Below are 48,602 nucleotides of genomic sequence, written 5' to 3' on the forward strand. Positions count from 1 at the left end.
CGTGCTTGGATGGCTCCGACTGACCAACCCCACGAAAACTTCATCTTCCCTGAAGAAGTTCTGCCTCGCGGTAACGCACTTTAAAAAAATCAGGATTTGGATTTCAGATTAATTTAGTTTTTTTAAATTAATCTGAAATCCAAATCCCAATTCCCCGGCGCAGGCCAGGTACTCCCGTGCCCTACTGGGGAACAAAAAAACCCAAAATCCAAAATCTAAAATCGTTGGAGGTTCTACCGGGTGGTAACGCTCTCTAATTCCTACGCAAGCGGTCGCGACCAAGAATCCTCCGGGTTCGCTTGGTGGTCTGGCAACGCTCGTTTAATCAATCTCTCCGGCAAACTGCTGGGCGCACACGTCGCTCACGCTGGCTTGATCGTGTTCTGGGCCGGTGCAATGACTTTGTTTGAAGTCGCTCACTTTATCCCAGAAAAGCCCATGTACGAACAGGGCTTAATTTTGATGCCCCACGTCGCTACTTTGGGTTGGGGCGTAGGCCCCGGCGGTGAAGTCACTGATATCTTCCCGTTCTTCGTAGTCGGCGTTCTTCACTTGATTTCATCTGCTGTTCTCGGTTTGGGCGGCATTTATCACGCCGTTCGCGGCCCGGAAGTTCTCGAAGAATACTCTTCGTTCTTCGGCTACGACTGGAAAGACAAGAACCAGATGACCAATATCATCGGCTACCACCTGATTCTGTTGGGATGCGGCGCTCTGCTGCTGGTAGCTAAGGCCATGTTCTTCGGCGGTGTCTATGACACTTGGGCTCCGGGCGGCGGCGACGTGCGTATTATCACGAACCCCACTCTGAATCCGGCTGTGATTTTTGGCTACTTGGTGCGCTCTCCTTTTGGTGGCGAAGGCTGGATTGTCAGCGTCAACAACATGGAAGATATCATCGGCGGTCACATCTGGCTCGGCCTGATTTGTATCGCTGGTGGTGTTTGGCACATTTTGACCAAGCCTTTCGGCTGGGCTCGCCGCGCCTTAATTTGGTCTGGCGAAGCTTACCTGTCTTACAGCTTGGGTGCTTTGTCCCTGATGGGCTTCATCGCTTGCTGCTTTGTCTGGTTCAACAACACTGCTTACCCCAGCGAATTCTACGGCCCGACGGGCCCGGAAGCTTCTCAAGCGCAAGCTTTGACCTTCCTGATCCGCGACCAACGCTTGGGTGCTAACGTCGGTTCTGCACAAGGCCCCACCGGTCTGGGTAAATACCTGATGCGCTCTCCTACTGGCGAAATCATTTTCGGCGGTGAAACGATGCGTTTCTGGGATTTCCAAGGCCCTTGGTTGGAACCCTTGCGCGGTACTAACGGTTTGGACTTGAACAAAATCAAGAATGACATTCAGCCTTGGCAAGCTCGCCGCGCGGCTGAATATATGACTCACGCTCCTTTGGGTTCTTTGAACTCTGTGGGCGGTGTGGCGACTGAAGTTAACTCGTTTAACTTCACTTCTCCTCGTTCTTGGCTGTCCTGTTTCCACTTTGTGATGGGTTTCTTCTTCTTGGTCGGCCACTTGTGGCACGCTGGTCGCGCTCGCGCGGCTGTCGCTGGCTTTGAGAAGGGTATCGATCGCGAAAATGAAGCGGTACTTTCTATGCCAGACTTAGACTAATCGATCGAACTTATTTCTGATTTGATTGTCTAATCGAAAAAGGCTCCTGCTTAACGGCAGGAGCTTTTTTTTGCTCCAATATCTGAAAAAAGCTGCCGATTGTCGATCAACTGTTCTCCGAACCCCCTAGCAGCAGATACAATCCTAGACGTAGAAACCAGGTTTCTGAGTTAACCTGTTGAATTCAATGCTGTTTCTTTCCGTCAGCTCGTTCTTCAGCGAGCTTTTGCATCCAGGACTGAGATATTTCGGTGCGACCTTCATCGGTGGCGGTGAATGACTCTGCAAGTCTTGAAACTTGACAATTTTAATCCGTTGGGGTAAAGAGCTTGCAAGGCAGGTGCTACAAAGTTTATATTTAAAGTACAAAAGTTTTAATCCCCCACAATGGAAAGTTGCAATGGAAAGTTGCAATTTTAAGGCAGATCGCTACAGGTGCAAAACTAATCGACGATCGGCATCAGGATATTTATATTTTATTAAATGGCTGTGCTTGCCGAATTTTTTAACAGGCACAAAACTTTTGGGCCACTTACTATTATTGCTAGGAAAGCAAAAGATTAATAATGGACTCATTAAAGATCGAAAATCTCAAGGTGAGGTTCGATCGAGCAAATTTGCTCGAACGCATCGCCAACCGCATTCGCCGCTCTCTAGAACTACCCGAAATTCTGAGCGCAACAGCAGCAGAAGTTCAATCCTTCTTGGGAACAGACAGAGTAAAAATCTACAAATTTCATAGCGACGGTAGCGGTGAAGTGATTGCCGAATCAATTAACGGCAACCGCTTGCCATCCCTATTGGGTCTGCATTTTCCAGCAGACGATATTCCCCCTCACGCCCGCGAACTGTTCGCGCAAGTACAGGTGCGATCGATCGTCGATATAGATTCCGGGCAGCTAGGCCAAAGTCCGCGCCGCGAGGCGGTTTCCGGCCAACTGCTGCCCGACGAAGTGCGCTTTCGCGCGGTTGACCCCTGCCACGCTGAATACTTGACTGCACTGGGCGTCAAGGCTTGCTTAGTAGTACCAATTTTTCACGGCGAAGAATTCTGGGGGTTGTTGGTATCTCACCACTCCGAGTCCCGGAGTGTGGCAGAAAACGAACTCCAAGGCGTTCAGATGGTGGCAGATCAGCTCGGCGTCGCCATAGCTCAATCAACCCTCCTCGCCCGAGCGAGGGCGAAAGCTCAACGGGAAGCCGCAGTCAACCGCGTCGCCGCAGCCCTTAACTCCCAGCCAGCGATTGAACTCCAAACAGCTTTGGCAGAATCGGTAGCAGCACTAGACGCCGCCGGCGGCAGGCTGTGCATTTTCGCCACACCATTCATTTCCGACAGCAGCAAAGTTCCGAATCTAGTTCCCTATTCGGATAACTCCACTGGCGAACTCACAGTCTACACTTGCGGCTCAGGGCCGAAGATGCCAATTTCGGCAAAATACCCGCAGGTTGAGCAATACAGCGTCTGGCACGAATATTTTAAATCCGGCGAGCAACAGGTTTGGGCAATTCCCGACTTGTACCAACTTAGCAGTTTGAGAAGCCTGCAACCTGCATTTCGATCGACCAAAATTCGCAGCATTTTAGTCGTACCGCTCAGAACCCGCCAGCAAATATTCGGTTACTTGACCATTTTTCGAGAAGAATTTGACACCGAAACTCTCTGGGCTAGACAGTTTGATAGCGACGAGCGGCTCGCCCAATCTCGGATATCTTTTGAAGCGTGGAAAGAGTCAAAAACAGCTCAAATTCGCGAATGGAAGGCTGAAGAAATTGAATTGATCCAAATTTTTTGCAACCACTTTTCTAATGCTATTAACCACTACAAACTCGATCAACAAATAGAGGAAATTAACACAAATTTAGAAAATCAAGTTCAAAAGCGCACCGCTCAACTACAGCAGTTGACCCAACAGCAGCAAGTGCTGTTTGAAGTCGTGGCCAAAATGCGGAAATCCCTCGACTTGAACAAGATTTTTAGCACGATGTCCCAAGAAGTGCGACGGGCTTTAAATGCAGATAGAGTTGGGGTTTACCGCTTCGATGCCGCATCGGAATTTAACGATGGCGAATTCGTGGCCGAAGATGTTTTGCCAGATTTTCTGTCAGCAATGGCAGTCAAAGTGAACGATCGCTGCTTTGGAGAAAACTACGCCAATCTCTACTCTCAGGGGCGAGTTCACGCCATGTCTGACATCAGACAAGCCGGACTGGAAGATTGCTTTCAGCAAGTCTTGGAGCAATTTCAGGTCAAAGCTACTTTAGTTGCACCGATTATGAAAGGCAACGACCTTTGGGGGTTGCTGTGCGTACACCAATGTTCGGCTCCCCGCAACTGGGAATCTTCCGAAATTAAGTTTGCTACCCAAATTTCCGCTCAGCTAAGCATCGCTTTAGAACAAGCAGATTTGCTCGCTCAAACTCAGCAGCAAGCAGTTGAGTTGCAGCGGGTAGCAGAGCAGGAGCGAATACTGTTTGAGGTAGTTGCTAAGATTCGACAATCTCTCGATTTAGATACAATTTTTCGTACTACAACTACAGAAGTGCGGCGGGTATTAAAGGCCGATAGAGTTGGCATTTATCGCTTTGATCCTAGTTTAAAATTTAATGAAGGGGAATTTATTACCGAAGATGTTTTGCCTGGTTTTTCTTCGGCAATGAATGTAAAAGTTCGCGATCATTTCTTTAGCGAAAACTATGCCCAAAAATATAGTCAGGGACGCATTCAAGTGCTACAAGATGTCGAAAATGCTGGACTTTCAGACTGCCATGTTGCTCTTTTAGCTCAATTTCAAATTAGAGCTCAGGTGATTATGCCGCTGATGAATGGCAGCGAACTTTGGGGTTTGCTGTGCGTGCACCAGTGCAGCGGTTTGCGCCATTGGAACACTTCCGAAATTCAGTTTGCTACGCAAGTGGGAATTCAGTTGAGTGTAGCATTAGAACAAGCAGATTTGTTGGCTAAAACGCGGCAGCAATCAGTTGATTTGCAGTGGGCAGCCGAGCAACAGCGGATACTGTTTGAAGTGGTGGCTAAGATTCGAGAATCTCTCGATATCAACGCGATTTTTAAGAGTGCAACCCAAGAAGTTTGTCAGTTTATGCAAGTTGATAGAATTGGTGTCTATCAATTTAATCCTGATTGGAGCGGCCATTATGTGGCAGAGTTTGTGAAAGATGGCTGGATAAAATTGGTAGGGAAAGGTATCAGTAGGGTTTGGCAAGATACTTATTTGCAGGAAAACCGAGGCGGCAGATATGCCAATAATGAAACTCTAGCCGTTGACGATATCTATCAAGTTTGCCACTCGGAGTGTGACCTTGGTATTTTAGAGCAATTTCAGGTGAAGGCTTATGCGAGCGCGCCTATTTTTGTAGGAAAAGAACTTTGGGGTTTGCTGACAGCGTATCAACATTCTGGACCCCGCTGTTGGGAAAGTTCAGAAGTTAACTTTTTAGCTCAGATTGCCAATCAATTAGGCGTTGCTATCCAACAAGCCGATTTGCTGGCTCAAACCAGACGCCAAGCAGAACAAATCGCTCAAAGTTTAAAAGATTTGCAGCAGACTCAAGCTCAATTGATTCAAACTGAAAAAATGTCGGGTTTGGGGCAACTGGTAGCCGGGATTGCTCACGAAATTAACAATCCGGTTAATTTTATTTACGGCAATCTCAATCACGCTAGTGAATATACTGCTAGCTTACTGAGTTTGCTGGAACTTTACCAGCAGCAATATCCAGCTTATAGTCCTGAAATAGACAAATTGAGTGAAGATATTGACTTGGAATTTCTGCTAGAAGATTTGCCAAAATTGCTATCTTCAATGAAGGTGGGAGCCGATCGCATCCGTCAAATAGTTCTGTCTTTAAGGAATTTCTCTCGTCTTGACGAAAGTCAAATGAAGGCGGTTGATATTCACGAGGGCATTGACAGCACGCTGTTAATTTTACAGCACAGACTGAAATCTAATGCGGACAGTGCAAACATTGTGCTAGTGAAAGAATACGGCATCTTGCCTCGAGTTGAGTGTTATGCTGGACAGTTGAATCAGGTATTTATGAATGTAATCGGGAATGCGATCGATGCTTTGGAATCGCACAAGTTGCTCGCTGGTCAATCGGGAGCTCCTCAAATTAAAATCTCGACTGCTGTCGGTCAACTTAATGGTACTATTCCTAGCGCGCTGATTCGGATTTCTGATAACGGTACGGGAATTTCGGAATCTATGAGACAACGCATATTTGACCCTTTTTTCACGACTAAGCCAGTGGGGAAAGGTACTGGATTAGGACTGTCAATTAGTTACCAAATTGTGGTAGAGAAACACGGCGGCGTTTTAAAATGCAATTCGGAATTGGGGAAAGGTACTGAGTTTGCGATCGAGATTCCGCTTCGACAGCAGTCATTAGTCATTAGTCATTAGTCATTATGGTAAAATCCAGCCAACAGTCAACACTCAACAATCACGCAGGGTGCAGCCGGACTCGATCTCATTCATCTGCGTTAATCTGTGTTTATCTGCCCTCATCTGCGGTTAAAAAAAGAAAATTTCAGCAAGCGCAGATGACAAGGGATTGACACTGATTCACGCAGATGCAGATGCGATCGCATAGCCACCTGGCTGCATCGCGTGTGACAGTTGGGTAAGTCCTGATGCAAAAAGATGCCTATTTAAGTGACTTTCATAGATTAATTAGTTTCGCTCTTTTGTAGTTCTTGTTGGAGAGTATTCTTGACACGATCGTACTCACCCTCGATTTGAGCAAATAGGGATGAGGCTCGATCTAGTTCACCAGAGGTACTGATGACTTCTAACGTGGCACAAAGGTGGGCCAGAGGAGCCGCGCTGAGATTCGCACTACTGCCTTTGAGGGTATGGGCCGCTCGGTTTAGGGTTTGAGTATCCGCTTGGGCGATCGCTAATTTCATAGCTTCTAGCAACTTTACGGCTTCCTCCAAGTAGCAATTAGCTAGCAAGCTCAAAATCTCGGTTGAATCTTGATCGATGCTGCTACAGAAGGCTTGCAGTTCAGTGAGGTTAACCGCTGGCACATCAATTTCTGGCTTCTTGCTATCGGATTCCTCCTTTTGGGCCTGCTGCGGTTCCGGGTTGGGTGGACACTGACTCAGCGCTTGGTTGAGAGCCTCTAGTCGAATTGGTTTACTGATATAGTCATTCATGCCAGCATCAAGACAAACCTGGCGATCACCCTGCATGGCATTTGCCGTCATTGCAATAATCCAGGGACGAGTATGAGCCGGCCACTGCTCACAAATACGACGGCTGGCTTCAAGTCCATCCATCTCTGGCATTTGTACATCCATCAGCACTACATCATAAGGCTGGCGATTCAGGGCTTCCAAAACTTCCAATCCATTGGCAGCAATATCGGCCCGGTATCCCAAACGCTCTAACAGCAGCAGTGCCACCTTCTGATTTACCAGATGATCTTCTGCTAAAAGAATTCGCAGTGGGAGTCTCTCGACCAGCTTCATATCATCAACAACAGATCTAGGGACCTGTTGTTGAACTTTTTTCGGTTGACCTTGTAGCACATGGATCAGTATTTGATAGAGCTGGGATTGTTTGATGGGTTTGCTTAAACAAGCGGCAAAGTGGGTGGAGAGCGCTGAAGAACTCGCTTCTGGGTAGCCCATTGAAGTCAGCAACACGAGGGGTAAACGGTGGCACTTAGGATGCTGGTGGATGACTGAGGCGAGTGTGAGACCGTCCATTTGTGGCATTTGCATATCTAAAATAGCGAGATCAAACGCTTCTCCAGTCTCAAGCCAGTTGAGCGCTTCCACAGCCGATTGGGCAGCCAGACTCTGCATCCCCCAACTCTCTGCTTGCAATGTCAGAATTTGTCGGTTAGTGGGCTGGTCATCCACGATTAATAAACGCTTGCCAGATAGTTCTGGTATCATTTCCATCGGTTCCGCTAACTCAGTAGCAACAGAGGATGCCACAATCGTGAAGTAGAAGGTAGAACCCATTGTGACTCGATTAAGCTTAGTGGCTTGCCATTTTGGTGAAGGGGTTCCTCCGACGTGACCTCGGGTTTCAACCCACATCATGCCGTTCATCATTTCACTAAGTCGCTTACTAATCGCCAGACCTAAACCAGTCCCTCCATACTGCCGAGTCGTCGAAGCATCTACTTGACTAAAAGACTTGAACAGTCGATCGAGCCGGTTGGCTGGAATACCAATGCCTGTGTCTTGAATGGCAAACTGGATTTCATACAAGCTTTCTGACAAGTTCCCTGGCTCAGAAATTGTTTTGTCAGAATCAACTAGAGAGGCTTCTACGGAAATGGTAACTTCCCCAGTTTCAGTAAACTTAATCGCATTGTTGAGCAAGTTAACTAGAATCTGACGAAGACGGGTGACATCACCCAAAATGAAGTTAGGAGTCTGAGGCTGGATGAGGTAGCCCAACTCAATATCCTTCTCATCTGCTTTAACTGCAAGTTGGTCGATCGCATTTTCTATGCAATCTCTCAAGCTCAAGGGATACATTTCTAACTCCAGCTTGCCCGACTCAATTTTGGAGAAGTCAAGGATGTCGTTGATGATACTCAGGAGGGTATCCCCACTATTGCGAATCGTCTCGATAAAGTCTCGCTGTTGAGCCTTGAGTTCTGTATCCAGCAGTAGTCCCGTCATACCAATAACCGCATTCATGGGAGTGCGAATTTCATGGCTCATCATCGCCAGAAACTCACTTTTGGCTCGGCTCGCTGCTTCTGCTTCCCGTCTAGTTTGCTCCAGGGCAAAGTTTTTCAGAGTTAATTCTTCTCGTTGTCGAGTTTCTTGCTCTAGTAATTGGGCTTGAGCTAGGGCAATTCCTACTTGAGCCGCCACTGATTCTAGCAACTCCACTTGATCCGTAGTCCAATTACGGTAGCGATCGCACTGGTGCAAACAAATGGCACCATTCGGTTCTCCTTGGTAAGAGGTTCGCACTGCTAATATCGATCTTAATTTGAGACTGGTACAAATTGAATGAGCAGAGGTGAGCAATGAATCGCAATAGATATCCGGAGTGGCGATCGCTTCATCTTGAGCCATCAACTGTTTTGTATATGCAGGACTGAGCGCCAGAATGTCATGCTCCCCGCTGGGGGCAGATCCGGCTGCTAGATACTCTGCAACGACAGGAAACTGAGGATGTGGATTGTCCAGGTATGTGCGAATTAAGCAGCGACTGACCCCAAAAGCTTGCCCAATCTGAACAGCAGCCGTTTCAAATATCTGCTGAGCATTGAGGCTTTGACGAATTTCTTGGGTAATTTGCTTCAGCAGTAGGGCTTTTTGCAACTGTCGCTGTAGTGCTTCTTCTGCCTGCTTGCGATCGGTAATATCCTTCATAAAGCAGTGATGCCCGACAAACACATTTTGCTCGTCATAAGTAGAGACCATCACCACTTGTTTATAGAAGCTAGAGCCATTTTTTCGCCTTCCCCTAGCTTCCGCTTCTACTCTGCCATCTCTCAACATTTGCTCATAAGCAGCCGCCATCTTCTCCACATCTTCAGGATGAACGGTTGTTTGCCAGTCCATCCCTAGCAGTTCCTCCTGCTGATATCCGCAGATGGCAGCATAAGTCACATTGACAGAGATATAGCGTCCTTGAGGGTCCAGCCGAGAAATGCCTGCCACGGCATTTTCTAGCGCAGCACTCATTTGTTGCAGTTCGGCTTCGGCTCGTTTGCGATCGCTAATTTCAATTAGAATGCAACCCACCGCTATCGGATGCTCTGCATCCTTGAAAATGGGAAAGTGAGAAACGAGCCAGTAGCGCTCGGCACCAGTTTGACTGGATACTTCTGTGCTAATTTCCAAGTTGATGGAAGGTTTTCCTGTCGTTAAAACCTGTTGTAATAGTGGATTCACACCAGCAGAAAATTCTCCCAAAACATTATCGGTTGTCTTACCTAAGTGAGCCTCCACAGAGGGGCCATTAAATTCAGCTAGTGCCTCATTGATTTGTAAAAATCGAAACTGCTGATCGTGGATACACAGCCCCACCCCTGCTAGGGAAGCTCCTTTAAAGAAAGCATTCAATAATTGCTCTCTAGCTTGAATTTCCTGCTCTAAGTTTTTGCGCTCGGTGATATCGCTGTGAGAACCAGTCATACGGATAACTCTACCCGCTTCATCCGAAAGTGCTTGCCCTCGAGCCAAAATCCATTTGTAGCTCCCATCCTTACAACGCATTTGAAATTCTGTAGTATAAAAGGGAGTTTTGCCCTCCAAGTGATCTTGAATTACTTGCATCACCCAACCGAGCTCATTGGGATGCACTCGTTTGCTCCATTCGTCCAGGTGATGGGGAATTTCATGATCCTCGTAGCCCAACATTTCTTTCCAGCGAGCTGAGAAGAAGACTTCATTGGTGTTGAGGTTCCAATCCCATACCCCGTCGTTACTACCGCGTAGGGCGAGTTCCCACCGCTCTTCACTAGCTTCCAGGGCTGCTTCTGCCTCATGCCGTTCAATTTCACTACCAATCCATTGAGCCATCAGCTTCAGTAATTCCACATGGGCAGATTTAAAGCTGTCTGCACGGGGAGATTTACTAGAAAAGCTGAGGGTACTGTAGACTTTGCCTCCAACTAAAACTCGTGTTCCAATATAAGCTTCCATGCCAAGGGCAAGATAGGCAGGATGGGAACGAAATTTTGAGGTGCCTATATGTTCGATGGTTAGGGGTTCATTTGTGTCTAAAGCTTCACAGCACAAAGTTTGCTTAATATCAAAGACATCACCTAGTTTCAGGATTTGATCGGGCGATCGCGCAACCATCACCTCATAACGGTTATCTTGCACACGACCCAAGATGCCACTTTCCAGCCCAAAATTCTGACATCCCATGTCAATCAACGCTTGAATGCGCTGCTCAAAATTGAGATTTTGGGTAGCAGTGACTTCATATAAAGCTCGTATCGCCGCCTCTCTTGTTCTTACTTCAGCTTCGGCTTGTTTTCGTCTCTTAATTTCAGCTTTCAGAGATCGATTGATTTTGGATAATTTTTGCGTTCGTTCTTGAACCCGCTGTTCTAATGTGGCGTTGGCCTGTTTAATCTCCCTAAACTTTTGATTAAGCACGATCGCCATCAATTTAAAATTGCCAGCAAGCTCATTGATTTCCCTAACAGAGCTATGTTGCCATTCAAATGTTTCTTCTGAAAGCTTGTTGGGTAAGTCAGTAGTCGCACTAGCTAAATAGGATAATGGCTTGACCAGTCGTTCGCTAACCAGCGTTGCAAACAAAAATGCCAACATTGTGATGACGAGTAAAATAATCAAGTCAGCCTTGTAGCGATTTTGTAAATTTTCTACATAGGGAGCGGCTGGAATTTCTAAGCGTAATCTCCAGTCCAGATCGGAGCTAATTGTAAATTCCTGTATATACAGAGAGTTTTTCCAACGGATCATCGGATTCTTGCCCTTGCTAGGAAGCCACTGCTGCAAGGTTCCCTCTAAGGTGCGAGTGCTGCCGTCCTTTGACTCCTGAACCCTGGTCAAAAGTTTTTGGTCGGATTGATTACTAGCAATGACTCGGTTGTTTTCATCGAGCAATGTAATGCCTAGTTGCCGATCGTTTCTCTGGAAAATGTAGAGAGCTTTGATCTTGCTTAATGCTAATGAACCGTGGAGCAGCCCAAGAAAACGACCTTGAACTTGCAGGGGTACATTCAATCCTACATGAGGTTCGTCCAGTAATAGATCTTTGTGGATAGGAGTCATCCAAGGTCTCAACCGCTCTTGAGCCAGGGGAATTAGAGATTTATGTTCCGGGCTTTGTTCCATCAACCGCCGGCGGGTTTGATTTAAAGGAGAAGAAGTAGCTAAAATTGTTCCCGATGAATCTGCCACATAAATTTTGTCTAAATCGGGCAACATCAGCTCGATCAGGCTAACGTTTTGTTGGATCAGCTCGGGTGATTGAATTGCTGTATTAGCAGCAGTATCGGCTTCAGGCAGGAGCGATTTTTCAGCTAATGTATTCAAAGCTAAGAGATGTCGCTGATGCCATCTAGATATTGCGCTAGTGATAGTTTTTGCGTTGGTTTGTAACTCCGTTTGCACCGTCGTTTTGATTTGACCAACCAAGTATCTACCATCAAAAACTAATAGTATCAGTCCTGGAAGAAAGACAAAAGCTACCAACAGATGAAAAATAGTTTGTTGTAGAGAGATGGCGAGATGCTTTGAAGCACTAATCCATCGATCAATCGGCGCATACGAAATGATTAAGCTGGCAACTAAGGCATTAAAAATGCCGTTGACTGCTTGTTTGCACATAACGAGGATGGTCTGATTCGCCTCCATGTGCATCATTTGACCATAGAAAAGCCAAACGAGGGGCATTCCAATTAAGAACCAGTAAATCCCATCGAATAACAGGATATTTGGTTGTTTGCGCTTCTTGCAAAGAAACCCTACAAACAGAGCCTCAATTACCAAAATAATCGTGGCGTATGGATGATGCCAAAGGATATAAGTATAGCTGCCTGCAATTAGACCGGTCAAGCCTCCCCAGCCCCAGCCGAAGTAGTAAGTAATAATCAGTATGGGAATACTGCCAAAGAGGAAATCAACTCCAAAGAAAAGAGACAAACTGAAATAGTTGCCCAGAACACCCGCACCAGTGAGAAGGGCGATCGCACCTAACCATCTTTTATTACGCATTGAGCTAGCCCCTCCCATAAACTTTTATAATCGCTAGTTGCTGAATATGACCTGATTCCGATAAAAAAAGCGCCCTAGAGCCGATCTGTTATAGCGGTTCTCAAGCATGGTGAGGTATGCCCACGGAGGCCACGGAGGCCACGGAGGCCACGGAGGCCATGAGTACCTCATATGAGAGCTCGAAAGGCTATATTTACCTAACAGTTTCCATGAAGATCGCACCACCGATTATTTAAGCTTTCAGGCAGCAATCAAGGCTTACTCATACACGACTTGAGTTCTCGATCTACTTTTTTAATATGGTTCACGAACCAATCTAGTAATTGTTGATTAACCTTAATGGCTAACGAAAGACTCGATCCTTTGGTTTGTAGTTCCTGTTTAACTTCACTGAGTGTTTTAATAAATTGGGTATGCGCCGCTGCATTGTTAGATGAAACGGGGCATTTGTATCTTTGCATACAAGTTTCTTCAAAGCCGAAGTGTTGTGCTACATACAAGTCTAAAAAATATACAATATCTTTTATTTCTTCCTTTCCACGGTTTGCCAACATGGCATCCACTAAGGTATTGAGTTGATCGATCAATTGTTTATGCTGGCGGTCAATTTCTGGAATACCAATACTTAAGGAATCATTCCAAATTACGAGTGGCATAGTTTTTATCCTTCTGAGTTAAGGGTTGAATTGATTAACAGTATGAATATTGGTACAAAAAGTATTACGCCCTTGGGCTTTGGCTTTATAAAGTGCTGCATCGGCAGCAGTAATTAAAGTGTCTGGCAGGAACTCTTGGGTAGGAATCGCACTGGTAATACCGAAGCTTAGAGTAATACAATGGCCCAGAGGAGAGCTCTTATGAACTATTGCTAAAGCCTGAATTTCAGCCTGGATCTTATTAACGATTTGCACGGCTCTCTCAAGCTTTGTGTTGGGTAAAATAACTACAAATTCTTCACCTCCATAACGTGCTACTAAATCTCCGGCTCTATTAATACTGCGATTGAGAGCTGCGGCAACTTGCTGTAAACATAGATCCCCTGCTGGGTGTCCATAAGTATCGTTGTAAGGCTTGAAGAAATCGATATCACACAAAATTAGTGACAAAGGAGTTTGGTGCCTGGTCATCCGTTGCCAATCCTCCTCTAGCTGTTGGTCAAACTGACGGCGATTGGCAATCTGAGTCAAACCGTCAATTGACGCGAGGTATTTTAATTGTCGATTGGCGGCCTCTAGCTGGTTGTAAAGTAGGGTTTGTTGCTGTTGCAAATGTAATTGCTGAATCAAGCGTCGCACTCTCTGTCGCAGAACAGCCCAGTGAATCGGCTTAGTGATATAGTCCGCCGCTCCCGCTGCAAACGCTCGATCGACAGATTCTTTGTCTTCTAAGCTAGTAATCATCAAAATAGGTGGGCGATCGCTCTGAGGCACTTCAGATAATTTTTGACAACAAGCAAAACCATCCATAGTAGGCATCACTGCATCTAGCAGGATCAGGTCTGGATGTACTTCTTCATAAGCTGCTAGCCCTGTCAACCCATCACTAGCTTCGGCCACTCGGTATTTTTCCTTCTGTAAATACAGTCGAAGTTGCAAACGCATCAAGGCATCGTCATCCACAATAAGAATTAGAGAGGACGGTTCCGTAGATGGGTTAGTCGAAATGGCTGAGTCTTCTAATGATTGATACATACGTCATGGTGTATCTTAAGCTTTGGAAACATTTTAGCCTAGCATATTTTGAGCTTGGGATGGAAAGTGAAAAATTGGCAAATATGTCATAAATTATACACCAGCTAAGCTGCCGCAATAACATCCTAGGCAGCGTCGGGTTTGTTAAACCAACAGCCACAGTCTACTTAAAATTTCTCGCTTTTTTTCGGGGATATAAAGTCTGGTAAATTGTGCTAATTTTTGTAAATATGTAATTATTTCTGGGCATTGAACAGTTTTTACAACGTCAAGCGAGCTTTGACGAACGATCGCCTGTTATCTGGCGATCGCTCGTGGGACAATATGCTATATTTCTCAACTTAATTCAGCCTTTTTCGGGTGCATCAAATTCCGGCCTCATTTTTAAGCGATCGTCCGATCTATTTTTGGGGAATACATCTGATGGTCACACTATCGCGTATAGCTTCGCCCTTGGTTGAGCGTTGGTTCGCACCAGGAAGCACAGAGTGCAAAAAGGCGTAAGCTTTGTTAACAAACATTTACAGCGTTCTGCGCGATCTGGGATAGGTGTTTTCTGCTTTATAAAACTTATCTAAACCTATCTAAAGTCGTCTTTAGATACAATTCAGGGTTTACTTCCTACGCTGTTGGGTAGACGACTAATCCCAAGATAAGTAGGCTATCCCCCTCAAGCCGAGGGTTCCCAGTTTAAAATGTTCAAACTGGCATTAAAATCCCGATCTAAAGATCTGCCACAAGCAGGACAGTCGAAAGTCCGAACGCTTAGTGGCATATCTTTTTTGTTGCCACAATTCGAGCAAGTTTTAGTGCTAGGAAACCATTGGTCTACCAACACTAAACTAGCTCCATACATTTGACACTTGTAGTCGAGTTGCCATTGAAATTCGTAAAATCCCAGGTCAGATATTGCTCCAGCTAACTTGTGATTCGCCATCATTCCTTGAACGTTCAAGTTTTCAATTTTAATTAGCTTGAAACTTTTAGCTAAATAAGTTGTCAACTTGTGGAGGAAATCTAAACGAATACGAGCTATCCGTGCGTGGAGGAGACTAATCATATCGTAGGTTTGGCGCTGGTTTTGAGAACCTTTTACCTGTTTTGATGCTTGGCGTTGCAATTTAGCAAGTTTGGTTTTCGCACTGGCTTTCAACGGTTTGGGCGCATCAAAAACCTGCTGATTTGACAGCGTGGCAAATGACTTGATGCCGACATCAATTCCTACAGAACTTTCAGGTTGCTGAACCGGGAGACGTTCTGCATCAACGCAAAAAGAAACGAACCAGCGATTTCCTTCTTTTGAAATCGTGAAAGTTTGAGAGACAAAACTACACTCTAGGGCTTCGTAAAGCCGAAAAGTTCCCCAAGTAGGAATCTTGATAGTTTTACTAGCATTTAACAAAACTTTGCCGTTAGACGAATCAACCGTAAAAGATTGACCGGAGCGGCGACTAGCGAATTTCGGATGACCTGAAGAACCAGAACGATATCGACTAAACGCATCCTTCAAGTCAATCAAAGCGTTTTGGTAAACTCGGCTCGACAACTGGTTCATCCAGCCGAATTCAGGTTGTTTCTTGACGTAGTTGGTAAGAACTTTTTTGACTTCGTTGATTACCTTCGAGTCGGTAAATTTCCCCTCACTATACATTTGAGTTCGCAGGCTTAATCCAAAATTAAATACTACACGCCGGAATCCTGCGTGTCTTGCCATCAAAGTCGCTTCGTTGTTATTCAATTTTAGCGCTCGTTTAACGGCAAACATAGAACTTCCTCAATGGCGATGAAGTATGGATAAGTTTAGGAAACTATTTGGCACTTAAGTCTTGCTCCTGTCTTTGGGCTTGAGTTGGGAACACATCGTCAAAGCGTTGGCACCATCTTTCAAAGCATGGGGGCATGGAAGCTATACTATAGGAATTCTCGGATCATTTGTGAATTTCTTACTCTCTCCCCGCGAGTTCGGGGAGGGTTGGGGTGGGGTAAAAAATTTATGACTCCTGCAAGCATTGCTATAGGAATTCTCGCATCATTTGTGAATTTCTTACGGACTCCCCGCGAGTTCGGGGAGGGTTGGGGTGGGGTAAAAAGTTTACGACTCCTGCAAGCATTGCTATATATACTATAATCACTGGGAAACAGTAAATTAACTTGATGGATCTCACTTACTATGGAAGTAGCACTGCCTGATTTTTCTCAAAGCTTTCAAAAAACGAAAGAAGTTTGGACAGAACAAGTCGGCAAAGCAGTAAATTCTGTTTCCGAAGCAACAGCAGAAGCTAAATCTTCTCTCTCCGAAACTGCGTCTCAGGCAAAAGAAGCTCTGACTTAAACTACGAATTCGGCCGTTAATACTGTTAATCTAGCTACGAACAATGCTTTAGGTACTGTAGCGGAGAAAACAGAAAAAGCTAGAATTTCTATATCGGAAGTCGCGAATCAAGCAGTTAGCCGCGTCAGTGAAAGTACCACCAAAGCTGTTGATGCTATTTCTCACTCTGCGGCAACTGCTAAAGAAACTATTAATCAAACTACTAACTCTGCGGTCAATACTCTGAATCAAAGCACTAGCCAAGCTGTACAGAGTGTAAATCAAGCTACAGAAAAGGCTAAGGCTTCCTTAGAAGATAGCCTTAACAAGGCGGGAAATATGAGCGGTGGCGCTTCAGATGCCATCAAAAGTGCTATCAATGGTAATGTTAAAGATTGGATTGATTCTCACCCTCTCGTCTTCTGGTTGGTGAATCACCCCTGGGTATCTTTAGCAATTTTGCTGCTATTTATATTGAGTATCTTAGGTTTTTTTCAGGCTTTAGGTAGCTTGTTTGCAGAAGGCTGGTTATTTATTCTGCAAAGCCCTGTAAAATTTATGCAAGGGGTTTTGAGTTTCGGCTCTAAATCTGTAAGTAATTTCGGTGGAGTGGCTGTAAACTCATTAGTTTCACAGAATCCCGAAGACAAAAATAATTCAGGTTTACAATTGAGGGGAGTTGAATCAAACAGCTTGGAGTCTCAGGAACGACTTGCTAATATTTTGACAAGGTTGGAGGCAATTCGAGAAGAGCAGAATCAGCTTTTACAAGAAGCGTCGGCTATTTTAGGCAACAAATTTAAGGCCGAGTGATCAGGTGTGGGCCGATCGCAACTCGTGGTAAATTTAAGACATCCAGGCTTTCCATCAAAGCCAGATCCATGAAAGCTTGTAGTCGATCGCTCAATACGCCATGCCCGATTCCGAATTTTCCGATGATTTAAAATGGACGCCAGAAGCCAAGGCGAAGCTGAAAAATATTCCCTATTTTGTCCGGGGACAAGCTCGCGTCCGCATCGAGCAGTTGGCCCGCGAAGCCGAAACCGAAGTCGTCACCGTTGACTTAGTTGAGCAAGCTCGTATTGAGTTTGGGCAATAAGGGCTCGAAATGTACCCTAAAGCTTTACACTATAATTTGCCTGATTTTGATGTTCACAGAGCTACTGAGTCACCCGTGCGGAAAATAGTTATTGCTGGCAACTGGAAAATGTACAAAACTAGGACTGAATCCCTAGAATTTCTTCAAGGATTCATGTCCTGCCTGACGGAAACCCCAGAGGAACGGGAAGTCGTGCTTTGCGTTCCCTTCACTTCCTTGGCTGTCCTCTCGAAAAATTTGCACGGCAGCCGGATTAGACTCGGTGCTCAGAACGTTCACTGGCAAGAGTCTGGAGCTTTTACTGGGGAAATTTCCGGGCCAATGCTTAGTGAACTTGGTGTCCGTTATGTCATCATCGGCCACAGCGAACGGCGCCAATATTTTGGGGAAACTGACGAAACGGTGAATTTGCGGCTGAAAGCTGCTCAGAAATACGATTTAATTCCGATTCTGTGCGTTGGGGAAACCAAGCAGCAGCGAGATGCAGGGGAAACTGAATCTCACATTTTTTCTCAGTTGGCAAAAGATTTGGTTGATGTTGACCAAAATAAGTTGGTCATTGCTTACGAGCCTATTTGGGCGATCGGCACTGGCGATACTTGCGAAGCTAAGGAAGCTAACCGAGTTATTGGTTTGATTCGCAGTAAATTGACTAATCCTGACGTGCCAATTCAGTACGGCGGCTCTGTTAAACCGGAGAATATTGATGAAGTTATGGCGATGCCTGAGATTGACGGGGTTCTGGTAGGCGGTGCGAGTTTGGAAGCTGCGAGTTTTGCTCGAATTGTCAATTACAAATAAGTCCTAATGGGTAATTAGTAATTGGGGGGTTATGCCAGGAGTTATGACACCAAAACCAGATAATCTGTAAGAGTTATAGCAGACGAAAGCTGGAAAATTGTTTGCTTCAACACTTGAACCAGGACAGTAGGAAAAGTGTCATACACTCCTCTAGCAAACTTTATTAAACAATTCAAAATCGAGCTTAAGTAAAATAAAACTTTAAAAGGACATAGGCATGGATGCACTCGTAGCAACAATCGCACAAATTTTAGATTACGTTCACACCCAAGGACCAGATGCGATCGCGCAGCTAACGGCACTACTCGTAGCTTTCAAGGCGGGAGTGGGAGTTGTGGGGTTGCTGTCTAGCCTGGTGGCTCAAGTACCCGCTACATTACCCGCGGTTACTGAAATTATCAGCCAGTTGATAGCTTTAATCAGTTCCGGGGCCGGAATTACTGAAATAGCAACGGTGCTCGGTCAATTGGCGACCTCGCTGGGATTATCTATTGAGACTGTTGTCCATGTCTTGCAAATGATTGGCGCTTTATTGGTAGCATTTTAAATTGAGTCGCCTAGCTTTTTAGGGAATTAACCACGCCTTCCGACTTACGCGATCGCACTTGGCGGATCAGCTACTCGAAAAAGAAGGTAGTCACCCAATAAAAATGACAATTAGAAATAAAGTTTTTGAGTGGGGAAAACGCACTTATTTGATGGGCGTTTTGAACGTAACCCCTGACAGTTTTAGCGACGGCGGAGATTTCTTTACCATAGAATCTGCTTTAGTGCAAGCGGAAAATATGGTAAAATCAGGAGTAGATATTATTGATATTGGCGGTCAATCTACTCGGCCCGGTGCAGCGGAAATATCCTTAGAAGAGGAGATCGATCGCGTTATACCTGTGGTACAAATACTGCGGCAAAAAGCCGATATTTTTGGCTCAGTTCCTATTTCGGTCGATACTACCAGAGCGCAGGTTGCTAAAGCTGCTGTTGAGGCGGGAGCGGATATAATTAACGATATTTCGGGAGCTACTTTTGATGCGGAAATGCTGTCAACGGTTGCTCAGTTAAAAGTTCCAATAATTTTGATGCACATTCGGGGAACTCCCCAGACGATGCAACAACTGACAGATTATCGCGATTTAATTGGGGAAATTGGGGAATTTTTCGAGAGTCGAATTGCGGCAGCAGTTGCTGCGGGGATTGACAAATCTCAAATAATTCTCGACCCTGGTATTGGCTTTGCTAAGAATTACAGTCAAAACTTAGAAATTCTGCGAGATTTGCGAAAATTCCGTGTTTTAAACTGTCCGATTTTAGTCGGAGTATCGCGAAAAAGCTTCATCGGTCACATTTTGAATCAGCCAGAAGCGAAACAAAGAGTTTGGGGGACAGCGGCGGCTTGTACAGGTGCGATCGCAAATTTGGCAGATATCTTGCGAGTTCACGATGTCATAGAAATGCACGATGTTTGTCTGGTTGCCGACGCTATCTTCAGAAATCAGTCTTGAGAAGTGGGAGTATCAATAACTTTCATTTCCCCGCCCTCAGAATGAACCACATCGGGCATAGAACCCATCAGCTCGCCCAAAGCTTCGCTCATGCTCCGGGGGTCCATAAACAGAATTTTGGCATTGTCGCTTTCGCCCAATTTTTGTTGAGCGTCTAAGTATTTTTCCGTTACTAAGTAATTCAAAACTTGCTTGCTATTCGGATGTGAGTCTAAAGCTTCAACTAAGAGCCTCATATACTCCTTAGTGCCGATCGCCTTATTGACCATTGCTTGCCACTCGCTCTTGGTGGCGCGCTCCAATTCCATAGCTTCTTGCACCCTTTTCGGAGGTGTAATGCTTTGAATTTCCACCCGAATTACTTTGACACCCCAAGTTTCGGTAGCTTCGTCCAACTTCTTGAGTAACTTTTTATTCATGTCATCTCGGGAACCCAAGATGTCTTGCATGGGCAATCGACCAATTTCAGCGCGAAACGTCGTTAACACTAAGTTGGCGATCGCATTTTCAATTTGATCGATTCCATAATAAGCTTTCTGTAAATTCACAACCCGCCAATACACAACGGCATCGACTTCGAGAGCCACATTATCTCCCGTGATTGCTGACTGAGGTTTAATGTCTAAAACTCTTTCACGGCTTGTGTCCACGCAGACGACTTTTTCGACCAGGGGACTGATAAAGTGGAATCCTGGCTTGAGGGTGCGCTTGTATTGACCCAAACGTTCCACTAAAGCTTCGTCGCCACCGCTGACTATTTTGACGCTTGAGTTAACAGCGTAGCCGAGGATGAGCGCAAAGAGCATGGTAAGAATAGACTGCCCCATTTCTATTTTCCTGCTAAGGTTGACTGAGAATCGATCGGAATTCTACTCTAATTTAACTCAAACTCGGCCCCGCAGTGCTAAAATATCTCGACTGTTAATAACTAACTATTTCATCGGGTGGGCCCCATCGGCTCCGAGTCTGGCGGCGCTAGTGAAACCCAGGATATCAACAAAACGTTTCCACAAAAGACATGAAAAACGATCGAGAGTTTCGCTTGTTCAAACCTTTGAGGTGGATTGCCCCAAGCATTTTGGTGGGTGCAGGAATCTGCAATGCCGCAGTGGCCCAACCGGCACAAGCTGAGCCAATCGCCCTGCAACTCTCGCAAAACTTGCAATCGCAGAACTTGCAGCCACCGCGCCGAGGCCCTGCTGTTCGGGAAGTTATGTCCTACGAGATGAAGGGAGACGAACTCAGGATTTGCAAGCAGGAAGGCAACTCCGAGAAAAAGTGCCAAGTTGTAGGTAAAGGCTACACGATGGGTTTGAGAACTGCCAACGACCTTTACGGTCAAGGAAATGCTGTCAATGCCGAAGCTTTGTATCGGCAACTAATCGCTCGCTATCCCAAAGAAGCGGATGCTTATTACAAGTTGGGAACTATGCTGTCGGGGCAAGGTAAAATGAGCGATGCGATCGTTCTATTCCAAAAAGCAATTGAAGTCAACCCACAGCACGCCAAAGCTCACAACGATTTAGGCGTGGCGATGGCAAGTCAGGGGCAGTTGCCCGAGGCAATTGTTCAGTGGAGACAAGCCGTTAAAATTAACGATCGATATCCCGATGCTTTAAACAATTTAGGAGTCGGTTTGTACCAGCAAGGAGACAAAGAAAACCAAGCGGAGGCAGTAGCCAGCCTCACAAAAGCTAAGGAGTTATTTATCAAGCAAGGTAGAACTCAAGCGGCTAACAGAGTCGATCAAATTTTGGAGGATATTAATTCGCGGTCGAGCGGTTCCTAAACTCAACCGCCGATCGCACATTGAAACAAAAAACACCATAGGCGATCGGCGTTAATGGGTGTTCAGCGGCGGTTAAACACCCACAAAAACGAGCATTTAAAGCATTTCCTTCAAAACTTGTATAATCAAATCTCCATCCACCCGATCGCTCACAGCAGCCTCACCCAAGCGCACCGGTAGCACAAACCGCACCTTGCCATCCTGCACCTTCTTATCCAGTTGCAAAGTATGCAAAATTTCCTCAACATCCACACCCGCAGGCAATTTAGCAGGTAAACCCGCTTTTTCAATCAAAGCAGACTGACGGCGATCGCACTCAGCATCCCACATTCCCAACTCCACAGCCAATCGGCTTGACGCAGCCATGCCGATTGCCACTCCTTCCCCGTGATTGATCACCTTGTAATTGGTCAAACTTTCCACAGCATGACCGATGGTGTGTCCGTAATTCAAAATCGCCCGCAAACCCGATTCCTTCTCGTCTTTGCTTACCACCTCAGCCTTAGCTTGGCAAGACCTGCTCAAAATTTCTGCCAACAAATCCGCCTTCACATAGCGCATTTGATCCAAACGCTTGCAATTCTCCAACTTCCCGAAAAGTTCAGCATCCCAAATCACCCCGTACTTGATGACTTCCGCCATCGCCGAACGAAACTCCCTCGCCGGCAGAGTTTTGAGGACATCCGGGTCAATTAACACCAAACGTGGCTGGTGAAACGCCCCGATTAAATTCTTCCCTAAAGGATGATTTACCCCCGTTTTACCCCCAAGAGAAGCATCAACCATCGCCAGCAGCGAAGTCGGAACCTGCACGACATTAATTCCCCGCAGCCAAGTCGCGGCCGCAAAACCCGTCATATCGCCAACCACCCCGCCGCCCAAAGCCACCATTGTCGAGGAACGTTCTAAGCGGTTTTCCAAAGCCGCACCGTAAATTTTCTGTACCGAATTTAAAGTTTTGTACTGTTCTCCCGGTGGTAAAATGCAGGTACCGACTTCCAGACCGGCTGATTCGAGGGCTGCGGTTGCTCTTTCGCCGTACTGCCGAAAAATTGACTGATTCGACACCAGCAGCACTTTTTTGCCCAAGCTTAGATCGCCCATCAGACTGCCGAGTTCGTCTAAACCGCCCGATCGCACGCAAACATTGTAAGATTGTGGCCCCAAGTCAACTTTAATTATCGATTGCATATTTATCTAATTTAGATATTAGATTTTAGATTATAGTTCTTATATGTCTTTTTATTGATTGTTTTGGAGAAATTGCAATGACTCTTAGCGGAATAATAACTTATTTCGGGCTTTTCGGCGGCATGGTCGGCTTGGCGACAGTGCTGATGTTTGGTCTGCGGGCTGTCAAACTCATCTAATTTGCTAATTTAGATGTCTCAACCAGAGGATTTAATCTCTGGCAAAAGTATCAGTTAGACAAAGTATTTGCGCCAAAAATCTCTAGGTTGATCTGTAGATTGACGGCGCAAATGCTTCGACTAATATAACTTTAGGCTATAATTGATTAATTTGATATTTGACTTATTGACAATTGCATGACCAATACTAATGAATCCAACCCAGAAGATACCTCTTGGCACGCAGCAACAGATCCAGAAAAGTGTTTGGAAATGGAACGAAAGTATGGAAGTTGCTGCGAATTAAGAGAGTCGGAGGAGATATTTTAAAAGTCAATTGTATCTTTAAAGGACAAACTCGCTTTCCTAACTATATAGAAAATGAGGAAGAGGATTAATTATGCGAAAATATATTATTTTCAAGGCTCAATCGATGTCAGCAGAAGGCTGGGAAAATAGAATGTTGGCTCACACTGGGGCCACAACTGATATTCTCTGCGAATATTATGATTCCTCTGACGAACCCCTACCTCAACCGGGGAATCGTCCCTACGAGTTTTACCGGATTGAAGAGTTCGACGATACGCAATTCCCCGATAGCGATACTCACTACCGAGTCGGAGATTGGGAAGTTGTAAGGGTTGAACAATACCCAACTGCGGAACCAGGAAGCAACTACGATTTGATTGCTGTTTGTTATTGTCAGTACGCACCTAAACCTAGTCCGCTGATGCCCGTTCCGAGTGCTCGCATTTCGACGATCGACTCGTTTGGAGGAGATGAGACAGCTTATCAGCAATATCTTGAGAATAACGCTAAATCAGAGGTTTATTCACCTTGAAGATGAAGGAGCGATCGCACTTGTTGTAAAACTCGATCGCTCCTGATTAATTACAAGATTCGTTCTAATTGAGTCGATCGCACTTCTGCCAATTTTTCAGCCCCTGTCGTATCAAAAACGATCGCGTGTTTAGCCGTCGGCAACAACCGCCGTAAAATCTGTATGTATCCCTCCGCATCGCTCCGGCGGTGGAACCGAGCAACCACCAATCGCTGCATATTTGGCAATTGCCGCACGATACACCAGGGATGAGTGTTTAATTTAGGCTTGAATGTTGGTATCATAGGGGAATCCTTCCCGCCGAAAGCGGGATTTGGTAGAAAAACGGTCGCCCTTAAGTTTTCGAGGCTAGGAGGGCGATCGTTTTCAGTGTACATAGATATTATATGTTGCATACGCATCAACGTCAAGTTAAAAAATGGGATACGTTAGACTGCGGATTCGAGAACTAGCTGAGCAAAAGGGTTGGACACTAAAGCAAGTTGCCGATCGATCCGGAGTTAATTACAACACTGTCAGAAGCTACGTTCAGCGCGATGCTTTAAACACAGTCGATCTTTCTGCTGTCTACAAAATTGCCCGCGCCTTCGACGTGACAATGGAAGATTTGGTCGAGATTTTGGAAGATTGATGGCGCACCAATGGGGCGAGTTTCACTAAAAATTCGATATCTGGTAGAAGAAAAGGCGATCTCGCTAATGGGATACGTTGATTAATGCCGTACTTATCGCCGCCTTTTCTTTACTTGTTCGTAAAGCATATAACTAGCTTCTATAGCCGATCGCCCGCTATCCCCTAAAATAATTTCTACTCCCTCAATCCAAAATCTAAAATCTAAAATCTAAAATCGATATGTCTCATTCCACCGATATCGTCACCCTCGCCCGCTGGATGGCCGCCGACTTCAGCAACCAAGCCCAAGCCTTTGAAAACCCGCCCTTCTTCGCCCACATCCGCGTCTGCATGAGACCTTTACCGATCAAAGTTCTGGATGGGATCAGCTTGTACCTAGAACAAGCCTACGATATTGAACTGAATGTACCGTACCGAGTCCGAGTTTTGAAATTAGTCCCGGTGGGCGATCGAATCGACATCGAAAATTATGCCATAGAAAACGAAGAACAATTCTACGGCGCGGCCCGCGACCCGCAACGGCTGCAAGAAATCAAAAAAGAACAACTGACTCTACTTCCCGGATGCACCTTTATTACGCAGTGGACGGGCAACAGCTTCAAAGGGTCTGTCGAACCCGGAAAAGGCTGCATGGTGGTCAGAAAGGGCAAAAAAACCTATCTAGACAGCGAATTCGAGATTGACCAAGACAAATTTATTAGCCACGATCGCGGACGTGACCCAGAAACCGACGCCCACGTCTGGGGAGCCCAGGCCGGCCCCTTTGAATTCACCCGCCGGGCCAGTTTCGCAGACGAAATTCAGGTTTAATCTAAAAAAACAGAGTCCCTCCTGGGCGAACACGCGCTTATTAAAGGTTCAGAATGCACCAATACCTGGTACATTAACCCAGTATTGGCAAGCAAGATTCACCGTTGATTTATGAAAGTCCTGGTTATTGGTGGCGATGGCTATTGCGGTTGGGCAACCGCACTCTACCTTTCTAACAAAGGTTACGAAGTTGGCATCCTCGACAGCTTCGTGCGGCGGCACTGGGATCTGGAACTGTGCAGCGACACCCTCACTCCCATCGCACCGATTCAGCAACGACTCCAGCGATGGCAAGATTTAACGGGCAAGTCGATCGACTTGTTCGTCGGTGACATCACCAACTACGATTTTCTCAGCAAAAGCATGAGAAAATTTGCACCAGAGGCGATCGTCCATTTCGGCGAACAGCGTTCGGCACCTTTCTCAATGATCGATCGCGAACACGCAGTCCTCACCCAAGTCAATAACGTCGTCGGGACACTCAACCTGCTGTACGCCATCCGCGAAGACTTCCCCGATTGTCACCTAGTGAAATTGGGGACAATGGGCGAATACGGCACGCCGAATATTGACATTGAAGAAGGCTACATTACGATCGAACACAACGGCCGCAAGGATACACTACCCTATCCCAAACAACCAGGCAGTTTCTACCACCTGTCAAAAGTCCACGACTCCCACAACATCCATTTTGCTTGCAAAATCTGGGGTTTAAGAGCCACCGACTTAAATCAGGGCGTAGTCTACGGCGTGCTCACAGATGAAACCGGCATGGATGAACTGTTGATCAACCGTTTGGACTACGACGGAGTATTCGGTACAGCATTGAACAGGTTTTGCATCCAAGCTGCGATCGGTCATCCTTTGACAGTTTACGGAACTGGCGGACAAACCCGCAGCTTCTTAGACATTCGGGATACCGTGCGGTGCGTGGAATTGGCGATAGCCAACCCCGCCGAAGCCGGACAATTCCGCGTCTTCAACCAATTCACCGAACAATTCAGCGTCGGCGATTTAGCCTCCTTGGTGCAAAAAGCAGGCATGGCAATGGGATTAAAAGTAGAAATCAACAACATCCAAAATCCCAGAGTCGAGAAAGAAGAACATTATTTCAATGCCAAAAACACCAATTTGCTAGACCTCGGTTTGCAACCGCACTATCTCTCAGATTCCCTGCTCGATTCTCTGCTGAATTTTGCTACAAAATATCAGCACCGTGTCGATAAAAACCAGATTTTGCCGAAGGTTTCTTGGAAGTAAGTTCTGGCCTCTACCTGGGGGGAAAGAGCTTTTTAACGAACCGCGAAGGCGCGAAGGGCGCGAAGTAAGAGAAAAGAAGGGAAGAGAGCAGAAGGGTTCGCAAGTTCTGAATGGAGTTTGCTGTATATTAAGATGATCTCTCTTTTTTCTCTTTTGCTCTGTGTCCTCTGTGTCCTCTGCGGTTAATTAAAAAATTCCATAAGATTTTTAATGCGGGCTTTTTGGAAAGAAATGTCGTAGAAATTCGCAAGATTATTCTGTTGCTTTTGGTTGTTCTGCCGAGATTTTCAGCGAGTGCAGTTCGTTCTTATTATTTAATACCGGAATGGGCTGCACTAACGGCGAGTTATCAAAATTACCGCGCCTGTTAGCGAAGCCCCATCTGCCAGTGAAACAGAAATATCAATTGCCAGAACAGCAGAGGAAATTCACAGAATAAATTGCTTTGCCTTTAGGTGTGGGATTGCTTTTAGGTGGAATAATTGTATCAAGCGGAATTCACGGAGTTTGTATGTTGACCCCAGAAACATCACGAGAGTAATTAGTTGTGGTGAAGCTGCTAACAGAACCCTATTTAAACCAGGCAAGTAAATGGCCGAAAACAGGTCGTCACATTCTGGCACAATTTGATGAACATACGGTCGTAGTGTACCAAGCCTACCGTCCGGCGATCGGTGATTTTGCAGCGGAAAATGGTTATTTCGGCGGGGAATTCAGCCTGAATCGTATGAGTTGGATTAAGCCAAACTTTCTATGGATGATGTATCGATCGGCATGGGGTACTTCATCGGGCCAAGAAGTAATTCTTGCTATTTGGCTAAAGCGCTCGGCTTGGGACGAAATTTTAGCATCTGCTGTCCATTCTAATTTCGTTCCAGCAGTGTATGGAAGCGAAAAAGAATGGCAACAAGCTGTTAAAAATTCGGCTGTACGGCTGCAATGGGACCGGGATCATCACCCAAATGGATCGAAAATCGATCGGCGGGCAATTCAACTCGGTTTGCGCGGCAGTGTTTTAGCTCGTTACGCGCGAGAATGGATTGTTAAAATCGAGGATATTTCCCAATTCGTGCAGCAACAGCGTCAATATAACGGAGGCGATAGCACGCAATTACTGACTCCTTGTGAGACAGTGTATCCTGTCATCGACCCCGACATCTTCCAGAGGCTAGGATTATCGGCTCCCTAAGTAACTTACTATGAAAATTGCTCTTTTCACTGAAACATTTCTGCCGAAAATAGACGGCATTGTTACCAGACTGATTCACACTGTAGATCACTTGCAGCGATCGGGCGAACAAGTTCTGATTTTTTCTCCAGATTACGGGATTAAAGAATACAAAGGCGCACGAGTTTACGGTGTGGAGGGTTTGCCTTTGCCGATGTACCCGGAATTGAAAATGGCACTTCCTTCTCCGGCTGTCGGTCGCCAATTAGAGCAGTTTAAACCGGATATTATTCATGTTGTCAATCCCGCTATTTTGGGATTGGGCGGTATCTATTACGGCAAAAAGTTCAATATTCCGATTTTGGCTTCTTACCACACGCATTTGCCGAAATATTTGCACCACTACGGTTTTGGAGTCCTCGAACCTTTATTGTGGGAATTGCTCAAAGGTGCCCACAACCAAGCAGAATTGAATCTGTGTACTTCTACAGCAATGGTGGAAGAACTCAGAAACCACGGCATCGATCGGGTAGATTTGTGGCAGCGGGGCGTAGATACTGAAATGTTTGTCCCGGAATTGGCAAGTCGAGAAATGCGATCGCGCCTTTCGGAAAATAACCCAGACAGTCCCCTGCTGCTGTACGTCGGCCGCCTCGGTGCAGAAAAAGAAATCGAACGCATCAAACCAGTTCTCGCAGCGATTCCCGATGCCCGCCTCGCCTTAGTGGGAGACGGCCCGCATCGGCAAATCCTTGAACAATATTTTGCCGGTACACCCACCAATTTTGTCGGCTACCTCAAGGGGCAAGAACTCGCAAGAGCTTACGCATCGGCCGACGCCTTCATTTTTCCCTCCCGCACCGAAACCCTGGGCTTAGTGCTCCTAGAAGCAATGGCTGCGGGGACGCCTGTAGTGGCGGCGCGCAGTGGCGGAATTCCCGATATCGTCACTGACGGCGTTAACGGATATTTATTTGACCCCGCCGACGAAGAAGGCGCACTCGCTGCCACCAAGCGTCTGTTTGCGAATCCTGAAGAACGGGAAACCCTGCGCCAGAACGCTCGCCGAGAAGCCGAACGCTGGGGTTGGGCCGCCGCTGCCGCACAACTGCAGCGGTACTATCAATCAGTGGTGTTTGCCGAGTCTGTGCCCAGAGCTGCCTAAATGTCAGCATCTGTACCACCTTTAAACCTCACCGCCAGCTTAGCTTCGCTGTTCGATCGTCAGTTGGTATTGAAGAGGGATGTTTTCAAAGACCGATCGAACTTTTTTGCTGCATAAATTACCGTCGCTATCCTGCTGTTGCGTTTACCATTAAACTATGAGTAGCTCTGTAGGAATGCCTTGCGCGCTGCTTTCATAGCGCCCTTTACCTGACCGGATACAGTCGCCGAGTGCGCTAAAACAGTCACACCGCGCGCTGGGGCCGAGCACAGAGCGTCAAATCTACATTGCACTCTCGATCGAACTAAAGCTTGTCACCTAATTTTCAGGCTAGCAGTTTTGCAAACTCAAGTTCAGCTTGAATTGACGAACCCTCATCAGTATCGAGGTTGGAAAAAAGATCGATCGAGCATACATAACAAGCAAACTGAAGTTGCGTGCGCCACTTTTGAATTCACGATTCATCAAAGCGACAAGCGAGTGCCAATGCGCTGGCAAACAAATTCAAGAGTTTGCACCGCCACTGAATCTCGCGCCGATCGACCTGCGGTCAGTCTACCCCTCTGAGAAAGCAGTTAATCATGACATTCTCCAATGCTGGTAGCGTTCTGGCTACACTGACTCAAGTCAATTTTATGGGGGCATTGACCTCCCGTGTTAAGAGCCTGCCAGTTCCTGAATTAGTGTGCCTGCTGGACTTTATCACGGCTGAATTTCAGCAATTTATCCGGGCGATGGACCTGATTAACAATGAAGCACTCGAAAGTCTCTTAGAGCAACTTTTAGATGCCTTCACTGTCAAAATTGGTCAAATTTTGCAAGCAGACCGGACAACAATTTTTTTGGTTGACTCCAACAAAAATCAACTGTGGCACAAAACACTCGATCCACTTACGGGCGAAGATGTAGAAGTGCGCTTGCCTATGGATGCAGGCATTTTAGGCTACGTAGCAACAACCGGAAAATCGATTAATGTCGCCGAAGCTCGATCGCACGAGTATTTTAATACCGAAGTAGACGAACCACCGGGCTACCACATCGAGACCATCCTCTGTATGCCGATTTTTAGCAGCAAGAGCCAACATGAACCCGTAGCGGTGGTCAGACTGTTAAATAAAGCTGGCGATGCCCCCTTTAGCGAGGAAGACGAACAGCAGTTCCAGGCTTTTGCAGATTCGATCGGGATTATTCTCGAAAGCTGTCAGTCTTTCTACGTCGTGGCCCGCAACCAGCGAGGGGTTGCTGCACTTTTGAGAGCCACCACGACTTTGGGTCAAAGTCTTGACTTGGAAACAACTTTGCGATCTGTCATGGATCAAGCTCGCGACTTGATGCAAGCTGATCGCAGCACGCTATTTTTGTTAAATCGGGAAACCAACGAACTTTGGACAAAAGTCGCCAAGGCCGACGGCAAAACGATGATGGAAATCCGTATTCCTGCGAATAGGGGAATTGCTGGCTACGTGGCTTCGACTGGTCAACCTCTGAATATTACAGATGCTTACGACGATCCCCGCTTTGACCCCTCTACAGACCAGCAAACGGGATACCGCACTCGGACTGTCTTGTGTATGCCCGTGCATAACGCTAAAGGTGAGCTGATCGGGGTAACTCAGCTAATTAATAAGAACCAAGGTACTTTCACCCCTTCCGACGAAGAGTTTTTGCGAGCGTTTAATTCCCAAGCGGGAATGGCGTTGCAAAATTCTCAACTGTTTCAGAACGTGATGGTGGAAAAGCAGTATCAGAAAGATATGCTGCAAAGTCTTTCTGACGCAGTGATTTCCACGGATTTGAAGGGGCGAGTTGTGACTATCAACGAAGCAGCCCTAGAATTGTTGGGCTGTCCGGTAAATCAAGCTAAAAGCAAACACAATCCCCAGATTTGGGAAGATAAACTGGTGAATCGCTATGTTTGGGAAGTTGTGCCGATCGACAATTTGCAATTTCGACTAGAAGACAGTCTCAAAACTGCTGCCCGACATTACGTTCCCGAACAAAGTTTAACTGTGGGACTGTTGGTAGAAAAAACGCTAAATTCCCAAAAAAAAGAACAAGAAGAAGAAGAAGAAGAAGAAAGTTATATTTTGGCCGTGCCCGATCGCACTGACCCTAATTTATATTACGCTTGGGGCGAAAACCGCGCGTGGACTGAGGAAGTAGCGCTGGCCGAATTAGCTAATGCCCAATCTCTATTTGCGCTGCGAAATTCTGCCCTGTATCACCCTTATTGTCCGCTGCCCATCCCCGCCTCTCGAATTAAAGTCATTGAACGTAGTTTGAATTTGACTGTCAACCCGCTAATCAATCCAGAGGGCGGCGTGCGCGGCGGTTTAGTGGTACTCGAAGACATCAGCCGCGAAAAGCGGATGAAAAATACGATGTACCGCTACCTGACTCCTGGAGTCGTAGATAAAGTGATGGCCTTGGGTGAAGGCGCCCTGATGGTGGGCGAACGCAAAGAAGTGACTATTTTATTTTCCGACATTCGCGGCTACACCACGCTGACCGAAAATTTGGGAGCGTCGGATGTGGTATCCCTGCTGAACGAATATTTTGAGACGATGGTGGAGGCCGTTTTCCACTATGAAGGCACTTTAGACAAGTTTATTGGCGATGCTTTAATGGCGGTGTTCGGCGCGCCCCTGCCGCTGAACCCCCCGGAAAGTCACGGTTGGATGGCGGTTCAGTCGGCTTTAGATATGCGCCGGCGTTTGAAAGAGTTTAATGATTCTCGCCCCGGTGCAGATCCGTTTCGCTTCGGAATTGGGATTAGTTCTGGAGAGGTAGTTTCGGGGAATATCGGTTCCCAAAAGCGAATGGATTACACGGTAATCGGCGATGCGGTGAATTTGAGCTCGCGCTTGGAACAGCTTACAAAGGAGTATGGATGTGATATAATTTTGAGCGAATTTACATACAGTTTGTGTCGCGAAGGAATTTGGGTGCGAGAGTTAGACAAGGTGCGGGTTAAGGGGAAAAATCAGCCAGTGGGTATTTACGAGTTGCTGCAAAATAGTTCTGAACCCATTGATGGGGAAACCGTTCGGTTTTTGGAACTTTACAGTAACGGTAGGGAGGCTTATATTGCTAGAAATTTTCAGAAAGCTATTAGTTATTTTGAAGCGGCTTTAGCAATGCGACCGAACGATCGACCTGTGGAAGTTCACCTCGATCGCTCCCTGAGCTATTTGGAAGTACCCCCGCCCGATGATTGGGACGGCGTGCATACGATGATAACTAAGTAGTAAATCATATTACATCCGAGTGTTCAAAAGTAAAAAGATTTGATAAAGATTTTAAATCTTCCTTATGACAGAGTTAACAAGTGTAAAAATGTGAAAACATAAATCGGATGCCATATTAAAGTTTAGTATTTATTTCCAGGCTAGCAATTAAATGAGTTATTTATCTGTTCCGAATGCCACAAAAGCCGATCGCATTCTGGTGGTAGACGACGCACCAGATAATGTTTTGTTGGTTCAAACAATCCTAGAAGAAGAAGGTTACGAAATTAGCACGGCGGAAAACGGCTTTTCTGCCTTGAGTCAAATTGACAAGGCAGCCCCGGATTTGGTACTGCTAGACGTGATGATGCCGGGAATGGATGGTTACGAAGTCACTAAACGAATCCGAGACAATAAAGAATTGCCCTTTATGCCGATTTTGCTGATCACGGCTCACGACAGTGCCAGCGTAGTGCAGGGATTGGACATGGGAGCAGACGATTTCATCCGCAAACCAGTCGAAATGGATGAACTGCTGGCGAGGGTTCGATCGCTCCTGCGGCTTAAACACAGCGTAGACGAGCGCAATTCGATCGCCCTCCAGCGCGAAGATTTTGTCTCCCGACTCGCTCACGACTTGCGGACGCCCCTAGTAGCAGCCGATCGAATGCTAACTTTAATGCAGCAGGGAGCTTTGGGAGAAATTTCCCTTCCCATGCGCGACGCTTTCGGGACGATGGTTCGCAGCAACAAAAACCTGATCGCGATGGTAAATATGCTGCTGGAAGTATACCGCTACGAAGCAGGCCGCAAATCCCTAAGTTTCGCTGCCGTGGACTTGCGCCAGCTTATTACTGAGGTAGCTGAAGAACTAGCTCCCCTAGCGGATGCTAAAGGTTTGTCGATAAATTTAGACTTGACAGAAAGTGCAGAAAGTGCACCGATTGCGAAGTATCCGGGCGATCGTCTGGAGCTGCACCGCTTGCTGACAAATTTAATCGGAAATGCGATTAAATTCACCGACAGTGGCTCAATAGATGTCCGCTTAAAAGCTGCTAATTCACCCGCTTATACGAGCTTCAAAAACCAACCGCTGGCATGGGTAATTATTGAAATCAAAGACACCGGTGCCGGCATTTCGCCCGCAGCACAAACGAAGTTATTTGAAAGGTTTGGCCCGGGAACTCACTTGCGGTCGGGCACAGGTTTGGGACTGCACCTCTGCCGCCAAATAGTCGAAGCTCACCGCGGCACGATCGAGGTAAAATCTGAGTTGGGTAAAGGCAGTTTGTTTACTATTTGCTTGCCTTGTTAGAGCGGTATAAATAACTCTAACTTTCGGGTGCGAAAAGCGAACATTAGTACAGATACACTGTAATGGTAGGGTGCAAAGTGCGTACCTAATCGAATTATGGTTAATTTACCCGATGTCAGATAATTACTTGGCAACCGAATTGATGACGATATGTCTAACTGTCCAGTGTGCGGTGCTGAATACATAGAAGAAAAAGCAGAGTTTTGCTCGATTTGCGGCTGGGATTTGACTCCCTACCCGCAACGTGCTAAGCCCTCCAAAACTTATTTAAAAAAAGAACAAGTTAGATTGCAGTGGGCAAAACAAATGTGGGAATTGGCCCGCACTCAACAAAATTGGTCAGCTAAATTTGATGAGTTGCATGGGGAATTGCAGCAAGGTGCGATCGCCCGCACGTACCTGCAATCTCAGTTAGAATGGGTTTTGTACCGCCTCGAACAACTAAACCCCGAATTGATTGTCAGCACTCTACTGCGGCTGGAAGACAAAATCGGCGCTATACCTGACAAAACTCCGGCTATCTCCGAAGTGGGGATGGACTATCGACAACTGACAAAGCTATTAGAAACGGGAAAATGGCGCAAAGCTGATGAACACACTTGGGAAATCTTGCTGCAAATCGCTGTCAGGGAAGACGAAGGCTGGCTGAGTGCAGCCGATATTGACAGTTTTCCTCCTACAGACCTTCGCACGATCGACCAACTTTGGCAACAATACAGCAGCGGGCGGTTCGGGTTGAGCGTGCAGCAGCAGATTTGGGAAAGTACCGAGGCAAATTATACTGAATTTTGCGATCGAGTCGGCTGGCGAGTCAAGGAAAATTGGAAATATTACAGCGAGCTCTCCTTCAACGAAAATGCTCCCCCCGGACATCTCCCCGTCACCGCATGGAGACAGCGCGCCTGTTACGGTGCTGGTAAACTCACCGCAGCAGAAAACTTTGCCCGCATCGCTGCGAAACTCGCAACTGGCGATCGCTAATCATCCAGAATAAACAAATCAAAATCGACATTAACTGCTATAATCAAAACGGTTTAGCAACTGGGGCTGTGGCTCAGATGGATAGAGCAAGCGCCTCCTGAAGAATCGGGCACCCTGCGAGGAAACTCTGGGAGTGAATGTGGTCAAATTTGGTGAAACCTAAAGAGTTTGTGGGTTCCTATGACTCTAAGGCAATACCAAGCCAAGCCTGAGTTCAGGGCGATTAAACAATCGCCTATATTGAAATCAGGAAGGTTTAGAGACTAGACGGTCACCACCTAAAAGCTGCAAGCATATGGTGAAGGTATAGTCCAGAGAGTGGGGAAACTCACACAAATCTGAAGCGCTAGGCCGCCGGTTCGAACCCGGCCAGTCCCGTTAAAAACCAAAAAAAATTAACAGCAGGAGGGGAAAGCCTAAGTTTTGCCCCTCTTTTTTGCATATCCGCTAACGAATTCGCCCACAGACGAATACTTCCTTGAAGACGAGGACTTACCCAGAACCCTATAGAATCCATCTGAAATCTCAAATCTGAAATCTCAAATCTAAAATCACCTGTTTAAGCCCCACCACAAGCGTAGAGTCAATCTAAAATCTAAAATCTAAAATCTAAAATCTATGATCCCCCGACCCTTTTTAAAATTTTAATTTTTAATTCCTGTTAGTGGGCTATACGTGCGGTATTTTTTGCTATGGTTCCTTTGTGAGTTACATAAAATTTTTATAGGTTTAGATGTGGTTAAGAATCAATTCAAACACGCAGCGTTACAAGCGTTTGAACACTTCACGCAGTTTTTGGTTCCTAGTAGGGCTGTTGATGGCCTGCTGGTTTGGCTATCAGCAGGTTAAGAGCGAATTTCAGAGACCCCAAGCTTTGTTAGTTCTAGGTGGGGCTACGGAGCGAGAGGTGTTTGCCGCCAAATTTGCTCAGGATTATCCTGAATTGCCGATTTGGGTGTCGTCTGGCAGCAATCCTGAGTTCGCGGAATGGGTGTTTTCAGAAGCGGGAATTGAGTCCGATCGCCTGCACTTAGACTACAGAGCGGTGGATACGGTAACAAATTTTACCACCCTGGTAGATGAATTGAAAGCTCAAGGGATTGAGAGCGTGTATCTGATCACTTCTGACGATCATATGCGGCGAGCTCAGATTATCGGCGAAATCGTACTCGGCAGTCGAGGCATTAGCTTTAAGCCTGTGGCAGTTCCGTCTGGGCGAACCCCCGAACCGATGCAAAAAGCTGTTCGCGACGGCGCTAGGGCTATTCTTTGGCTGACAACCGGTTATACAGGTGCTAACTTCAGCCAAGCCAGAATGGAATAAACAAAGGAAAGCATTGAGCAAGTTTTAATTTTTTTCCATTCCCTCTGGTTTTAAAACTTGTCTCATCTAGCGATTTAACGAACCGCGAAGATGCTGATGACAAATGCGTAAAAGAAGAGAAGAGAAGAGAAGGAGTAGTTTAAAATTAATAGATGAACTTCAAAAGCTAAAGTTAATGACCGAGCAAATTCTGCCGCAAGTTCTGGATAAAATTTTGAGTGACAGCAAAACGCCGGATGCTGTTTTTTCGGCTTTGGTGCCGGCTTTAGGCGAGGTGTTAAATTGCGATCGGGTCTTTCTCTACCTCCGCAATCCTGAAACGCAAAGGGGCAGAGTACCTTACTGCTGGCGTCGCAACTCGAACTTTCCAGAGATTGGCGACGCGGAATGGAAAAAAGAACCCGAATCTTTAGGGGAAGAAGACCCTTTGTTTGCAGCAGCTTTGCGAACTGAACCGTCGATTTTCATTGAGGATGTTGAGACAGCCAATCCTGAAGTAGTCAACAAAAATTTTGAGGCAAAAGAGTTCGGACATCGAGCTTTGATTCACGCTCACCTTTGTGCTGACGGCTTATTGTGGGGGGTTTTGCAGCCTTGTATGTTCGATCGCCCCAGAGTTTGGACTTACTTCGATCGCCAAGTTATCGCAGCAGTTACAGAAAAAATTTCCCCCTTAGCTGTTGCTTATGTCAGAGGCATCGTACAAGCGCAATAAAATAGGTTTGTAACGAGGAGTCTTCGTTCTCACTACAAACCTGTAACGATGTTTTTTATCTATCAAACCAGCTTTCTTCGTAAGTTATACAAAACATCCTCCAAGCAAATCAGCGCCCCAAATCGTGCATCGCATTGATCTCGATCGCACATCTTTGAGTCAACGCTTGCAACTCCTCGCGATCCGAGGAACCGGGCGCTTCAATTAGCTTGCCAATTCGCACCGTCAGTGGCACCGGACGCGGCATTCCCGAACCTTTCGACGAAATCGCGTGAGTTCCCCACAAACTAACAGGTAACAGCGGCGCTTTTGCCTTAGCAGCTATCAGCGCAGCACCTAATTTCGGTTCAGTAATTCTGCCGTCGGGCGTGCGAGTTCCCTGCAAAAATACACCCGTCGCCCAGCCATTTTCCAAAGAGTTAATAGCCGATCTAATTGCACTGCGATCGGCACTTTCCCGCTTAACTGGATAAGCACCGTAAAGCGTAATTGCCTGCTTCAAAATAGGAACTTTAAATAACTCTTCCTTTGCCATAAATGCGACGGGCCGCCTCATGCAATTCGACAAAATCGGCGGGTCAAAATCGCTGGCGTGATTGCTGACTACTACCACCGGCCCTTCTGTCGGAACATTTTCTGCACCGTAGATGCGGCCCCGAAAGTATAGGTGCAGCATCGGGCTGACAATTGACCATTTGAATAAATAGTAGAGAAGTAAACTTTCGACTGGTTCGCGATTTTTGCTCACAGAAAAACCTTAAATTTTAAATTACATCGAATATTAGCCTATCAGTTCAGCAATCAAAAAAGAAGCACTACACGGATTTTGACACGGATACACGGATAGGCCCAGCGATCGGACTGTTTAGCTAATTGGCTAAGTTGACTATCATCAGTGTATCCGTGTTTATGCGTGTCGTGCTGTTAGATGATTCGGCGGTTGAAACCGCTTTGCAAGCTTCTGTAGCGCCCGAATTTATTCTGGCGAATTCTTTGCAAAGGCTCAATTTCCTGCCAGCATAGCTTTTTGTCCTTCCGAAGAAGTCGCGTAGCCCAAGAAATCCTTAACTGCTTGACTAGGAGGATTTTTGTAAGCGTAGTACAACTGCCGCTTGTAAGGATAGTTACCCGCATCCGGCGTCGCACCGTTAACGGGAACAACACGCACCGTTCTCTGATTGGCTACTTGAGCGAAAGTCGCATAGCCAATACCGTTGTTGCCTAAAGCTTGCAGCAGAGGAGTTGTAGCATCTCGATCGAGCGTGGTAATATTTGGCGTCGTACCAAACTCGCCACCTCCAAGCACTTGTTCTTTAAACGTTTGGTGAGTGCCACTAACTGCCGGTCTGTTAATTACTTTAATCGGGCCTGCCGGGCCGCCGACTTTCGACCAGTCTTGAGCATTTCCCTTGAAGATATCTTGAACTTGAGCGGAAGTTAAACCTCCTTTGAAGGGGTTGTTAATGCCAACTACAAGGGCGATCGTATCTAGGGCAACAGGCACCGCTGCCAAACCCTGACCTTGTTCTTGAGCCGTCAAAGGTCGCGATACCGCTGCAATATCGGCTGTTCCCGCCGCCAAATCCTGAATTCCTTTTTCAGAACCGTTCGCTTTGGTATCGACTGTCGTGCCGGCAAACTTGGCTTGAAAGCCGTTCTTGAGGTTCTGATTGATTGTCACCATGCTGGTGGAACCGTCAATTCTCACCGCCGTACCCGCAGGCACGGAAGCTGGAAGTGCAAAGGAAGTAGCTGCAACAGGGGAAGCACCGCCGACTACTGGGGCGACGGGAGGCAGATTGGCCCCACCACCGCCTGCGGGTATTGGAGTGGGGGGATTGTTACTAACATCTTGCGATGCTGGTTTGTTGAGAAAAAAGAACCAACCGCCACCGGCGAGCAACAGAAATAACAGAATAAAAACTATGGGGGGAGGCCCGCTCTTAGCCATAAAACTCTCCTTAGTTTGGAAGTTGTTTGTTGTTGGAGTCGTCTAACATTTGTAGCCTGCGATTAACTTCATCGTCTAAGGTCATATTTTCTAATTCGGCCTGAAGTCTTTCTTGGGGGTTTTCAGAGATTTCTGCTAAAGCTTGCTGTTTGAGGTGGCGGCCGTGGACGGCGTTTTTGGCTTGCTCAAACTGCGATCGAGCTGAATCGATACTGAGGTCGTTGTTGACTTTGGATATGGCTGCGAGGGCTTCGTTAATCTCTGCCATATCTTTCATATTTTGCATATCGGTTTTGTAGGCTTCCAGCTTCATCCGCTCTCGATTTAGCTTGTCTTTGGAAGCGTTGACGTATTGTTCGGCTTGTTTTACTTGGGATTCTAATTGCGGCAGAATTTGTTCTGTCTGAATTACCTTCGCCATTGCCAAGCGGGCTGCTTCTTCGTTGCCGTTGCGCTGGGCTGTGATGGCTTGGCGCTCTACGGTTTGCATTTCTCTAACTTTTTCTTCATATTTAGTTTTGGCGCGCTGGTAGGCTGCAACTTGGGTGGAGACTGCGGCTGCTAGCTTTTGCACTGATTCTTGCATCGATCGCAGTGACTCTTCGGCTACCGCCACCGAGACCTGGCCGCCGGATTCCACGGGCAGTCCCCACATCCAATTCCAGGCACCAACTATGGTTCTGCCTGCCTTGTCGCCCATCAACCAGTAAAGGACTTTTTTCATCAGAAAAATGGGTAGAAACCCCGTGCTTTTAGCACGGCTTTACATTTAATTTGAATCCCCTCGCGGGGTGGAGGGGTATGGTTGCCCCAAGGCGTGAGGTATGGTTGCCTCAAGCTCCCATTTCTGGGGTAAAGTTAGCACGCGCCAATGTTTAGTGAGCTTGCGCCGGCTAGCAACACTGTCGAGCGTGACCTTAAGACTGTTTAGTTGCAAGCGATAGAGCGGAAAACTAGCTTCGCATTCTCCGGTATCGTGACTCAAAAAACGTAGTCAGTAAAGACGATAGCTGGTCCGGATGGCTTGTTAGATTTCTCTTTCAAGCCTCATGCCTGATAGCTGAGGTTCCTGACATAAGTACCAGATAAGCTTGGTTTTTACGCCTAGTTTACATCAGGATTTGTCGATCGCCCCGTCAATCGATTTTAGATTTTAGATTTTAGATTTTAGATTTTAGAATTGAAGCATTGACCCCACGGATAAATTCGGGAGATCCTTTATCGGATACAGGTTTTTTATTTCTGGGTCCTGAGTCTCCGAAGGAATGAATCCGGGGGCTTGTATCCTGGATGCTTTCGGTCAGGTCGATCGATTTCTCGATTTTTGATTAATATTTTCTAACTGTCTGGATCGTCTATCCCCAATCTGCACAACAGGCCATATGAGGATTTGCCTGTTGTGCTATTTGTTTTTGGGCAATCTTCAGGCCTGTTAACTCTCAATTTTAGAGCCTGCCATTTAATAACAGGCTAAAAATAGATTAAGCGGGCAAATCTGCAAAACTGCTAACATTTACCAGTGCTAAATCGGGACAAGTCCGTTTGATCAAACCTGTGAGAACTTTGCCGGGGCCAATTTCCACTACCCGATCGATTCCTTGTTGCGGCAATTGCAGGGAAATTTCTCGCCACCGCACGCCTTTGGTCATCTGCTGAGTCAACCGTTGCTTTAAAGTGGCTGCGCTGGTAGTGGCTGAGGGTTCTGCGTTCGAGAGCACTAGCATTTTAGCATCAGAAAATCTTGCAGACTTTAAGGCTAGTTGAAACTCTGCCGCCACTGATGCCATCAGGGGAGAGTGAAACGCACCGGAAACATTCAATTTAACGGCGCGTTTGACTTTGATTTTGGCAAGCAAATCTTCTACTGCTGCGGGCGTTCCCGAAATCACGACTTGTGCTTCGCTGTTGTCGTTTGCCAGCACCACGTCTCGGCTGTATTGAATTTGCAGTTCTAGTTCCTGCCTGTCGAACCCGATCAAAGCCACCATTTGGCCGCCGGAGGCAGTGTCCATGAGTTCGGCGCGGCGTTTGACTAAGCGCAATCCGGTTTCAAAGTCAAAGACGCCTGCTGCGTAGAGGGCAACATATTCTCCTAAACTGTGACCGGCAACTACCGCTGGTCGATCGCTTTTTTCTCGCACTAAGTCGGCCAAAATACTTTCTACTACGAACAAGCAAGGCTGAGTGTAGAGAGTCCGAGATAGTTTTGCTTCTTCTTTTTGGCAAACTTCCGGGACAGACCAGCCTAAAATTTCTTTAGCGAGCTCAAATTTGGCTTTGGCTGTTGGCAAGTTTAATAAGTCTGCACCCATCCCGATCGCCTGGGAACCTTGTCCGGGAAATACCCATGCTGTTTTAGTCATTTTTCCGGTAATCTGCTAATTGGTGGTTGCTAATTGGTGATTGCAAAAATTCTTTCTTTCCCGCTTCTAAGTTCGCTCGCTGGTATCCGCTATCTTTCGGTTAACGAACTCTCTACTCGCGACTCATAATTATAACATCTAACTGCGATTTTTACCAGGTTTATTTTTTTTTGCTACTTTAATTTGATTAATAGGCGTAGCACAATTTTCAACCTTCAAACCGGGGAAAGTCGATCGAAGAATAGAGGATGTTCCATTTCAGCACGCCCTTGTCAATAACTGCTGTCCGGCTGGTGCACCGCTGCGAACCTTGCCCTATGTATGGCGTGTTAAAGGATTTGTATTTTACTCGATCGAACTCCCGACAATAACCGGAGCAAGTTTACAGCCGGCCGCCAAATATTACCTTCCCCATTGAAAAATCGCAGCCCCCCAAGTCAAACCTGCACCGAAACCAGCAGCAGCAATAGTATCGCCCGCTTTAACTTTACCCAGACGCACGGCTTCGTCTAAGGCAAGGGGAATTGAAGCCGCTGAGGTATTGCCGTAATTTGCCAAATTGCTGATTACTTTTTCGGGGGGAATCTTTAGCCTTTGGGCAACTGCATCGAGAATCCGCTGATTGGCTTGGTGCAACAACAGCCAGTCAATTTCAGCAGCGCTGACATTTGCCCGAAACATAGCTTTTTCTATGACTTCCGGCACTTTTCTCACGGCAAAGCGATAGATTTCTTGACCATTCATTGTGATGGGTTCAAATCCGCCCACTCCGACGCTGACGCCCTCAATTAATTCTTTTGACTCGGCTTTGTAAGCCAAATTGAGAGACGAATTTTGTGTGCCGTCGCTGCGAATTTCAAATCCCAAAAAGGAATCGACTTCTGAAGCTTGCAATACCACCGCACCTGCACCGTCTCCAAATAGAATGCAAGTACCCCTATCCGACCAATTCACCCAGCGAGACAAAATATCTGCTCCGATTAGCAAAACATTTTGATAAACCCCTGTCCGAATGAACTGCGAGGCTGTAACTAAACCAAAAATAAAGCCCGAACAAGCTGCTGTCAAATCAAAAGCCACAGCTTTTGTCGCGCCTAACTGATATTGAATTTTACTGGCCGTGCCAAACAAATCGTCAGGACTGGAAGTCGCCAAAATAATTAAATCGATATCTGTCGGCGAAATTTCTGCCATTGCGATCGCCTGAAGCGATGCCTGTGACGCTAAATCGCACAAAGAAGTGCGATCGTCCGCCAGCCTGCGCGCTCGAATGCCCGTCCGCGCCCCAATCCACTCGTCATTCGTTTCTACTATCTGACTCAAACCGTTATTATCCAGCGAAACCTGCGGTGTACAAGAACCGCTACCCGTGACGGCAATGCCGAACCCTGATTGCTGCAACATTCCTCTCCATTTATGAGCGATCCATCTAGAAATTAAAAATTAAAAACTACCAATTAAAATTATTTTTTAAACTGCTGAAATTACTTGTTTTAAAGCAAAACAGTTGGTTTAAGCTGACATTTTTAATTTTACATTTTTAATTTTTAATTCCTACTTACTGCCTCTAATTCACAGCTTCTTGTTCCAGAGCGCTTTGGTTATTGGACGATCTAATTCGCTCCAGCACTTGGTTGTCAACAGCCTCCTTCGCCAAACGAATGGCATTGAAAATTGAAGCAGCTTGAGACGAACCGTGGCTGATAATGCAAACTCCAGCAACGCCCAACAGCAAACCGCCGCCGTGTTCAACGTGGTCTACCCGCTGCTTGAATCCTTGCAAGCTTTTTTGCAGCATAGGGTCGTTAATTTGATGTTGGAGTCCTTTGACCAACTCTTCCTTAAGCACCTGGACTACGACTTCGCCCACCGCTTCGGCAAACTTCAACAACACGTTGCCGACAAACCCGTCGCAGACAATCACGTCGAATTTCCCCGACAGCACGTCGCGGCCTTCGGCATTGCCCACAAAAGGAATGTTCGGGTTGTCCACCAATAACTGGTGAGTTCGCACCGCCGCGTCGTTGCCTTTAGAAGGTTCTTCGCCAATGTTGAGCAGGCCGATTTTAGGTTCGGCGACGCCCAGCACGCACTGGCTGTAAATAGTTCCCATAAGAGCGAACTGCTCCAAAAATTTGGGGCGGCAGTCCACATTAGCGCCAACATCGAGAATGAGTACAGAGCTGCCCGGTATCATTGTCGGCAAAACCGCACCAATCGCAGGGCGATCGATTCCGGGGAGCCGCCCCAACCTGAGCAGGGCAGCAGCCATTGCCGCGCCGGAGTGACCGGCGGACACCACAGCATCAGCTTGCTGCTGCTTTACCAAGTTCATCGCTACGTTAATCGAAGCGTTGGGCTTGCGTTTGAGGGCACTTAAAGGTTCTTCGTGCATTTCCACCGCTCCTTCAGAAGGAACGATTTCTAGCTGACCTGTAGAGACGCGGCCGATCGCGTCTTGTTGCCGGAGCGAGTCTTCTATTTGCTGCGGGTCGCCCACGAGCAAAATCTCTACGCCTAATTCTTCTTGTGCCTTAAGCGCTCCAGCTACAACTTCGGCGGGGGCATGATCCCCACCCATAGCGTCTATTGCAATTCTTGCGCGTGTCGATCCCATTGACCAATGTTTGAGAAACATTAAAAATTCTACCAGGAAGTCAGGAGCGTGAATCCAGAAGTCTGAATAAAGAACTAAAATCCGCTCGCAAGGGCGATCGGACAATTCTTATTTCCGACTACTCTGATAGAACTTGTTTTGTCACTACTTTACTATTTTTGACGGCAAATTGAAAAAATCAATGCAATAGTTTACATGACTTTAGGAGTAAAAAATGCTGGATTTATTTAGCTCAGGAATCATATCTCTGTGGCTGGACATGGCCGGGGTAGGCACTGCCGCGCCTAATGCTGCGTCAGTGCTGGCTTGGCGGGGAGGGATACCCGGGTTAGTGATGGCGGAAGATTTGGCTTTTGGGAGAATAAATGCGGCAAATCCAGACTTGCCTGCAGAAGCGACGGTGCGGGAATATTTAAAAGATTTGAAAGACAAAAACCTGATTGATGGAAATCAGGGAATTTGGGTGCAAGCGGGAATGGTGCCAGTGATAAGTCAGCAGGGCAAGACGCTGATGCCTGGGGCTTCGCTAACTAAGATTGCGACTTCTCTGGCGTCGCTGGAGACTTGGGGCGCGGATTATCAATTTGAAACAAGGTTTCGAGCAACGGGGCCGATTACCAATGGTGTATTGCAGGGAGATTTGGTGGTCAGCGGCGGGGGCGATCCGCTGTTTGTGTGGGAGGAGGCGATCGCCGTGGGCAATGCTCTCAATCAAATGGGTATCGAGCGTGTGGCGGGGAATTTGGTGGTGACAGGCAATTTCCGCATGAATTATCAGTCCGATCCTTTGGTGGCGGGGGAGATACTGCGGCAAGCTCTTGAGGGTAGTAATTGGCCTGCGGACGTGGTGGCAATGTATTCTAAGATGGCTCCAGGAACTAGAAAGCCGCAAGTAACGGTGGCCGGCAGCGTCATTGCTGAGAAATTTGTGACTTCGGGGCGTTTGCTGCTGAAGCGCCGATCGCTCCCTTTAGCCGAAATTCTCAAGCAGATGAACGTCCACAGCGACAATGAAATGGCTCAGATGCTGGCAGACGATTTGGGCGGGGCCAAGATAGTGCAGCAGCAAGCGACTTGGGCTGCGGGGGTGCCGGAGGAGGAACTTCAATTAGTTAACGGTTCGGGATTGGGAGTGGAAAATCGGATGTCTCCGAGGGCGGCTTGTGGGATGATGCAGGCGATCGCCCGCAACCTTCAGACTACTGGGCTGACGATTGCTGACTTGTTTCCGGTGTCCGGCCGCGATAAAGGAACTTTGGAATACCGACACATTCCGCGATCGGCTGTGGTGAAAACTGGTACTTTGGACACGGTGATTGCTTTGGCTGGAGCCATACCCACGCGCGATCGGGGTTTAGTGTGGTTTGCAATTATTAATCGCGGCACCGATTGGGACTCTTTGAGAGCGCAGCAAGATATATTTTTGCAAAAATTGGTGCAGCAGTGGGGAACAGCATCGATTTTGCCACTAGCAATTACACCGCACATTGACGGCGCCAGACCTGCCTTGGGGGCAGCAAATCGTAGCGATATTTTGGTCGGAGGTTAAGAAATAGGGGTTGACTTGGGGTTCGGGGAAGGAGCACTGACAAAATAGCTTAGAATTGGAACAAGACTATTGTGCAAGAAGATGATCAAACTGCGATTGAAGAGATACGGGAAAAAACGCGAGACAAGCTACCGGATTGTAGCGATGAACAGTTCTACCCGCCGCGACGGCCGTCCCCTAGAAGAGCTCGGCTATTACAACCCCAGAAATAACGAAACCAGGCTGGATGTTCCAGCGATTGTCAAGCGCCTGCAAGACGGCGCTCAGCCAACTGACACCGTGCGTGACATCCTCAGAAAAGCCCATGTATTTGAACAAGTCGGAGCCGGAGCTAACGTTGAATCCAGCACAGCAACAGTCAGCTAGTCCAAACTATGCTGGACTGGTTAAGTTTTTAATTGGGCCTTTTTTAGAGACCCCAGGCTCTTTGCGGGTTGATTGCGAACTGCACCCGCGCCAATCGCGGGTCTGGGTTAGGCTTGCTTTTGAAGATCCCGACAAAGGCCGGGTTTACGGTAGGGGGGGACGCAATATTCAGGCAATTAGAACTACGCTCGAAGCGGTGGCGCAGACGGCGGGTCAGTCCCTCTACTTAGATATATACGATGGTGAAGCGGGCGATCGTGGATCTGGCCCGCCCAGGGGCGATCGCGATCGCCCGGATCGCGACCGCCCAGATCGTGGCTCGCGGGAGCCGCGAGGCGACTTCCGACCCCGGACGCCACCTCCGTCGCCCAGTCCCTTAGCTAGCAGAACTCCGAGAGAACAACCTCGCCGTACTAACACACCTACGTTTAGAACGAGCCGAAATACTCCCGGTTATTAACTAACTGCAGAGCCAAGAAAGAATTTTAGATTTTAGATTGCCTGTTGTAGAGTTTGTATTACAAGCCCCGTTTGGTTTGAAATTGCCGGTTTTGCGATCGGAAACAAATGTAAAATTTTAAATTTCAAATGTCAGCGGCATCAGGTTCATCTAAAATCTAAAATTTCAAATCTAAAATCTAAAATTGCCTGACTTAATAGAAGGGAGATTTGATTTGTGCCTCAAGCACCAAACTCATTGGGGAGCTAAATCTAAAAGACGCCTTAGATACTAGGTAAAACCTAGTAACGGGCGTCTTTTTGTTCGCAAATAGTGACTGGTGGAAGGTTTAGTTGTTAACTTTTAATTGCTTATTTGGAGGAGATTATGTTGGCATGAATGAAAAACTAACAATAGAGTTACCGAGCACCCAAAGTGCAATGTCGCTGGCCGGTAATCAAGAAGAAAACCTGAAAATGATCTCTAAGCAAACCGGTGCTACCCTGGTAATGCGAGGGCAAGAACTGCTGATTTCTGGCACAAAAAGTCAAGTAGAATTGTGTCATAAATTAGTGCGATCGCTCTCCGACTATTGGAAATCCGGCAAAAATATTACCGGAGTTGAAATCCAGACGGCGCGCCAAGCTTTGGATACCAACCGCCAAGGCGATTTACAAGACTTGCAGCGAGACGTTCTCGCCAGAACCCGCCGCGGCGAAGAAATTAGAGCCAAAACCTTCAAGCAGCGGCAATACGTCCAAGCAGTACGCACGCACGACCTGACATTTTGCATTGGCCCCGCTGGTACTGGCAAAACATTTCTAGCTGCTATTTTCGCCGTGCAAGCGCTGTTGAGCAAGCAGTACGAACGGCTGATTTTAACCAGGCCAGCGGTGGAAGCTGGCGAAAAATTAGGGTTTTTGCCGGGAGATTTGCAGCAAAAAGTCGATCCATATTTGCGCCCGCTTTACGACGCCCTGCAAGAAATGATCGACCCGGAAAAAATGGCGGATTTAATGGAAAGAGGCTTGATCGAAGTAGCTCCTTTAGCTTATATGCGGGGGCGCACTCTCAGCAATGCTTTCGTAATTTTGGACGAAGCTCAAAATACGACGCCGGCTCAGATGAAAATGGTGTTGACTCGTCTGGGCTTTCGATCGAGAATGGTAGTGACGGGCGATATCACTCAAACAGATTTGCCGCCAAACCAACAGTCGGGATTGTCAGTCGCCCAAAACATTCTACGCAACGTTGAGGGCATTGCTTTCTGCGAATTCTCTCAGGCGGATGTGGTGCGACATCCTCTAGTGCAGCGGATTGTCGCTGCTTACGAACTGCACGAAACATAGTCATTAGTCAGTAGTTGTTGGTTGTTAGTTATTGTTGTTTTTAATTACCAATAATCAATGCCCAAGGCTCTTGGATCCAATTCCCAATGCCCAATTCCCAATGCCCAATACCCAATGCCCAATACCCAATTCCCCAATTAAATTATGCCTAATCTGAAAGAATTCTTGGAAGCTTGCGAACAATTGGGAACGCTGCGTTTAATCGTGACTAGCAGCGCGGCTGTGCTGGAAGTGCGCGGTTCAATTCACAAGCTGTTTTATGCGGAGTTGCCGAAGGGAAAGTATGCCAATATGCACGCCGAAATATTTGAGTTTCACCTAAATATGGACAAAATAAAACAGGTGAAGTTTGAAACGGGTGAGGCGAAAAGAGGCAATTTCACTACTTATGCAATTCGTTTTATCGACGAACAAAATGAGGCTGCTTTGAGCGCGTTTTTGCAGTGGGGAAAGCCGGGGGAATACGAACCAGGACAGGTGGAAAATTGGCACGAATTGAAGGAAAAATACGGGGAGGTTTGGGAACCCGCACCTGTTGAGGCGCTTTAAAAGATAGGTTTTTCCACCTTTGAATTGCATATTGGGGGCGGGTAGGATGCCCAACCCCTACTCCCCACAAGCAGAACATTTATTTTTGTGCAACAGGCATCTTGCCTGTTTATGAAAATGGTATAAAATATGATGTTTAACTGATTTGTTGTCTAATTTTTGAATTAAGGAACCGCAGAGGGCGCAGAGAACGCAGAGAAGAGAAAGAGAGACCGAAAATTAGTTGTTTGAATGTAATTGGGTATGAAGGTATTTTGGAGTTTTTGTTTGGTTTTGCTGGTGTTGCTGTGGGGTGGCGGTGCGAGGGCGGGGGTTTTGGGCGATCGCATATCAAGTTTTCCCAATTGGGAAAGCAAGCCTCCTATCGCTGTAGCTAAGGGAGATTTGGTATATCCCGACTGGATGGCGGGGAATTGGAATGTTGCTAGCACTTTGGTAGATTTAGCCGCTCCTTTAGCGCCCAAGATTGTCACGCCAGGGTTTGAAAGCAACCGCCAGTATTTGCAGCAGCCGATATTATTTAAAGTGCGATTTCAACCTGAAAAAAATCTTGGGTTAATTTATAATTATACATTTAAAAAAACTCAAAAGATTGTAGCAGATCGCACTTTTAACGGTTTGAATATTGCCAAGGCTTATTTAGGCGATGGTGGCGTACTTTCGGTGAAAGTCGATCCTACCAATCCCAACCGCCAAATTACTGTTTTGAAAGGGGAACGCCAATTAATTTCAATTGTTACCAGTCGGGGAACTGAGACGCCGAATCCTCGCGAGTTTGTGTCTACAGAGATTTCTCAGCAGATTTTTCGGGGAGAGTCTGATATTTATTTAAATGAGGTGGAGACAACAACGGCTTATCGAGTTGTTGGAGGCGGGAAAAATGGCGATTCTGCGAGTAAAAGAATTGAGGCAGATCAGGTGACAGCGATTTATTTGTCGCCGCAAGACCCGGATTATTTTGCGGCTGGGGGGCATCCTGTGGCTCTCTACCGATATCGGTTGGAGTTGGTGCGGGCATAATTACATTGTCATCTTGATCGGTCTAGAGAGGCAGTCCAGTAGAAGTAGTTGACAAAAAATACAGTTTCTGCTGATGCTGATTTATAAGTAAATGTGATA

Annotated in this window: 41 protein-coding genes; 28 read left to right on the forward strand and 13 right to left on the reverse strand. The window is 46.7% G+C overall.

All coding sequences use genetic code 11. From position 1 onward, the window contains the following. The first annotated feature begins 240 nt into the window (after positions 1–240). Positions 241–1,620: a photosystem II reaction center protein CP43 gene (gene psbC / locus QUB08_RS22450; protein ID WP_333227250.1), complete on the forward strand. Its 1,380-nt coding sequence runs from the start codon at positions 241–243 to the stop codon at positions 1,618–1,620. A gap of 566 nt (positions 1,621–2,186) precedes the next feature. After that, complete coding sequence (locus QUB08_RS22455) at positions 2,187–6,044, forward strand: GAF domain-containing protein (RefSeq protein ID WP_333227252.1); 3,858 nt, start codon at positions 2,187–2,189, stop codon at positions 6,042–6,044. A gap of 266 nt (positions 6,045–6,310) precedes the next feature. Here the strand turns inward: QUB08_RS22455 and QUB08_RS22460 are convergent, their stop codons facing one another. The 4 genes from QUB08_RS22460 to QUB08_RS22475 all read right to left on the reverse strand — a co-directional run bounded on the left by QUB08_RS22460 (position 6,311) and on the right by QUB08_RS22475 (position 15,778). Next, the gene (locus tag QUB08_RS22460) at positions 6,311–12,340 is read right to left on the reverse strand and encodes a PAS domain S-box protein (RefSeq protein ID WP_445300947.1); all 6,030 of its coding nucleotides are present in this window, start codon (positions 12,338–12,340) and stop codon (positions 6,311–6,313) included. A gap of 233 nt (positions 12,341–12,573) precedes the next feature. Next, on the reverse strand, positions 12,574–12,978 hold the full coding sequence (locus QUB08_RS22465; RefSeq protein ID WP_333227256.1) for a hemerythrin family protein: 405 nt from the start codon (positions 12,976–12,978) through the stop codon (positions 12,574–12,576). Positions 12,979–12,996: 18 nt separating this feature from the next. Next, positions 12,997–14,013, reverse strand: a complete 1,017-nt coding sequence (locus QUB08_RS22470) for a PleD family two-component system response regulator (protein ID WP_333227258.1) — start codon at positions 14,011–14,013, stop codon at positions 12,997–12,999. Positions 14,014–14,683: 670 nt separating this feature from the next. After that, positions 14,684–15,778: an RNA-guided endonuclease TnpB family protein gene (locus QUB08_RS22475; protein WP_333227260.1), complete on the reverse strand. Its 1,095-nt coding sequence runs from the start codon at positions 15,776–15,778 to the stop codon at positions 14,684–14,686. A gap of 405 nt (positions 15,779–16,183) precedes the next feature. Here QUB08_RS22475 and QUB08_RS22480 point away from each other — a divergent pair, with 405 nt between their 5' ends. The 6 genes from QUB08_RS22480 to folP all read left to right on the forward strand — a co-directional run bounded on the left by QUB08_RS22480 (position 16,184) and on the right by folP (position 19,723). Then, a complete protein-coding gene (locus tag QUB08_RS22480; protein ID WP_333227262.1) occupies positions 16,184–16,345 on the forward strand; it encodes a hypothetical protein in 162 nt (53 codons plus the stop codon). 318 nt (positions 16,346–16,663) lie between these two features. After that, positions 16,664–17,137 (forward strand): hypothetical protein, encoded by a 474-nt coding sequence (locus tag QUB08_RS22485; protein WP_333227264.1) that lies wholly within the window; start codon positions 16,664–16,666, stop codon positions 17,135–17,137. 100 nt (positions 17,138–17,237) lie between these two features. Next, positions 17,238–17,423: a PCP reductase family protein gene (locus QUB08_RS22490; protein ID WP_006633749.1), complete on the forward strand. Its 186-nt coding sequence runs from the start codon at positions 17,238–17,240 to the stop codon at positions 17,421–17,423. Positions 17,424–17,498: 75 nt separating this feature from the next. After that, a complete protein-coding gene (tpiA, locus tag QUB08_RS22495; RefSeq protein WP_333227313.1) occupies positions 17,499–18,224 on the forward strand; it encodes a triose-phosphate isomerase in 726 nt (241 codons plus the stop codon). 217 nt (positions 18,225–18,441) lie between these two features. Next, a complete protein-coding gene (locus tag QUB08_RS22500; RefSeq protein WP_333227266.1) occupies positions 18,442–18,771 on the forward strand; it encodes a hypothetical protein in 330 nt (109 codons plus the stop codon). A gap of 103 nt (positions 18,772–18,874) precedes the next feature. Then, positions 18,875–19,723 carry a dihydropteroate synthase gene (gene folP / locus QUB08_RS22505; RefSeq protein WP_333227268.1) on the forward strand — a complete coding sequence of 283 codons (849 nt, stop codon included), beginning with the start codon at positions 18,875–18,877 and terminating at the stop codon, positions 19,721–19,723. On the opposite strand, the gene QUB08_RS22510 is transcribed toward folP, so the two are convergent. Beyond that, positions 19,714–20,550, reverse strand: coding sequence for a stomatin-like protein (locus QUB08_RS22510; protein ID WP_333139210.1), 837 nt, complete (start codon positions 20,548–20,550; stop codon positions 19,714–19,716). The genes folP and QUB08_RS22510 overlap by 10 nt on opposite strands. Positions 20,551–20,741: 191 nt before the next feature. Here QUB08_RS22510 and QUB08_RS22515 point away from each other — a divergent pair, with 191 nt between their 5' ends. Next, entirely contained in the window at positions 20,742–21,512 is a 771-nt protein-coding gene (locus QUB08_RS22515; protein WP_333227270.1) for a tetratricopeptide repeat protein, read from the forward strand. 96 nt (positions 21,513–21,608) lie between these two features. On the opposite strand, the gene aroB is transcribed toward QUB08_RS22515, so the two are convergent. After that, entirely contained in the window at positions 21,609–22,703 is a 1,095-nt protein-coding gene (gene aroB / locus QUB08_RS22520; RefSeq protein ID WP_333227272.1) for a 3-dehydroquinate synthase, read from the reverse strand. Positions 22,704–22,780: 77 nt separating this feature from the next. On the opposite strand from aroB, the gene petL reads away from it, so the two are divergent. The 3 genes from petL to QUB08_RS22535 all read left to right on the forward strand — a co-directional run bounded on the left by petL (position 22,781) and on the right by QUB08_RS22535 (position 23,702). After that, the gene (petL, locus tag QUB08_RS22525; RefSeq protein WP_333227274.1) at positions 22,781–22,882 is read left to right on the forward strand and encodes a cytochrome b6-f complex subunit PetL; all 102 of its coding nucleotides are present in this window, start codon (positions 22,781–22,783) and stop codon (positions 22,880–22,882) included. Positions 22,883–23,059: 177 nt separating this feature from the next. Continuing rightward, a complete protein-coding gene (locus QUB08_RS22530) occupies positions 23,060–23,191 on the forward strand; it encodes a hypothetical protein (protein WP_333227276.1) in 132 nt (43 codons plus the stop codon). 70 nt (positions 23,192–23,261) lie between these two features. Beyond that, positions 23,262–23,702 (forward strand): hypothetical protein, encoded by a 441-nt coding sequence (locus QUB08_RS22535; protein WP_333227278.1) that lies wholly within the window; start codon positions 23,262–23,264, stop codon positions 23,700–23,702. Between the two features lie 50 nt (positions 23,703–23,752). Here QUB08_RS22535 and QUB08_RS22540 read toward each other — a convergent pair whose 3' ends face one another. Continuing rightward, positions 23,753–23,986: a hypothetical protein gene (locus QUB08_RS22540; RefSeq protein WP_333227280.1), complete on the reverse strand. Its 234-nt coding sequence runs from the start codon at positions 23,984–23,986 to the stop codon at positions 23,753–23,755. Positions 23,987–24,120: 134 nt separating this feature from the next. On the opposite strand from QUB08_RS22540, the gene QUB08_RS22545 reads away from it, so the two are divergent. The 10 genes from QUB08_RS22545 (at position 24,121) to QUB08_RS22590 (ending at position 36,300) form a co-directional block, all read left to right on the forward strand. Beyond that, complete coding sequence (locus QUB08_RS22545; RefSeq protein WP_106148990.1) at positions 24,121–24,333, forward strand: helix-turn-helix domain-containing protein; 213 nt, start codon at positions 24,121–24,123, stop codon at positions 24,331–24,333. Positions 24,334–24,554: 221 nt separating this feature from the next. Continuing rightward, complete coding sequence (locus tag QUB08_RS22550) at positions 24,555–25,145, forward strand: chromophore lyase CpcT/CpeT (protein WP_333227282.1); 591 nt, start codon at positions 24,555–24,557, stop codon at positions 25,143–25,145. 111 nt (positions 25,146–25,256) lie between these two features. Beyond that, on the forward strand, positions 25,257–26,405 hold the full coding sequence (locus tag QUB08_RS22555) for an NAD-dependent epimerase/dehydratase family protein (protein WP_333227284.1): 1,149 nt from the start codon (positions 25,257–25,259) through the stop codon (positions 26,403–26,405). Positions 26,406–26,952: 547 nt separating this feature from the next. Further along, a complete protein-coding gene (locus QUB08_RS22560; RefSeq protein WP_333227286.1) occupies positions 26,953–27,594 on the forward strand; it encodes a DUF4291 domain-containing protein in 642 nt (213 codons plus the stop codon). 10 nt (positions 27,595–27,604) lie between these two features. Then, on the forward strand, positions 27,605–28,738 hold the full coding sequence (locus QUB08_RS22565; protein WP_333227288.1) for a glycosyltransferase family 1 protein: 1,134 nt from the start codon (positions 27,605–27,607) through the stop codon (positions 28,736–28,738). 581 nt (positions 28,739–29,319) lie between these two features. After that, entirely contained in the window at positions 29,320–31,986 is a 2,667-nt protein-coding gene (locus QUB08_RS22570) for a GAF domain-containing protein (RefSeq protein WP_333227290.1), read from the forward strand. 151 nt (positions 31,987–32,137) lie between these two features. Beyond that, positions 32,138–33,280: a hybrid sensor histidine kinase/response regulator gene (locus QUB08_RS22575; RefSeq protein ID WP_333227292.1), complete on the forward strand. Its 1,143-nt coding sequence runs from the start codon at positions 32,138–32,140 to the stop codon at positions 33,278–33,280. Positions 33,281–33,430: 150 nt separating this feature from the next. Then, positions 33,431–34,261, forward strand: a complete 831-nt coding sequence (locus QUB08_RS22580) for a GUN4 domain-containing protein (protein WP_333227294.1) — start codon at positions 33,431–33,433, stop codon at positions 34,259–34,261. 733 nt (positions 34,262–34,994) lie between these two features. Then, positions 34,995–35,585 carry a YdcF family protein gene (locus QUB08_RS22585; protein ID WP_333227296.1) on the forward strand — a complete coding sequence of 197 codons (591 nt, stop codon included), beginning with the start codon at positions 34,995–34,997 and terminating at the stop codon, positions 35,583–35,585. A gap of 103 nt (positions 35,586–35,688) precedes the next feature. Further along, the gene (locus QUB08_RS22590; RefSeq protein ID WP_333227298.1) at positions 35,689–36,300 is read left to right on the forward strand and encodes a GAF domain-containing protein; all 612 of its coding nucleotides are present in this window, start codon (positions 35,689–35,691) and stop codon (positions 36,298–36,300) included. Positions 36,301–36,409: 109 nt separating this feature from the next. On the opposite strand, the gene QUB08_RS22595 is transcribed toward QUB08_RS22590, so the two are convergent. The 6 genes from QUB08_RS22595 to plsX all read right to left on the reverse strand — a co-directional run bounded on the left by QUB08_RS22595 (position 36,410) and on the right by plsX (position 43,231). Further along, on the reverse strand, positions 36,410–37,048 hold the full coding sequence (locus QUB08_RS22595; RefSeq protein ID WP_333227299.1) for a lysophospholipid acyltransferase family protein: 639 nt from the start codon (positions 37,046–37,048) through the stop codon (positions 36,410–36,412). Between the two features lie 255 nt (positions 37,049–37,303). Beyond that, positions 37,304–38,251, reverse strand: a complete 948-nt coding sequence (locus tag QUB08_RS22600; RefSeq protein WP_333227301.1) for a phosphate ABC transporter substrate-binding protein — start codon at positions 38,249–38,251, stop codon at positions 37,304–37,306. A gap of 10 nt (positions 38,252–38,261) precedes the next feature. Continuing rightward, the gene (locus QUB08_RS22605; RefSeq protein ID WP_333227303.1) at positions 38,262–38,975 is read right to left on the reverse strand and encodes a PspA/IM30 family protein; all 714 of its coding nucleotides are present in this window, start codon (positions 38,973–38,975) and stop codon (positions 38,262–38,264) included. Between the two features lie 757 nt (positions 38,976–39,732). Continuing rightward, complete coding sequence (gene fabD / locus QUB08_RS22610; RefSeq protein ID WP_015175203.1) at positions 39,733–40,614, reverse strand: ACP S-malonyltransferase; 882 nt, start codon at positions 40,612–40,614, stop codon at positions 39,733–39,735. Between the two features lie 402 nt (positions 40,615–41,016). Then, on the reverse strand, positions 41,017–42,018 hold the full coding sequence (locus tag QUB08_RS22615; RefSeq protein ID WP_333227305.1) for a beta-ketoacyl-ACP synthase III: 1,002 nt from the start codon (positions 42,016–42,018) through the stop codon (positions 41,017–41,019). A 163-nt stretch (positions 42,019–42,181) separates the two neighbouring features. Further along, complete coding sequence (gene plsX, locus QUB08_RS22620) at positions 42,182–43,231, reverse strand: phosphate acyltransferase PlsX (RefSeq protein ID WP_333227315.1); 1,050 nt, start codon at positions 43,229–43,231, stop codon at positions 42,182–42,184. A gap of 214 nt (positions 43,232–43,445) precedes the next feature. Between plsX and QUB08_RS22625 the strand changes: the two genes are divergently transcribed. The 6 genes from QUB08_RS22625 (at position 43,446) to QUB08_RS22650 (ending at position 48,503) form a co-directional block, all read left to right on the forward strand. Continuing rightward, the gene (locus tag QUB08_RS22625) at positions 43,446–44,780 is read left to right on the forward strand and encodes a D-alanyl-D-alanine carboxypeptidase (protein WP_333227306.1); all 1,335 of its coding nucleotides are present in this window, start codon (positions 43,446–43,448) and stop codon (positions 44,778–44,780) included. An 81-nt stretch (positions 44,781–44,861) separates the two neighbouring features. After that, positions 44,862–45,146, forward strand: coding sequence for a 30S ribosomal protein S16 (rpsP, locus tag QUB08_RS22630; RefSeq protein WP_333085027.1), 285 nt, complete (start codon positions 44,862–44,864; stop codon positions 45,144–45,146). Continuing rightward, entirely contained in the window at positions 45,118–45,606 is a 489-nt protein-coding gene (locus tag QUB08_RS22635) for a KH domain-containing protein (RefSeq protein WP_333085049.1), read from the forward strand. Before rpsP ends, QUB08_RS22635 begins: the two co-directional genes overlap by 29 nt. A 374-nt stretch (positions 45,607–45,980) precedes the next feature. Then, positions 45,981–46,934 (forward strand): PhoH family protein, encoded by a 954-nt coding sequence (locus QUB08_RS22640; RefSeq protein WP_333157196.1) that lies wholly within the window; start codon positions 45,981–45,983, stop codon positions 46,932–46,934. A 144-nt stretch (positions 46,935–47,078) separates the two neighbouring features. Next, complete coding sequence (locus QUB08_RS22645; RefSeq protein ID WP_333227309.1) at positions 47,079–47,483, forward strand: ChuX/HutX family heme-like substrate-binding protein; 405 nt, start codon at positions 47,079–47,081, stop codon at positions 47,481–47,483. A gap of 243 nt (positions 47,484–47,726) precedes the next feature. Further along, entirely contained in the window at positions 47,727–48,503 is a 777-nt protein-coding gene (locus tag QUB08_RS22650; RefSeq protein ID WP_333227311.1) for a DUF6816 family protein, read from the forward strand. Positions 48,504–48,602: the final 99 nt, after the last annotated feature.

Origin of the sequence: Microcoleus sp. BR0-C5, assembly GCF_036705045.1 — a bacterium.
Taxonomy (GTDB): domain Bacteria; phylum Cyanobacteriota; class Cyanobacteriia; order Cyanobacteriales; family Microcoleaceae; genus Microcoleus.

What these genes read in the sequence shown, in the direction of transcription:
- QUB08_RS22455 (WP_333227252.1), top strand. Translation starts at nt 2,187, where the DNA reads ATGGACTCATTAAAGATCGAAAATCTCAAGGTGAGGTTCGATCGAGCA.
- QUB08_RS22460 (WP_445300947.1), bottom strand. Translation starts at nt 12,340, where the DNA reads ATGGGAGGGGCTAGCTCAATGCGTAATAAAAGATGGTTAGGTGCGATC.
- QUB08_RS22465 (WP_333227256.1), bottom strand. Translation starts at nt 12,978, where the DNA reads ATGCCACTCGTAATTTGGAATGATTCCTTAAGTATTGGTATTCCAGAA.
- QUB08_RS22470 (WP_333227258.1), bottom strand. Translation starts at nt 14,013, where the DNA reads ATGTATCAATCATTAGAAGACTCAGCCATTTCGACTAACCCATCTACG.
- QUB08_RS22475 (WP_333227260.1), bottom strand. Translation starts at nt 15,778, where the DNA reads ATGTTTGCCGTTAAACGAGCGCTAAAATTGAATAACAACGAAGCGACT.
- QUB08_RS22480 (WP_333227262.1), top strand. Translation starts at nt 16,184, where the DNA reads ATGGAAGTAGCACTGCCTGATTTTTCTCAAAGCTTTCAAAAAACGAAA.
- QUB08_RS22485 (WP_333227264.1), top strand. Translation starts at nt 16,664, where the DNA reads ATGAGCGGTGGCGCTTCAGATGCCATCAAAAGTGCTATCAATGGTAAT.
- QUB08_RS22490 (WP_006633749.1), top strand. Translation starts at nt 17,238, where the DNA reads ATGCCCGATTCCGAATTTTCCGATGATTTAAAATGGACGCCAGAAGCC.
- QUB08_RS22500 (WP_333227266.1), top strand. Translation starts at nt 18,442, where the DNA reads ATGGATGCACTCGTAGCAACAATCGCACAAATTTTAGATTACGTTCAC.
- folP (WP_333227268.1), top strand. Translation starts at nt 18,875, where the DNA reads ATGACAATTAGAAATAAAGTTTTTGAGTGGGGAAAACGCACTTATTTG.
- QUB08_RS22510 (WP_333139210.1), bottom strand. Translation starts at nt 20,550, where the DNA reads ATGGGGCAGTCTATTCTTACCATGCTCTTTGCGCTCATCCTCGGCTAC.
- QUB08_RS22515 (WP_333227270.1), top strand. Translation starts at nt 20,742, where the DNA reads ATGAAAAACGATCGAGAGTTTCGCTTGTTCAAACCTTTGAGGTGGATT.
- aroB (WP_333227272.1), bottom strand. Translation starts at nt 22,703, where the DNA reads ATGCAATCGATAATTAAAGTTGACTTGGGGCCACAATCTTACAATGTT.
- petL (WP_333227274.1), top strand. Translation starts at nt 22,781, where the DNA reads ATGACTCTTAGCGGAATAATAACTTATTTCGGGCTTTTCGGCGGCATG.
- QUB08_RS22530 (WP_333227276.1), top strand. Translation starts at nt 23,060, where the DNA reads ATGACCAATACTAATGAATCCAACCCAGAAGATACCTCTTGGCACGCA.
- QUB08_RS22535 (WP_333227278.1), top strand. Translation starts at nt 23,262, where the DNA reads ATGCGAAAATATATTATTTTCAAGGCTCAATCGATGTCAGCAGAAGGC.
- QUB08_RS22540 (WP_333227280.1), bottom strand. Translation starts at nt 23,986, where the DNA reads ATGATACCAACATTCAAGCCTAAATTAAACACTCATCCCTGGTGTATC.
- QUB08_RS22545 (WP_106148990.1), top strand. Translation starts at nt 24,121, where the DNA reads ATGGGATACGTTAGACTGCGGATTCGAGAACTAGCTGAGCAAAAGGGT.
- QUB08_RS22550 (WP_333227282.1), top strand. Translation starts at nt 24,555, where the DNA reads ATGTCTCATTCCACCGATATCGTCACCCTCGCCCGCTGGATGGCCGCC.
- QUB08_RS22555 (WP_333227284.1), top strand. Translation starts at nt 25,257, where the DNA reads ATGAAAGTCCTGGTTATTGGTGGCGATGGCTATTGCGGTTGGGCAACC.
- QUB08_RS22565 (WP_333227288.1), top strand. Translation starts at nt 27,605, where the DNA reads ATGAAAATTGCTCTTTTCACTGAAACATTTCTGCCGAAAATAGACGGC.
- QUB08_RS22570 (WP_333227290.1), top strand. Translation starts at nt 29,320, where the DNA reads ATGACATTCTCCAATGCTGGTAGCGTTCTGGCTACACTGACTCAAGTC.
- QUB08_RS22575 (WP_333227292.1), top strand. Translation starts at nt 32,138, where the DNA reads ATGAGTTATTTATCTGTTCCGAATGCCACAAAAGCCGATCGCATTCTG.
- QUB08_RS22580 (WP_333227294.1), top strand. Translation starts at nt 33,431, where the DNA reads ATGTCTAACTGTCCAGTGTGCGGTGCTGAATACATAGAAGAAAAAGCA.
- QUB08_RS22585 (WP_333227296.1), top strand. Translation starts at nt 34,995, where the DNA reads ATGTGGTTAAGAATCAATTCAAACACGCAGCGTTACAAGCGTTTGAAC.
- QUB08_RS22590 (WP_333227298.1), top strand. Translation starts at nt 35,689, where the DNA reads ATGCGTAAAAGAAGAGAAGAGAAGAGAAGGAGTAGTTTAAAATTAATA.
- QUB08_RS22600 (WP_333227301.1), bottom strand. Translation starts at nt 38,251, where the DNA reads ATGGCTAAGAGCGGGCCTCCCCCCATAGTTTTTATTCTGTTATTTCTG.
- QUB08_RS22605 (WP_333227303.1), bottom strand. Translation starts at nt 38,975, where the DNA reads ATGAAAAAAGTCCTTTACTGGTTGATGGGCGACAAGGCAGGCAGAACC.
- fabD (WP_015175203.1), bottom strand. Translation starts at nt 40,614, where the DNA reads ATGACTAAAACAGCATGGGTATTTCCCGGACAAGGTTCCCAGGCGATC.
- QUB08_RS22615 (WP_333227305.1), bottom strand. Translation starts at nt 42,018, where the DNA reads ATGTTGCAGCAATCAGGGTTCGGCATTGCCGTCACGGGTAGCGGTTCT.
- plsX (WP_333227315.1), bottom strand. Translation starts at nt 43,231, where the DNA reads ATGGGATCGACACGCGCAAGAATTGCAATAGACGCTATGGGTGGGGAT.
- QUB08_RS22625 (WP_333227306.1), top strand. Translation starts at nt 43,446, where the DNA reads ATGCTGGATTTATTTAGCTCAGGAATCATATCTCTGTGGCTGGACATG.
- rpsP (WP_333085027.1), top strand. Translation starts at nt 44,862, where the DNA reads ATGATCAAACTGCGATTGAAGAGATACGGGAAAAAACGCGAGACAAGC.
- QUB08_RS22640 (WP_333157196.1), top strand. Translation starts at nt 45,981, where the DNA reads ATGAATGAAAAACTAACAATAGAGTTACCGAGCACCCAAAGTGCAATG.
- QUB08_RS22645 (WP_333227309.1), top strand. Translation starts at nt 47,079, where the DNA reads ATGCCTAATCTGAAAGAATTCTTGGAAGCTTGCGAACAATTGGGAACG.
- QUB08_RS22650 (WP_333227311.1), top strand. Translation starts at nt 47,727, where the DNA reads ATGAAGGTATTTTGGAGTTTTTGTTTGGTTTTGCTGGTGTTGCTGTGG.